The sequence below is a fragment of the Streptomyces sp. NPDC048352 genome (genome assembly GCF_040651895.1).
Lineage (GTDB): Bacteria > Actinomycetota > Actinomycetes > Streptomycetales > Streptomycetaceae > Streptomyces.
On sequence record NZ_JBEZKZ010000002.1, the window covers coordinates 1 to 54,453 of the forward strand.

The following is a 54,453-nucleotide window of genomic DNA, read 5'->3' on the forward strand; positions in this document are numbered from 1 at the left end:
ATGGTGACGCCGTACTTCTGCACGACCTCCCAGAACCGGCCCTGGTGCGGGGTGTCCGGCGTGCCCTCGTACATCACCTGGGTGGCGCCGTTGGCCTGGACCGGCGCGGGGACCGGTGCCGGCGCCTGGACCTCGGCGGGGGCCTGGACCGGCGCCGGGGCGGCCGCCGCTGCCGGAGCCTCCTGCGGCCCGGTACCCCGTACGGCGGCACGCGCAGCGGCGACCCCGCCACCGGGCCCGGCCGGGGCCATTCCGTGCGCCTCGGGCCCGGGCACGTAGCCCATGGCGGGCGTCCCGGCCGGCGCGGCCGCGGGCGGCGCCATGAAGGCGGCGGCCGGGGGCCCGCTGCGCTCCAGCCGGTCGAGGCGGGCCTGGAAGGACCGCTCGTCGTCGAAGGCGGCCGGCAGCAGCACCCGGGCGCAGATCAGCTCCAGCTGGAGCCGGGGCGAGGTGGCACCGCGCATCTCGGTGAGCCCGGCGTTGACCAGGTCGGCGGCGCGGCTGAGCTCGGCGGCCCCGAACACCGACGCCTGGGCCTGCATCCGCTCCACGACATCGGCGGGGGCGTCGATCAGCCCCTTCTCCCCGGCGTCGGGCACGGCGGCCAGGATCACCAGGTCGCGCAGCCGCTCCAGCAGGTCGGCGACGAACCGCCGCGGGTCGTTGCCGCCCTCCACCACGCGGTCGACGACCTCGAAGGCGGCGGCCCCGTCCCCGGCGGCGAAGGCGTCCACGACGGAGTCGAGCAGCGAGCCCTCGGTGTAGCCGAGCAGGGAGGTGGCCATGGCGTACGTCACACCGTCGTCGCCCGCACCGGCGAGCAGCTGGTCCATGACGGACATCGAGTCGCGCACGGAGCCGGCTCCGGCCCGCACGACGAGCGGCAGCACGCCGTCCTCGACCTGCGCGCCCTCGCGCCCGCAGACCTCGCCGAGGTAGTCGCGCAGCGTCCCGGGCGGCACGAGCCGGAAGGGGTAGTGGTGCGTGCGCGACCGGATCGTCCCGATGACCTTCTCGGGCTCGGTCGTCGCGAAGATGAACTTGAGGTGCTCCGGCGGCTCCTCGACCACCTTCAGCAGGGCGTTGAAGCCCGCCGAGGTGACCATGTGGGCCTCGTCGATGATGTAGATCTTGTACCGGCTGGACGCGGGCCCGAAGAAGGCCTTCTCGCGCAGGTCACGGGCGTCGTCCACACCACCGTGCGAGGCGGCGTCGATCTCGATGACGTCGATGGACCCCGGCCCGTTCCTGGCCAGGTCCTGGCAGGACTGGCACGTGCCGCAGGGGTCGGGCGTGGGGCCCTGCTCGCAGTTCAGGCAGCGCGCCAGGATCCGCGCGCTGGTCGTCTTTCCACAGCCGCGCGGCCCGCTGAACAGGTACGCGTGATTGACCCGGTTGTTCCGCAGGGCCTGCATCAGCGGGACAGTGACATGCTCCTGCCCGATGACCTCGGCGAACGACTCGGGGCGGTAGCGGCGGTACAGCGCAAGGGACGACACGTCTACGAGGTTATCCGGGCCCACCGACAACAGCGGCCCGCCGCTGCCCCGGGACCCGCCCGGGAACGCAAAGGGCCCCCCACGCACCCGCCAGAGCCCACTTACCCTTGCTGCCTTCCGGCCCTGGGGGAGTTGGGTGAGATAGCGCCGCGTGAGGGGCTGGGCCCCACCCTAGCGGATGTCACCCCCCGGAATCGAGCCGGTCCCCTCCCCGTTTCCGATCCCGGACCGCCCATCCGGATCGTGTTCGCGAGCACCCCTCAACGTCTTGTATTGTTTGCGGCGGAGGATTCGCCTAGAGGCCTAGGGCGCACGCTTGGAAAGCGTGTTGGGGGCAACCCCTCACGAGTTCGAATCTCGTATCCTCCGCCAGCCCAGAGGGCCGGACCGCATCAGCGGTCCGGCCCTCTGGCGTTTCGCCGTGACGCGGGGGCCGTCCCGGCCGCCCGCGGCTTCCCCCGGCTCCGGGGCCCCGGCGAGGCGGGCGGGCGGTCAGCGGTCCTGCCGGCGCAGGGCCTCCTGGGACGCGACGTACTTCAGCATCAGGCGCGCGAAGTCCAGGCGCTCGCGCTCGCTCCAGTCGGCGGTGATGTACTCGAACGCCGAGCGCTGGTGCCGGCGGAAGCGGTCCATCAGCTCCCGGCCCCCCGCGCTGAGGTGGAGGACCGTACGGCGGCCGTCCTGCTGGGAGGCTGCGCGGACCAGGTAGCCCGCGGAAATGCAGTCGGACACCATCCGGCTGGCCACCGAGGGGTCGACCCCGAGGTGCTCGCCGACCGCGCCGACGGTGACCTCGCGGGCCCCGTCCTGGGCGATCTCCAGGACGATGTTGAGGACCAGGGTGCGACTGAGGTCCTTCTGCGAGATCGGGTTCTCGACCTCCAGGAGCGAGGAGCGCCGCAGTTTCCCGAACGCCGGACCGACGGCGTCCAGCAGCTCGTCGTCACCGGGTTCCGCCTGCTGCTTCGTCATGGGCCCATCGTACATACGTGACTTCACGCAAACATGTGTTGACGTGAAAACGTGTGCATGTGAGCATGCATATGTACGCAGCCAATGAACGGAGCCCCTCATGCCCGTCCTCGTCACCGGCGCCCGCGGCAAAGTCGCCCAGGCCGTCATCAGCCGTCTGCACTCCGCGGGCCTCGCCGTCCGCGCCGCCAGCGCACGCCCCGCCGAGCTCGCCGTCCCGGCCGGCGTCGAGACCTGCGAGCTGGTCCTCGACCGCCCCGAGACCTTCGCCGCCGCACTGCGCGGCGTCGGCCAGGTCTTCCTCTACCCCCAGCCCGCCGGCATCGACGAACTCGTCCGGGCCGCCGAGGCCGCCCGCGTCGAGCACGTCGTCCTGCTGTCCTCGTCCTCGGTCCTCGGCCCGGACGCCGAGACCGACCCGCTCGCGCGCCACAGCCTCGACGTCGAACGCGCCCTCGCCGCCTCCACCCTCACCTGCACCTTCCTGCGACCCGATGCCTTCGCCAGCAACTCCCTCGGCTGGGCCTGGCCCGTCGGCCGTTCGATGCCGGTCCGGCTCGCCCATCCGGACGCGCACATCGCGCCCATCCACCCCGAGGACATCGCCGACATCGCCTTCGAGGCCCTCACCGGTGACGCGCTCACCGGCCGCCGCCTCACCCTGACCGGCTCCGAGTCGCTCACCTTCCGCCGCCAGATCGAGGTGCTCGCGGAGGCCGTCGGACGCGCGATCCCCGTCGAGCACATCACCCGCGCCGAGGCCGAGCAGGAGATGGGCGCCCACATGCCCGCGCCGATGGTCTCCTCGCTGCTCGACCTGTGGGAGGCCGCGACCCACGGCCCCGCCCCCATCGCCGACACCACCGAGACCCTCCTCGGCCGTCCCGCCCGCACGTTCGGCCAGTGGGCCCGGGAGAACGCCGGCGCCTTCACCCGCCGATGACCCGCACCCACGGGGAGCACCCGATGAAACCCATCGGCTACTGGCTGAACCGCACCGACCTGGCCCTCACCACCGCAATGGACGCCCTGCTGGCCGAGTGCGGCCTCACCCGCCTCGGCTGGCAGGTCCTGGGCGCCGTCCGGGACGAGCCCGGGACCACCGACACCCTTCGCGGCGTCCGTGCGCAGGGGCATCACGCTCTTCACGCGCCCCTGCCGCACCACCGCGCGCCGTATCACGGAACGTAATCGGCCCTTACCTTCAGTCCGGAGACCTGGTCGGGCGAGAGGAACGAGGCGGGCGGATGGTACGGAGGACGGCAAGGCTGCTCGGGGTGTGCGCGGCGGCCGCGACGCTGGCGCTGGCGGCGCCGGGCAGCGCACAGGCGGCCCAGGGGGTCCTGTTCATCGACCGCGCGCCGAACGCCGACCCCAGCGGCTGCTACCCGTTGGGCGACTTCGTCCCGTCGGAGGTCGCCAACTTCACGGACGCGGCGGCGTGGGTCTGGTCGGGCCCGCACTGCGACGGCCGGGTGGTGCACCCGATCCTGCCGGGGCAGACCGCGATCGGGCACGGCCAGAGCCTCTACATCGAGTGAACGGCCACTTGGGCCGGCGCCCCCTGAGTCCTGATCAGGGACGCCTCGGGGGCGGGCGGGGGCTTCCCCGGTGACGTCCGGGCCGGGCGGGACGGCAGCGTGGGGGGCATGCAGACCCACACCTTCCTCCGCCGCGCGGCAGCCGGGCTCGCCGTCGCCGCCGCCCTCACCCTCACGGTCGCCGGATCCGCCGGTGCGGCGCCCGCGCCCGGCCCCTCGTACGACTTCAGCGACTGCCCCGCCCTCCCGGCCGGGGCCGACGCCGCACGGTGGAAGTGCGAGGTCATGACCGCCACCGGGTCCCTGACGCTCGGCAACCGCACCCTGCCCGAGTTCGCCCCGATGACCGTCACGCACGCCGAAGGGCCGATGCCCGACGGGAGCAGGGGCCAGGTCTGGGGCGCCCTGCGCAGCGCGCCGACCGCCGTCCCCGGCGGCCTGTCCGGCAGCCCGGGCGGCGACCGCAGCCCCGCCCTGGGCCTGTCCGTCCAGCCGGAGTACGGCGGGCGCTCGGACTTCTACACGGTCGGCGACGACATGGGCCTCTTCACCGTCCGCTACCGCGCCCTCGGCCCGCTGCTCCCGCGGGGCTGCGTCATCGGCGCGGGCGAGACCCCCGTCGAAATCCGGCTGAAGCGCGTGGGCCCCTCCGAGCGGGTCTCGAAGAACCCGCCAGTGATCAAGTTCGCCGCCGCGGACGACACCTTCGCCGTGCCGGCCGCCGAGGGCTGCGGGCCACTCGGGCGGGTCCTGAACGACAGGCTCGGGCTCCCGGCGCAGACCGGCAACGCGATCACCCTGGCCGCGCTGTACACCTACAGGACGTACGACCAACTGCCGCCCCGCTGACGGTCTTCCGGCGCGGGGGCACCGGCCGGCTGCCCCCGCTTCCCGGAGCCGGCGGCCGCCGTCAGACCGTTGCGCGGCGCAGCGCGGCCTTGAGCGCCTCCTCGAGGGCCCGGTCCGCCGGAACCGGGACGTCGGGCACCACCCCGACGCCCTCCCAGTTGGTACCGGTGACGGTGTTGACGGTCCGGGCCGTCGGGACGGTGACCAGGACGTGCTCGGCGACCGCGTGGCGGGACGTCGGATGGGCCCCGCCGCGCGTGGTCGCTCCGATGACGACGGCCCGGCCGTGCGCTTGCAGGGTGTACGCCACGTCCTCGCCCCCGGAGAAGGTCATCTCGCTGGTGAGTACGTAGACGGGGCGGTCCGCGTAGCGCGGGGCGGGCAGGTGCCCCGCCGTCCAGAACTGCCGGGTTGAGTCGGAGATCCGGTCGTAGATGTCGTTCAGGTGCACCTGGTCGTCCGGGAAGAAGTAGCTGCACCACATCGCCGCACCTTCCGGAGACCCGCCGAGGCACGCCCGCAGGTCCAGGACGAGCGCCGCACTGTGGGCGACCAACTGCATGGCCGCGCCGATCGCGCTCGCGCCCTCGATGGCGGTCGCGATGCGGTGGACGTCGATGAGCGCGACGTTCCCCTCGAGGTGCTCCACGCGGCGGATCCCCTGGTTCTCCGCCCTGAGCATCGCGAGGAACGCGGCGTGCCCGCCGTCGTCGTCCACCGGCTCCAGCGATTGCGGCTCCTGCGTCCACAGCAGCCGCAAGTGCTTGTCGGGGCAGACCTCCTGGAGGTCTGCCGTCACCGTCTCGCACAGCACCGGGCCGTCCAGGCCTGCGTACGCGCCCGCAGCGAGACGCTCGCGGATGGCGGCCGCGACGGCGGCGGCCTTCTCGGGAAAGACGTAGCCGGCGGTGATCCGCTCCAGGGCCTGTTCGATCACATGTTCATTGGTAGGCATGGCGGACCACACTAGGGGGTCAACCGGCGTACGTCTGCGCATATTTACCGGCCACCCGACAACGCCGGCGAAAGCGACGAGTGATCGATTCTGCGGTGAATCCGCTCCGGCAACCGGGTGATCGGGAGTGTCCTCGGCTGGTGGGGGCGCGCGCGACGGCGCTATCTCTGCACGCATGATCAAGAACATCGCCGCCGCCGCGGCGCTCGCTTTCAGCACCGCCCTGTTCACCTGCACCCCCGCCCAGGCCGCGCCGAGCCCCTTCCCGCTCCCGCCCTTCGGCTACCCCGCCGTCTACACCGCCGCCTCGGCTCCGGGTGTCTGGCACGTCCCGCTGGTCGTCCACCCCGCCCTCCACCCGGTCTTCCACCCCGCCTACGTGGTCTACGGGTTGAACTGACACCCGGCCGGCGTCCCGCACGCCCGTGCCTCCGCCGTGTCGACCGGCGGGGGCACGGGTGGCGCCGGGCAGAAGACGGGCGAAGAGGCCCCGCCTAACCGAACTTCGGCATCTCCCCCACCGTCGTCGACAGGTCGATCATCGCGAACGCCGCCCCCTGCGGGTCGGTCACCGCCGCGAAACGGCCGAACGGGCTGTCCATCGGCCCGAAGTGCAGCGCCCCGCCGCGCTTCGTGGCCTTCTCGACCGCCTCGTCGCAGTTCGGCACGGCGAAGTAGACCTGTACGTACGACGGGATCTCCGGCGGGAACTCCTGGCCCATCCTCATCCGGCCCAGCACCGGGTTGTCCGGGCCGCCGACGCTGAAGACCTTGAAGTCCATCCCGGCGGCCTCCGGGTCGTCACCGGCCTCCATCTGCTGGGACTCGTACGGGAAGACCTGCGACAGGAAGCCGTCCGCCTTCTCCGGCTCGCGCGTGAAGACCTCCGCCCAGGCGTACGCGCCGGACTCCCCGAGCTTCTCGAAGCCCTTGTGGTCCCCCGGCTGCCAGACGCCGAAGACCGCGCCGCTCGGCTCCTTCGCGATCACCATCGTGCCGAAGCTGCCGACCTGCATCGGCTCCATCATCAGCGTGCCGCCCGCCGCCTTGATCTTCTCGGCGGTGGCCGCCGCGTCCCGCGAGGCGAAGTACAGACACCACTGCGAGGGCGCCTCGCCCCCGGGCATCGGCGGCACCACGGCCGCGACCGCCTTGCCGCCGGAGTAGGCCTGCGTGTAGTTGCCGTATTCGCTGGTGGCCTCGCCGAAGGTCCAGCCCAGCACGTCTCCGTAGAACTCCTTGGCGGCCTCCACGTCGGTGAACATCGCGTCCACCCAGCACGGGGCGCCTTCCGGGAACTCAGCCATGGCCGATCGACTCCTGTGTCGTCCTCTACGCATGCTTGCGCCGTCGCAACCACGCTAGGCGGCGGGTCTGACAATCGCGCGCCGGACGGACGCGGGCAGCGCCCGACGGCGCGCCGGACCGCGCGCCGACCGCGCGGGGACGCCGGTCCCGGGGGAGGCTGGAGGCATGGACGAGATCACCATCCGGCTCGCGCAGCAGCCCGAGGCCGACGCCCTCCTCGCCCGCAGCCCGCTGGCCGCGCTCACCGGCATGCTGCTCGACCAGCAGGTGCCGATGGAGTGGGCCTTCTCGGGGCCGTGGACGATCGCCCGGCGGCTCGGCGCCGACGACCTCGACGCGCACGCCATCGCCGCCCACGACCCGGAGGCCTTCGCCGCACTGCTCTCGCAGAAGCCGGCCGTGCACCGGTATCCGGGATCGATGGCGAAGCGGATCCAGCAGCTGTGCGCGTACCTGGTGGAGCACTACGACGGGGACGCCGCCGCCGTCTGGGCCGACGCCGCCACGGGAGCGGAGCTGCTGGGCCGGCTGAAGGCGCTGCCCGGCTTCGGGGAGCAGAAGGCGCAGATCTTCCTGGCGCTGCTGGGCAAGCGGTTCGGCGTCCGCCCGCAGGGGTGGCGGGAGGCCGCCGGCGGCTACGGACTGCCCGACGTGTACCGCTCGGCGGCCGACATCACCGGGCCGGACTCACTGGCGAAGGTCCGCGCGTACAAGCAGGCGCAGAAGGCCGCCGCGAAGGGCTCCCAGGGGGTGTCCGCGAAGTAGCGCCGGCCGCCCGAAGGGCGGGCCCTGCGGCGTCTGGTGCCGTGCATCGCAAGGCGGAGGGCCGCCCGCGTACTGGACGTACCCGGGCCGGCCCGACAACGCGGCGAGGTGCGGTGCCAGGCGTCGCAGGGCAGGCGGGACTTCGCGGACACCCCCTCGGCCGCCCGGCCGAGCGGGCGGGCGGCGGGGCGGGAAACCCGGCCGCGGCGGAGCGGGGGTCGCCGTAGGGTCGGGACCATGATCGAAAACCTCACGCGCGCCGACGGCGCCGAAGTCATCTCCGACGGTCCCGGCAGCTTCATCACGCTCCTCACCGACACCCCCGAACTCACCTGCAACACCGCCCGGTTCGAGGTCGGCGCCGCCGGTGCGCCGGTGCACTTCCACACCAGGGCCACCGAGTTCTTCCACGTCACCGACGGCCGCCTCGACGTGCTCGTCGGCGACGAGGTCCACACCCTCGCCAAGGGCGACTTCCTCAGCATCGCCCCCGGTGTGAAGCACGCCTTCGCCCCGGCCGCCGGCCACACCGCCGAGGTGTTCGTCGGCTTCACCCCCGGGATGGCCCGCTTCGACTACTACCGCCTCCTCGGGCGGGTGCGCGCGGGCGAGGCCACCGTGCAGGACATCATCGACAGCCAGCCCGCGTACGACAACCACTACGCCGAGAGCGACGCCTGGGCCGGCCGGCTGCGCAGCGCCGAGGCGTAGACCTCGTCGGCGTCGAGCCGCCGCAGTTCCTCCGCGATCAGTTCGGCGGTGCTGCGGATCTTGAGCGCGACCTTGCGGTCGGGCCAGCCGGGCAGGACCAGCGTGGCCAGCGAGCCGGTGGGGCGGTCCACGACCACCTCGCCGGCCGACGTCTCCAGCCGGACCCGGGTGATGACCGGCCCGTCCGTGGCCACCCGGGCCACCGGCACCCCGAGCCGGTCCTCCAGCCAGCGCGCCAGCAGCTCCGCGCTCGCGTTGTCGGGCTCGCTCTCCACCGCCGCGGCGGTCACCGGCAGCGGCTTCTGGTCGAAGGCGCAGGCCAGCAGGGACCGCCACGGCGTGAGCCGGGTCCAGGCCAGGTCGGTGTCGCCGGGGGCGTACGAGGCCGCGCGCGCGGCCAGCACGCCCAGCGGGTCGGGCGCCGCCTGGGAGTCGGTGATCCGGCGCTGCGCCAGCGCGCCCAGCTCGTCGCGGGCGGGATCGGCGGGCGCGCCGGCCGGCCACCACGCCACGACCGGCGCGTCCGGCGCCAGCAGCGGCAGCACCACCGAACCGGCCTGGCTGGTGAGGTCGCCGTGCAGGCGCAGCAGCACGATCTCCCCGGAGCCGGCGTCCGATCCCACGCGCAGTTCGGCGTCGAGCCGTGTCTTGCGCCGCCGTTCGGGGCCGCGCGAGGTCCGCTTGATCACGGTGATGATCCGGCACGGGTGCTCGCGCGAGGCCTCGGAGGCCGCGCGTACGGCGTCGTAGGCGTTCTCCTCGTCGGTGACGATGACGAGGGTCAGCACGAGCCCCATGGTGGGGCTGCCGACGGCCCGCCGGGCGTCGAGCAGCGCCCGGCCGATCTTGCTGGACGTGGTGTCGGTGAGTTCGGTCCGCATACCCCCGAGTCTGTCAGCGGCCGCCGCACCGCAAACAGCCGGTTCGCTCGATTCCGTCTGGAGGGGTGCGCACGGCCTCCGGGTTCAGCGCCGTCGCCGCGCCGTCCCGAAGACCGACCGGGAGATCTCGCGTCCCAGCTGCGTGCCGATCGACCGGGCCAGGGAGCGGAACAGACCGCTCCCCACGACCTGTTCGGCCAGGGAGGGTTCCGGTCGGGGCGTCTTGCGGGCGGACCTCGCCGCCTCCTCGGCCTGCTTCCCGGCTTCCGCCGCCGCGGCCGCCGCCTCCGCCCCGGCCTCCGCGGCGGCCTGTTCGGCGGTGATCTTCTCGTACGCGGACTCGCGGTCGACCGGCTCGGCGTAGCGCGCGTACAGCGGCGACGCCTTCACGGCGCGGTCCAGGGCGCCGGCCTCGACCGGCCCCATCAGGGACTGCGGGGCGCGCAGCCGCGTGGCGGCGACCGGCGTGAGGGCGCCCCGCTCGCTGAGCACCGTGATCACCGCCTCGCCGGTGCCGAGCCCGGTCAGCGTCTCCTCCAGGTCGTACGCGGAGTGCGGGAAGGTCTTGACGGTGGCCTTGAGGGCCTTGGCGTCCTCCGGGGTGAAGGCGCGCAGGGCGTGCTGGACCCGGTTGCCGAGCTGGGCCAGCACGTCGGCCGGTACGTCCTTGGGGGTCTGGGTGACGAAGAAGACGCCGACTCCCTTGGAGCGGATCAGCCGGACGGTCTGGGTGATGGACTCCAGGAACGCCTTCGAGGCGTCGTGGAACAGCAGGTGCGCCTCGTCGAAGAAGAAGACCAGTTTGGGCCGGTCCAGGTCGCCGACTTCGGGGAGGCCGCCGTACAGGTCGGCCAGCAGCCACATCAGGAATGTGGAGAAAAGCTGCGGTTTGTCCTGGACTGCCGGGAGTTCCAGTACGGAGACCACTCCGCGCCCGTCGGCGGCCGTCCGGAGGAATTCCCCGGTGTCGAATTCGGGCTCGCCGAAGAATTGCGCGGCGCCCTGCTGCTCGAATGCGGTCAGGGCGCGCAGGATCACCCCGGCGGTGACCGTCGAGAGCCCGCCGATCCCCTTCAGTTCGGGCTTTCCGCGGTCGGAGACGAGGAAGGCGACCACCGCCCGCAGGTCCTTGAGGTCGATCAGCTCCAGGCCCTTGGAGTCGGCGTAGTGGAAGATCAGGCCGAGGGACTGCTCCTGCGTCCGGTTGAGCTGGAGGATCTTGGACAGCAGCACCGGCCCGAAGGCGGTCACCGTCGCACGGACCGGGATGCCGGGGCCGATCCCGCCCAGCGAGTAGAACTCGCTCGGGCATCCCGTGGGCCGCCACTCCTGCGCGACCTCCCCGGCCCGCTGCGCGGTCTTGTCGTTCGCCGCGCCGGGCGCCGAGATGCCCGAGACGTCCCCCTTGATGTCGGCGAGGAAGACGGGCACGCCGCTCGCCGACAGCTGTTCGGCGATCAACTGGAGGGTCTTGGTCTTGCCGGTGCCCGTGGCGCCCGCCACGAGCCCGTGCCGGTTGAGCATCGACAGCGGGATGCGGATCTGCCGCCCGGGCAGGCACTGCCCGTCCCAGAGCAGCGCCCCGAGATCGAGCGCGGGGCCGGTGAAGGCGTAACCGGCGGCGATCTCGGCGGCGGCCGCGTCGGCCGCGCCGGGCGTGCCGCCCGAACCGGCCGGGTCGGTGCTCTGACTCATGCATCCCTCCCGGAATAGCCCCGTGTGCCACCTTTGCACCACCCGAGCGAGGCTGCGCCCGGAGGCACCGGCCCGGTAGGCTTTCCGTGTGATCTTCAAGCGCATCGGAAGCGGGCGGCCGTACCCCGACCACGGCAGGGAAACCACCCGGCAGTGGGCGGACGTCGCCCCGCGCCCGGTCCGGCTCGACCAGCTCGTGACCACCAAGGGGCAGCTGGACCTCGAGACCCTGCTCGCCGAGGACTCCACCTTCTACGGGGACCTCTTCGCCCACGTCGTGAAGTGGCAGGGCGACCTCTACCTGGAGGACGGGCTGCACCGCGCCGTGCGCGCCGCCCTCCAGCAGCGCCAGGTCCTGCACGCACGCGTGCTCGAGATGGACTGATTGCGCCTTTCGGGTCGGCATCACCCGATCAACTCATCATTTAGTAGGCACCATTCCGGTACGGCACTACGCTGCGCCCATGAGCATGCTCACTCCCCCCGGCATGGGCGGAAAGTACCGCGTAACGGGAGCTGCCTACCCCCGCATGAGCCGCCCCCGGCGGCGTCGGAAGATCGTCGCCGCCCTGCTCGGGTCGGTCCTGGCGCTGGCCCTGCTCGGCTACGGGGCGCTGCAGCTCATGGACGTGTTCGGCGACGGCAGCGGCAAGCGCGGTGCGGCGGCGGCCGGCAAGGACTGCCCGACGGCGTCCGCCGCACCCGCCAAGCCCGCCGGCGCCGTGCAACCCGGCGCCGGACCGGACGCGGCCCCCGCCGCCTCGGGTGCCCCCGCGGTCGTCCTCCCCCAGCCCGGCCAGATCACCGTCAACGTCTACAACGCGACTCCGCGCGCGGGCCTGGCCAAGGCCGTCGGCGACGAGCTGAAGAAGCGCGGCTTCACCATCGGCCAGGTCGGCAACGCCCCCGCCGACTTCGACAAGAAGGTCCCCGGGACCGGGATACTGCTCGGCTCCCCGCGCACCGACAAGGCCGCCTACTCCGTCCTCGGCACCCAGCTCGCCGGGGTCACCACGCAGACCGACGCCCGCGAGGGCACGGACATCGACCTGATCCTCGGCGACGCCTTCAAGGAGCTCAGCACGAAGGAGGACGCGGACAAGGCGCTGGCCCTCCTGGCCAACCCCGCGCCCGCGCCCTCCAAGCAGTGCTGATCCCCCGGAACGCGGGGGCGGCGCGCTACTCGGCCGAGCCGTACATGCGGTCGCCTGCGTCGCCCAGGCCCGGCACGATGTAGCCGTGCTCGTTGAGCCGCTCGTCCACGGCGGCCGTCACCACCGTCACCGGCGTGCCCGCGAGCTCGCGCTCCATGACCTCGACGCCCTCGGGCGCGGCCAGCAGCACCACGGCGGTCACGTCGTCGGCCCCGCGCTTGATGAGCTCCTGGATCGCGACGACCAGCGTGCCGCCGGTGGCCAGCATCGGGTCGACGACGTACACCTGGCGGCCGGAGAGGTCCTCGGGCATGCGCGTCGCGTACGTGGAGGCCTCGAGGGTCTCCTCGTTGCGGACCATGCCCAGGAAGCCCACCTCGGCGGTCGGCAGCAGCCGGACCATGCCGTCCAGCATGCCGAGGCCGGCGCGCAGGATCGGCACCACCAGCGGACGCGGGCGGGCCAGCTTGACGCCGGTGGTCGGGCCCACCGGGGTCTCGATGTCGGACTGCTCGGTCCGCACGTCGCGGGTGGCCTCGTACGCGAGGAGGGTCACCAGCTCGTCGGCGAGCCGCCGGAAGGTGGGCGAGTCGGTGCGCTTGTCGCGCAGCGTGGTGAGTTTGTGCGCCACCAAGGGGTGATCGACGACCTGCAAACGCACAACATCCTCCAAGACTCAGCCGGGCTTCGACCTGCGATCTGCGAACTGCGAGACCCTGCTACCTGCGAAAACGGCCGCCTGTTCGCGACCCACTGGCAAAAGGCTACGCGCTGCGCACCCCGCTCCGCGTCCGCCCGGCGCCCTGCGTTGCGGGCCGCCGCGGCGCCGAGCACCCTTGACTGGTGAGCAACGGACCGGTCATCGCGGCCGTCGACGGATCGGAACACAGCCTCCGCGCGCTCGAGTGGGCCCGCACCGCGGCGCTGCGGCACGGCACCGGGCTGCTGGTCGCCCACGTGCTGCCCGAGGCGTCCCAGCTGTACGCCGGCCGCCGCTCGGCCCTGCACGACCCCAACGAGCCCGAGGAGTACGCCGACCCGGTCGGCGACCACGTACGCGGCCTCCTCGCGACCGCCCCCGAGCTGCCCGCGGAGGTCCGCTACGAGGCCTTGGAGGGCTCGGTTCCGGCGGCCCTGCGCGTGATCAGCGGCGAAGGCTCGCCGCTGATGCTGGTGATGGGCTCCCGGGGGCGCGGCGGGTTCGCCACGCTGCTGCTCGGGTCGAACAGCCGGGCCGTGTCCGGCACCGCCTCCTGCCCGGTGGTGGTGGTCCCGCACGCCGACCGCGACGCCGCCCCGAGCCGGGACGCGGCCCCCGGCCGGGACGCGGCCGGCGCTCCGGCGGGGGACTCGGCCGGCAAGGTGGTGGTCGGGCTGCACGCCGCCGAGACCCCCGACGACGTACTGGCCTTCGCCTTCGCGGAAGCCGCCGCACGGGGGACCACCGTCCAGGTGGTCTCGGCGTACGCCCTCCCGCCCGGGCCGACGACGCTGCTCGGCGGCCCCTTCGCGGTGATCCCGCCCGAGGCGCTCACCGACGACGCGGACACGGTGCCCGCCGAACGGGAGACGCTGCGGGCCCAGACGCAGCGGCTGGCCCCGCTGCGGGAGCGGTACCCGGACGTACCCGTCGAGCAGGCCGCCGAGCCCGGGAACGCGGCCGGGCGGCTGGTGGAGGCGTCCCGGTCGGCGGCGCTGGTCGTGGTCGGCCGCCACCACCCGCGCGTGCGGTCCCTGCTGATGGGGTCGGTGGCGCACGCGGTGCTCCAGCACGCGCAGGGCCCGGTGGCCGTCGTACCGTCCCTCACCGTCGAGGACGGGGTCTGACCGTCGGCCACCGCGGCACCCGCATCCGTTGCGCCGACCCCTGACCTGGGGCTATCTGCGCGGGGGGTGGCATCAAACGCGCCGTGCGGGGGAAGGTGGCACCGGGGGGTCTGCTCCGCGCCGGCGGAGGAGGACGACCTGACCCAGCCTGGGGTGGTGCCGATGCCCGAGACGCAGCCCAACGACATCGACGGGAGAGAGGTCTACGAGGCGCCGGAGACGGCGGCGCAGCGCAGGGCGCGACGCGCGCAGTTCCTGCGCGACCTGAACGAGGCCCGGGAACTGCGGGACCGGGTGCAGCCCCGGCGCGCCCGCGCGGCCCGGATGCGGCAGCAGATGCGGATGCGCACCTTCCGCTGGTGACCCGCGCGGCCGGGCGGCGCCGCGACACGGCCGCCGCGCCGAAGACCTCTCGCAAAGCCGCTGTTTCTGCCACGATGCCGATTGGGCGGGGTGCGGACGGCAAGCGTCACGGCCGTTCTCCCCACCCTCCGGCCGGGGGGACCTCCAACCGGCACGCCTACGACCAGTGGGAGAGTCACGGTGTATTTCGCCGCACTGCTCGCGCGCACCGAAGACGGGTGGGAAGCGAGCGACATGGAACTCGACGACGTCGAGTCCCTCAGTGATCTGATCGATCTCGCACGTTCCGCCGCTGTCGACGACGACACGGTGGTCGCCCTCATCGAGCAGGAGGACGCCTGGTTCGGCGTCATCCGCGTGGACGGAGAGGAGGACCCTCGGTACTTCGTGTCGAACGCCTCCGCGGCCGACCGCAGCTCCTACGGATCGATGCTGACGAAGGAGCTGATGGGCACCGACGAGGACGACGACGACCTCGACGAACTGGACCTGGACGGCACCGAGGACGGCGACGACGAACCGGTCGCCGCCTTCACGGACGAGGACGACGACCAGGACGACGAGCCGCTCACCGGCTCCGAGCCCGCTCCGGCCGGCCCCCTCGGCGACCCCCGCCTGCTGGACGATCTCGGGGTCGGCCACAAGGAACTGCTGTCCCTCGACGGAGACGCCCTGACGGAGATCGCCGACGCCCTCGGCGCCACCGAGGTCCTGGAGGCCGTCCGCTAGTGATCGCCGAGCACGACACCGTGTACGACCCCGATCCCGTACGGGATCCCTGGCGGGACTCCATGCGCCTCGCGCTGGAGCAGGCCGCCCTGGCGGTACCGGCCGGCGACGTGCCGGTCGGTGCCGTCGTGCTCGGCCCCGGCGGGGAGCTCCTCGCCACCGGGCACAACGAACGGGAGGCCGTCGGCGATCCCACGGCGCACGCCGAAGTGCTGGCGCTGCGGCGCGCGGCCGAACGGCTCGGGGAGTGGCGGCTGACGGGGTGCACGCTGGTCGTGACCCTGGAGCCGTGCGTGATGTGCGCGGGCGCGCTCGTCCAGTCCCGCGTGGCGCGGATCGTCTACGGCGCCGGAGACGAGAAGGCGGGCGCGGCGGGGTCGATGTGGGACCTCGTCCGCGACCGCAGGCTCAACCACCGGCCCGAGGTGATCCGCGGGGTGCTGGAGCAGGAGTGCGCACGGCAGCTCACCGACTTCTTCCGGGAGCGGTGACGAGGGCGGCGCGGGTGCGGTCTGTGCTGCGGATTTGCAAAGCACTCCCCACCGTGGGCTAGGATCTCTCTCGGTAGTGTGTCCGAGTGGCCGAAGGAGCTCGCCTCGAAAGCGAGTATGGGGCAACCCATCGGGGGTTCAAATCCCTCCACTACCGCTCTTGATCGAGAGCCCCGGTTCGTACGAACCGGGGCTCTCGTGCGTCCCCGCCGTGACCGGCCGCCCGCTCGGCCGTTGTCACGGCATGACCAAGACCCAGCGCATGCTCGCCGCCTTCGCCCTCGCGGGGGCCGCCGCGGGCCTCGCCGCACCCGCCGCCACCGCCGCGCCCGTGGGAGTGGCCCCCCTCGCCCTTCCCGACCTGCCCACCGCCGCTCCGGGGATGCCGGCCGGCTCCCAGCCCGCCTCGGTCCAGGAGATCGGCGCGAAGGTCAGCGAGGGGGCCAACCAGCTGAACCAGCTGATGACCCTGCCCGACCAGCTCGCGCCGGTGATCGCGCCCGTCGAGCCGGTCCTGAGCCTGGCCGGCGCCATCCAGTAGGCGCCCGCCCCGCCGCCGCGGCCGACACCGCCCCCCGTCCCGGACCACGCGAAGAAGGCCTCGGCCGGAGCCGGGGCCTTCGACGACGGGGACGGGGGAAGTGGCATCGGGGGGACAAAGCCACTTCCCCCGGTGAGGACGGACCTGCCGCCCGAGCCGCGGTCAGGGGGATACCCGCGGCTCGGGCCCCGCAGTGAGGCCCTGTCCCTCACCCACCGGCTTCCTGCCAGAACCGGTGGGCTCGTGCTCCATCCTGCGCCTCCCGCAACCGCACACCCAGCGGCAAAGGGCCCCAACCAGCGGGTCATTGGTCCCTAAAGGGCGGGTGAGCGTCCAAACCCGACCGGTTAGACTCACCCGACTTTGCAGCACCGGTTGGGGAGGCCGACACCGTTCATGGACACCAAGAAGCTCATCACGGGCGTCCTCACCGTGTTCGTCCTCTTCGTGATCATCACCCAGCCCAAGCGGGCGGCCGAGATGGTGGGAATAGGCTTCCAAGGCATATCGGACGCCGCCTCCGGTATCGGCGAGTTCATCACCGAACTGGTGAACTGAACGCGTACGCTGAAGCGATTTCCGGACTTCCAGGTCCCCCACTCCGACGAGTGGGGGGCCTTTCTCGTTCACCGCAGTGACTTCGGGTGAATAACTACCCCTGAATGCCCAACTTGCCCTCAACACGGCTATATACGGTGCTTGCACATAGTGCACATCTCTTGTGATGCTATGACCGCTTTTGACCGATGAGTTGATCGAAGGGGTGGCGTGACCGTGCCGGCCAGTACTGCGCCTCAGGTGCCTCCCCAGCAAGAGCTCCGCCCGCACGAGCCGCGCCCCGAGGCCCGCCTGGAAGGCCGTCCCGAAGACCGCCTCGAAGCCCGCCCCGAGGCCCGTACCGAAGCCCGTACCGAAGCCCGTCCCGAAGGCGGCCCCGAGGCGCGCGCGCAGGAGCCGGGCCAGGGGGCGCAGGAGGGTTCCCAGGAGCCGCCGGCCACGCCGGTTCCGCCGAGGCCCCAGGGCCGGGGAGCCGACACCCGGGCCCTGACCCAGGTGCTCTTCGGGCAGCTGAAGGACCTGGAACCGGGCACCAGCGAGCACCACCGCGTGCGGGGGGCCCTGATCGAGGCCAACCTCCCGCTCGTCCGGTACGCGGCCGCCCGCTTCCGCAGCCGCAACGAGCCGATGGAGGACGTGGTCCAGGTCGGCACGATCGGCCTGATCAACGCGATCGACCGGTTCGACCCCGAGCGCGGGGTCCAGTTCCCCACCTTCGCGATGCCGACGGTCGTGGGCGAGATCAAACGATACTTTCGCGACAACGTCCGCACCGTCCACGTCCCGCGCCGCCTCCACGAGCTGTGGGTGCAGGTCAACGCCGCCACCGAGGACCTCACCACCCTCCACGGCCGCACCCCCACCACCGCCGAGATCGCCGAGCGGCTGCGGATCGGCGAGGACGAGGTGCTGTCCTGCATCGAGGCCGGCCGCAGCTACCACGCCACCTCCCTGGAGGCCGCCCAGGAGGGCGACGGCATGCCCGGCCTGCTCGACCGGCTCGGCTACGAGGACCCCGAGCTGGCCGGCGTCGAGCACCGTGACCTCGTACGCCACCTGCTGGTCCAGCTGCCGGAGCGGGAGCAGCGGATCCTCCTGCTGCGGTACTACAACAACCTGACGCAGTCGCAGATCAGCGCGGAGCTGGGCGTCTCCCAGATGCACGTGTCCCGGCTGCTCGCGCGGAGCTTCGCCCGTCTGCGATCCGCAAACAGGATCGAGGCTTAACCGGATCGGGTGGAGCCCTTCCCGGGTTTCCCTACAGAATCGGCTCATTCCGCTCGGTCGGCTGTCTGTCGCTGGAGATACTTGTCGACATGGCGCTACAGCGTGTTGCCGACATGTGACATTCTGCTGGAACCGCGTTTGCCGCAGCCCCGCCTCCGGTATTCAGGTGGAGGCTGCGTTCCTCCGACGGACGCAGAGACGCGACCGTCCGCGACCTCAAGGGGGTGGCATGTCCGCAGAACAGGGCAGCTCCAAGGTGCTCACGCTCGACACGCGTGAGCTGCCGGCAGTGTCCGACCGCTCGGAAGCCATCGACACCCGCACCCTCTCCCGCTCCCTCTTCCAGCGACTTGCCGCCCTGGACGCGGACAGCCCCGAACGGACGTACGTACGAGACACCCTGATCGAGCTGAACCTGCCGCTGGTGCGCTACGCGGCGGCCCGGTTCCGCAGCCGCAACGAGCCGATGGAGGACATCGTCCAGGTCGGCACCATCGGCCTGATCAAGGCGATCGACCGGTTCGACTGCGAACGCGGAGTGGAGTTCCCGACGTTCGCGATGCCGACCGTCGTGGGCGAGATCAAACGATTCTTTCGGGACACCTCCTGGTCCGTCCGCGTCCCGCGCCGGCTCCAGGAGCTGCGCCTCGCGCTGACCAAGGCCAGTGACGAGCTCGCCCAGAAGCTGGACCGGTCCCCGACCGTGCCGGAGCTGGCGGCCGTGCTCGGCGTCACCGAGGAGGAGGTCGTCGACGGCCTCGCCGTCGGCAACGCCTACACCGCCTCCTCGCTCGACTCGCCCTCTCCGGAGGACGAGGGCGGCGAGGGCTCGCTCGCGGACCGGCTCGGCTACGAGGACAGCGCGCTCGAGGGCGTCGAGTACCGCGAGTCGCTCAAGCCGCTGCTGGCCAAACTCCCTCCCCGGGAGCGGCAGATCATCATGCTGCGGTTCTTCGCGAACATGACCCAGTCGCAGATCGGCGAGGAGGTCGGCATCTCCCAGATGCACGTCTCCCGGCTGCTCACCCGCACGCTCGCCCAGCTGCGCACGGGCCTGATCGGGGACTGACGCAGGAGCGCGGGGTTCACATATGACATCGCGTCAGGAACACTGGCGCGATGCGAACGGGATCCCGCGCCGCCCTCGCCCTCGCCCTGTGCTGCACGGCCGCCGCCCTCACCGGCTGCGGGCCCGGCCGGGACGGCTATGCCGCCGTGGGCGCCGCCGCCGCGGGCCCCGAGCGGGGCGCGGGGGAGAACGTGCCGCCCCGCGGACGGGTGGAGTTCCAGCCGCTCGCGCCCGATGGCTCGGCCGCCTCCGCGAGTGCCCCTTCTTCTACGTCGCCCGGCGCGCCCGGGTCCCCGTCCCCCGGCGGCTCCGCCCAGGGCGGAGGGACGGCCGCCGCCCCCGGCGGCTCCGTACCCGCGCCCGGCACCCCGCCGGACCCGGGCACCCCGGCCGCCCCCGGCGGCACCGGGGGCACCGGGGGCGCGGGCGGCACGGGCTCCACCGCCCCGGGCTCTCAGCCCCCGCCCGGCACTCCGGTCCCACCGGCCACTCCAGCCCCACCGACCCCGCCAGGCACCCCCGGCACTCCGGTCCCGCCGGCCCCTCCTGCCCCGAAGCCGAGCACCACGCCGCCCGCCCCGCCGGCCACCCCGGCGCGGCTCACGCTCAGCGCCCCGGCCCGCGCGGCGGCGCCCGACCGCTGGTGCGAGCGGGTCACGGTGACCTTCACCAACACCGGGACCACCGCCGCCCGTTCGGGGACGGTCAGCTTCGCGACGCACGTCATCGGCGCCCTCGGCATCGACTGGGCCACGATCACCACGACCCAGCCCCTGCCCGCCCCCCTCGCGGGCGGCACCTCGAAGACGCAGACCTACACGGTCTGCGTCGAGGCGTGGCGGGTCCCGCTGGGCATGCACGTGGAGACCCGGCAGGTCACCGCCGCCTGGAGCTGAGCCCGCGGACCCCGCGGGAACCGCCGCGCCGTCAGCGGAGGGCCACCCACAGGGACGCGGCGATCACGAGCACCAGGGCGATGACCACGGCCGCCGTCGCGCCGCCCTTCGCACCGGACTCCTTCGCGCGCCGCCGGGCACCCGGGACGGACGGGGCCCGGGCCGGCTCGCCCTCCTCCACGAACGCGCGGAACATCTGGGTGCTGCCGGCGGGGTCGTGCGCGCCCTCGGATCCGGGTGGGGTGTGGTTCGCAGACATGGCTCAGGACCCTAGCGGGTTTTCCGATTCCTTTACCGCCTCACCCCCGGGATTCATTTGCCTGTAGCAACCATGCGGTTCTATGGTTGCCCTAAGCAACAAGATGGGGGCGGTTCCCGGTGACAACGCAGACGGCCCGGCACACCCGGTACGAGGAGCTGGCCCGCCAACTCACCGGCGTAGGAGCGGTGAAACGCGACCTGGCCCGGATGCTGCCCCCGCACTGTCCGCCCGGCTCCGCCGCCGTCCTCACCGTCCTCGACCGGCACGGCGAGATGCGGCTCAGCCGGCTCACCGAGTTCATGGCCGTCGACATCTCCGTCAGCAGCCGGCACGTCGCCCACGTGGCGCAGCGCGGCTGGATCGAGCGGGAGACCGACCCCGGCGACGGCCGCTGCCGGATCCTGCGCCTGACCGAAGCGGGGCGCGCCATGCTCGCCGAGCTCGGCGCCCGCTACACGGACGCGCTGGAGAAGGCCCTGGCCGACTGGTCGGCCGAGGACATCGACGTACTGAACACCCTGCTGGCCCGACTCCGATCGAGCTTCTAGGCAAAGGAAACACATGGCTACGACCACACCCCCCGGTGTGCGGGGAGGCGGCCGGCCGGAGACCACGTCCGACGGCGCACCCATGACCCACCCGCAGATCATGAAGGCGCTGTCCGGGCTCATGCTCGGCATGTTCGTGGCGATCCTGTCCTCCACGATCGTCTCCAACGCCCTGCCCCAGATCATCAGCGACCTCGGCGGCACGCAGTCCTCCTACACCTGGGTCGTCACCGCGGCCCTGCTGTCGATGACGGCCGCGACCCCCCTCTGGGGCAAGCTGTCCGACCTCTTCAGCAAGAAGCTGCTCGTCCAGATATCCCTGGTGATCTACGTCCTCGGCTCCGTGGTCGCGGGCCTGTCGCAGAACACCGGGATGCTGATCGCCTGCCGCGTGGTCCAGGGCATCGGCGTCGGCGGCCTCTCCGCCCTCGCCCAGATCGTGATGGCCGCGATGATCTCCCCGCGCGAACGCGGCCGCTACAGCGGCTACCTCGGCGCGGTCTTCGCCGTCGCCACCGTCGGCGGCCCGCTGCTCGGCGGCGTCATCACCGACACCGAATGGCTGGGCTGGCGCTGGTGCTTCTACGTCGGCGTGCCGTTCGCGGTCATCGCGCTGGTCGTGCTGCAGAAGACCCTGCGGCTCCCGGTGGTCCGCCGCGACGTCAAGGTCGACTGGCTGGGCGCCTTCCTGATCAGCGGGGCCGTCTCGCTGCTGCTGATCTGGGTCACCCAGGCCGGGGACTCGTACGACTGGATCTCCTGGACCACCCTGGCCATGACCGGCGGCGCCGTGGTGCTCGGCCTGCTCTTCGTCCTCGTCGAGTCCCGCGCGAGCAACCCGATCATCCCGCTGCGGCTGTTCCGCAACAAGACCATCAGCCTGGCCTCCGCGGCCTCGCTCTTCGTCGGCATCGCGATGTTCTCCGGCACGGTCTTCTTCAGCCAGTACTTCCAGCTGGCCCGGGGCGAGTCCCCCACCATGTCCGGCGTCCTGACCATCCCGATGATCGGCGGCCTGTTCGTCTCCTCCACGGTCTCCGGCCAGGTCATCACCAAGACCGGCAAGTGGAAGGCCTGGCTGGTCTCCGGCGGCGTGCTGCTGACCGCCGGGCTCGGCCTGCTGGGCACCCTGCGCTACGACACCCCGTACTGGCACATCGCGGTCTACATGGCGCTGACCGGCCTCGGCCTCGGCATGATGATGCAGAACCTGGTCCTCGCCACCCAGAACCAGGTGGCCCCCGAGGACCTCGGCGCCGCCAGCTCCGTCGTCACCTTCTTCCGCTCCCTCGGCGGCGCCATGGGCGTCTCCGCGCTGGGTGCGGTGATGGCCAACCGGGTCACCCACTACGTCCAGGAGGGGCTGGCCGCTCTCGGCCCGAAGGCCGCGGCCCTGGGGCACGGCGGCACCGCCGGGGGCGGGATCCCCGACCTCGACAAGCTGCCCGCGCCGTTCCGGACCGTCATCGAGTCCGCGTACGGGCACGGCGTCGGCGACGTCTTCCTGTACGCCGCCCCGGCCGCGCTGCTCGGGCTGGTGCTGGTGCTGTTCATCAAGGAGGTCGCGCTGAAGTCGAAGCCGGCCCTGCACACCCCGGCCGCCGAGGGCGGTACGGAGAACGGCCCGGAGGGGGCGCAGACCCCCGCCGCGGCCGCCGGGACGGCGGGCACGGCCGGGCCGGCCGCCTCCGCGGCGCGGGGCGACGGCTGACCGAGGCCGTACGCCGCCCGGCGAAGGACGGGACACGGGCGGCCCGGGCCGGACCCCCATGGGGTTCAGGCCCGGGCCGCCGGCGTATGGGCGGCCTTGGCCTCGATGCCGGCGATCAGGACGTCGAGGGCGAGGGCGAACTCCGCCTCGGGCGCCCGCCGGACCCTGCCCCCGCAGCCGTTCAGGGCGCAGCCGGTCAGGAACTGGGATACCGCCAGATGAGCGCCGGCCCTGGCCGCGCCCGCCAGCCCCGTGACCTCCAGCAGCCGGTGCAGGGCGTCGTCGAAGGCCCGTGCGTGCGGGCCGATGTTGGGATAGGCCACGCTCAGCGGCGCCACCCACGGATGCTGCGCCAGCAGCCGGCGGTAGCCGCCGGCGAGGGTGCGCAGCCGGGCCGGCCAGCCCTCGCGCGGGGGCGGGCCGGCCGGCAGCCGCTGCTGTCCCAGGGCGCTGTCCAGGGCCAGTTCGAGCAGGTCGTGCTTGGTGTCCACGTACCAATACAGGGACATCGCGGTGACTCCGAGATCGGCGGCCAGCCGGCGCATCGAGAACCGGCCGAGGCCGTCGGCGTCCAGCAGCCGGACGGTGGCGGCGGTGATCCGGTCCCGGTCCAGGCCCGAGGGTGCCTCGCTGCGGCGTCTGGTGGGGGCGGCCGGCCTGGCGGCCAGCCACACACTGGTCCTGGCCTTGCCCGGATCAGCCTCGGTCACCATGGAGGCGCCCTCCTCACCACAAGGGGTTCAGCCCGGAATGCCCGGTCCGCCCTCTTGATGCTAGGGGGTGTCCGGCGGATCAGGGGCGGATCGGGGGCGGATCAGGACGGGACCGCCGACGGGGCCGTCAGGTCGTAGAAGGTGGCCCCGCCGAGGGTGACGGCCTTGAAGTTCGCCCTGACCCAGCTGTCGATGGCCGTACCCGCCGCGCCGCCGGGACCTCCCGTGCCCGCGGGCCGGTTCATGCCCGTGGCCGCCTCGCCGCTGCCGCCGCCGAGGCCGCTCTGGGCGATGAACCAGTGGATCCTCCCCGCCTTCACGTACCCCTTGAACTGCTCCAGCGTGGGCGAGGGGTCGCTGCCGTTGAAGCCGCCGACGGGCATCACGGGCGCACCGGAGGCCAGCTGGTAACTCGCCGCGTTCTGGGAGCCGATGGCGGCCGCCGCCCAGGTGTAGCGGGCGGCGCCGGTGCTGAGCGCGGTCTTCGCCGCGGCGTCGACCCGGGTGCCGCCCAGCAGCCCGCCAGGGCCGCCGGTACCCCTCTGGCCGTCGCGCCCGCCCTGGCCGCCCTCGCCGCTCGGGGCGGCCGGTCCGTTCGCGCCGCCCGCCTGGCCGTTCGGCCGCGCCGGGCGGGAGCCGCCCATCGGGCCTCCGCCGAGGGGGCCACCGCCCTGCGGCGGGCCTCCTGCCGGGCCGCCGCCCTGGCCGGCGCCCGGGAACCCGCCCGGGCCGCCCTGGAGCTGCTCGCCGGCGGGGCCGAAGCGCATCCCTCCCGGGCCGCCCCGGCCGCCCGCCACCGCCGGCCCGGCCGTGGGGATGGACCCGGTGTGTCCGGTGCCGACGGTGGTCAGGCAGTACGCGAACGGCCCCGCCAGAGCCGCCCCCAGCCCCAGCGCCGCCGTGGCGAGCAGCACCCGGCGCCCGAAGCGGACCGCGAACGGCATCAGGACGGCGGCGAGCAGCCCGGCCGCCACGACCGCCCAGCGCAGCCACGGCAGATAGCCGGAGGAGCGGCCGAGGAGGACGTACGACCAGACGGCGGTCAGGGCCAGGGTGCCGGACAGGGTCAGGGCGGCGGCCCTGCTGCCCCGCTCCTCCCAGAGCACGGCCGTGCCCATGCCGACCAGCGCGGCCGCGAAGGGCGCCAGCGCGACGGTGTAGTACTCGTGGAAGATGCCCTGCATGTAGCTGAAGACGAGCGCGGTGATCAGCAGGGAGCCGCCCCAGGCGAGGAAGGCCGCGCGGGCCTTGCCCTCCAGGGAGTCGGTCGTCCTGCGGGCCCGCCAGGTGACCACCAGCCCCGCGACGAGCAGCACCAGCGCGGCCGGGAGCAGCCAGGAGATCTGGCCGCCGACACCGCCCGAGAAGAGCCGGTCGATGCCGGTCTCCCCCCAGCCCCCGCCGCCCCGGGGCCCCGGGCCGCCCCCGGGCATCCCGTACGCCCCGGCCCCGCTCCCGCCGGCCGCGGCCCGGACGCCGCCGACGCTGCCCGTCTCGTTGCCGTTCAGCCGGCCGAGCCCGTTGTAGCCGAAGGTGAGCTCCAGGAAGGAGTTGTGCTGCGAGCCGCCGATGTACGGGCGGGAGGCGGCGGGCCACAGCTCCACCACGGCCACCCACCAGCCGCCGGCCGCCACCGCCGCCAGCCCGGCGAGCAGCAGCTGCCCGAGCCGGCGACGCAGCCGGGTCGGCGCGCAGACGGCGTACAGCAGGGCGAGCGGCGGCAGGATGACGAAGGCCTGCAGGGTCTTGGTGAGGAAGCCCGCGCCGATCGCCGCGCCGGCCGCCACCAGCCACCCCGTCCGCGCCCCGTCCAGAGCGCGGAGCACGCAGTACACGGTGGCGGTCAGCAGCAGCGTCAGCAGCGCGTCGGGGTTGTTGAAGCGGAACATCAGCGCGGTGACGGGCGTGAGCGCGAAGGCCGCTCCGCTCAGCAGCGCGGCACCGGGCCCGAACTGGCGGCGCACGGCGGCGTACAGCACGGCGGTGGTCCCGACGCCCATCAGTGCCTGGGGGACGAGGATCTGCCAGGAGCCGAGCCCGAACAGCCGGACGGACAGCGCCATCGGCCACAGCGCGGCCGGGGGCTTGTCGACGGTGATCGAGTTCCCGGCGTCGGAGGAGCCGAAGAAGAAGGCCTTCCAGCTCTGGGAGCCCGCCTGCACGGCGGCGGAGTAGAAGGAGTTGGCGTAGCCGGAGGCCCCGAGGTTCCACAGCAGGAGCAGGGCGGTGGCGAGCAGCAGCGCCGCGTACGCGGGCCGCTCCCAGCGGGGGCGTACGGCCGTGGCGCGGCGCTCGGCCGGGGCGGCCGGGGTCCGGGCCGGGTGGGCGGCCGGCCCGGGGAAGGGGGAGCCGGAGGCCGGCAGGGCGGTGGTCATCGGTGGGCGTCCTCCACGGGAGTGGTGCGCCGCTCGGGGAAGACCCAGGAGCGGAAGAGCAGGAACCGCAGCACGGTGGCGGCGAGGTTGGCCGTGATCAGGACGGCCAGCTCGGTGCTGTGCGCGGGATCGGCGGCGGCCGCGCCGAGGGCGGCGAGCGAACCGCTGGTCAGGGCCAGTCCGATGGCGAAGACCACGAGCCCCTGGGCTTGGTGGCGGACGGCGCGGTCCCGGCCCCGGACGCCGAAGGTGAGCCGCCGGTTGGCGGCGGTGTTGGCGACGGCCGAGACCAGCAGGGCGCCGGCGTTGGCGAGCTGCGGCCCGGCGGCCGGCCGGACGAGGGAGTACAGGGCGAGGTAGCCGAGGGTGGACAGCACGCCGACGGCGCAGAAGCCGAGGAGCTGGCGGGTCAGCCCGCGCGGTACGCCCGGCAGCGCGGTGCGGTCGCGCGGGTCGTCCCCGAAGGGGCGGGCGAGCCGGTCGAGCGGGAGCGCTCCGACCGCGAGTGCCCGCCCCACCCGCCAGACGCCCTTCAGGTCCTCGGCGGCGGTCCTCACGATGTGGACCGTGGAGTCGGGATCGTCCACCCAGTCCACCGGCACCTCGTGGATCCGCAGCCCGGCCCGCTCGGCCAGCACCAGCATCTCGGTGTCGAAGAACCAGCCGGTGTCCTCCACCAGCGGCAGCAGCCGCTGCGCCACCTCCCGGCGGATGGCCTTGAACCCGCACTGGGCGTCGCTGAAGCGGGCGGAGAGGGAGGAGCGCAGCAGCAGGTTGTAGGCGCGGGAGACGAACTCCCGTTTGGCGCCCCGTACCACCCGGGAGGAGGGGGCCAGCCGGGTGCCGATGGCGAGGTCGGAATGGCCGGAGATCAGCGGGGCGACCAGCGGCAGCAGCGCGTTCAGGTCGGTGGAGAGGTCCACGTCCATGTACGCGAGGACGGGCGCCTCCGACCGCGACCAGACGGTGCGCAGCGCGCGGCCGCGGCCCTTCTCCTCCAGCCGGAAGCTGCGTACTCCCTCGACCGCCGCGGCGAGTCCGGCGGCGACCTCGGGGGTCCGGTCGGTACTGGCGTTGTCGGCGATGGTGATGCGGAAGGCGTACGGGAAGGTGCGGGTGAGGTGGGCGTGGAGGCGGCGCACACAGGGGCCGAGGTCCTTCTCCTCGTTGAAGACCGGGATCACCACGTCGAGTACGGGCTCGCCGGGCGCGGACGCGAGGGGCGCCCGGGCCGGAAGGGCGCCGGGAGAGGTGTCGGTTGGCATGCACCGACCCTCGCCGGGTGCCCTGTCACCTCCGTGTGGTGAGCCTGTGCGCCGTCTGTGAGTACGGGCCGGGTTCGTGTCCGGCCAGGGGCAGCAGCACTTCGAAGCGGGTCCGGCCGGGTTCGCTGCGGACGTCGACCCGGCCGTCGTGGGCGCAGACCACGGCCTGGACGATGGCCAGGCCCAGCCCGGTGGAGCCCGCCGCGCGGGAGCGGGAGGCGTCTCCCCGGGCGAAGCGCTCGAAGACGTGCGGCAGCAGCTCGGGCGGGATGCCGGGGCCGTCGTCCTCGATCCGCAGCCGGACGGCGGATGTTTCACGTGAAACAGCGGCCGTCACGGTGGTGCCGGGCGGGGTGTGGGTGCGGGCGTTGGCGAGGAGGTTCACCAGGACCTGCTGGATCCGGGCCGGGTCGGCGCGGACGGGCGCGGGTCCGTCGGGGAGTGCCAGGCGCCAGTGGTGGCCGGGGCCCGCGGCGCGGGCGTCGCCGAGCGCGTCGATGACGAGCGGCGCCAGGTCGGTGTCCTCGAAGGACAGCGGGCGGCCGGCGTCCAGCCTGGCCAGCAGCAGCAGGTCCTCGACCAGTCCGGTCATCCGGGTGGCCTCGGACTCGATCCGCCCCAGGGCGTGCCGGGTGTCGGGGCCGGTCACTTCCCGCCCCCGGCGGGTGAGTTCGGCGTAACCGCGGATGGAGGCCAGCGGGGTGCGCAGTTCGTGGGAGGCGTCGGCGACGAACTGCCGGACCTGCGTCTCGCTCCGCTGGCGGGCCGTGAGCGCGGAGGACACGTGGCCCAGCAGCCGGTTCAGGGCGGCGCCGACCTGGCCCACCTCGGTGCGGGGGTCTGCCTCGGCGTCCGGCACCCGTTCGTGCAGGGCGGGTTCGCCGCTGTGCAGGGGGAGTTCGGAGACGCGGGTGGCGGTCGCGGCGACCCGGCACAAGGGGCGCAGGGCGACCCCGACCAAGGCCTGCCCGGCGAGGGAGGCGGCGATCAGTCCGGCCAGGGTGACGCAGACCTCGACGGCGATCAGGGTGCTCACGGTGGAGTCGACCCCCTGGAGCGGGAAGCCGAGCACGAGCAGGTCCCGGCCGCCGTCGGGACCTGCCAGCACCCGGTAGGGGCCGAGCCCCGGCAGGTCCACGTCCACCGGGCCGCCTCGGCTGCCGGCCGTCTTGCGGGCGATTTCCGCCAGGGCGGCGGTCTGGGCTTCGGTGAGGGATTCGCGGTGGTCGAAACTCTGGCCGCCCACGGGAACGATCCGGGCGGCCCCGAGCACCTTCCGGGCCGGATCGAGGCGGATCCCGACGGCGCCCATCGGGGAGCCGGGGGCGAACACGAAGCCGAGTCCGGCATCGCGGGCGGCCTTCGCGGAGCCGGGGCCCCGCGTGGCCATCTCGACGGAGGCGGTCAGCTGCTTGTCGAGTTCCCCGACCAGGCGGGAACGCATGGCGAGGGTGGTGACGGTACCGATGGACGTGCCCACGACGGCGATCAGCACCACCGCCGAGACGACGAGCCGCGTCCGCAGCGACCAGGGACGCCGGCGCGCTGGAGCGGTCCGGCGCAGGCGGGACGGAACAGGCGGACGACGCACGCGGAACGGGCCGCCCGGACGATGCCCACCGGACGGGCCGGCCGGACGACGCGCACCGGACGGGCCGGCCGGACGACGCGGGCGGAGAGGAGCGGGCAGGCGCAGGGCCACTACTCGGCCGGCTTGATGAGGTAGCCGGCGCCGCGCCGGGTGTGGATCATCGGCGGCAGTCCCGTGCCGCCCTCCAGCTTCCGCCGCAGGTAGGAGATGTAGAGCTCCACCACGTTGGCCTGGCCGCCGAAGTCGTAGGACCACACCCGGTCCAGGATCTGCGCCTTGCTCAGCACCCGGCGCGGATTGCGCATCAGGTAGCGCAGCAGCTCGAATTCCGTGGCGGTCAGGTGGACCTCCTGGCCGCCGCGGACCACCTCGTGGCTGTCCTCGTCGAGGCACAGGTCCCCGACGGTCAGGACCGAGCCGCCCCGCGCGACCTGCGCCGCGCCGGAGCGGCGGACCAGCCCGCGCAGCCGGGCCACGACCTCCTCCAGGCTGAACGGCTTGGTGACGTAGTCGTCGCCGCCCGCCGTGAGGCCCGCGATGCGGTCCTCCACGGAGTCCTTGGCGGTCAGGAACAGCACCGGTACCTGCGGGATCTCCCGGCGCAGCCGTCCCAGGACGGCCAGTCCGTCCATGTCGGGGAGCATGATGTCGAGGACCACCACGTCCGGCCGGAACTCCCGTGCGGCCCGTACGGCTCCCGCACCGTCGCCGGCGCTGCGGACCTCGCAGCCCTCGTAGCTCAGGGCCATGGACAGCAGTTCGGAGAGCGAGGCCTCGTCGTCGACGACGAGGACCCGGCAGGGTCCGCCGTCGGGCCGCAGCATGGCCGTCGGGGCGCCGGTGGACGTGGACGCGTGTGAGGTGGTCGTCGCGGTCATACCGCTCACGCTGGCCGCCGCCTCTGAGAGCGTTCTTGCGCCTGCCTGTGAATCTCCTGAGAAAGGGCGCTCAGGGGTTGAGGCCGAACAGGCGGGCGCCGTTGTCGTGGCAGACCGCCCGCAGCCAGTCGTCGCCGAGGCCGAGCCGCTCCAGGGCCTCCAGCTGGTGCTCGTACGGGTAGGGGATGTTCGGGAAGTCGGTGCCCAGCAGGATGCGGTCCCCGAGGTCGGCGAGGCGTCCGAGGTTCTCGGGAGGGAAGGCGCTGAGCCGCTCGGAGAAGTCGGTGAAGGCCATGGTCGTGTCCAGGCGCACCTCCGGGTACCGGTCGGCCAGGCCGAGGAAGTCCGAGTACTCGGGCATCCCCATGTGCGCGATGATCAACGGGAGCCGGGGGTGGCGGGCCAGCAGCCGGGCGATCGGCTCGGGCCCGGTGTACGTGCCCGGGGCGGGCCCCGAACCGCAGTGGATCACGGTCGGGATCCCGGTCTCGGCCAGCAGCCCCCACACCGGTGTGAGCCGGGCGTCGTTCGGGTCGTAGTCGCCGACCTGGAGGTGCGCCTTGAAGACCCGGGCCCCGTCGTCCACGGCCTGTGCGGTGTACGCCGCCGCGTCCTCCTCCGGGAAGAAGGTCGCGGTGTGCAGGCAGTCGGGGGTGCGGGCGGCGAAGTCGGCGGCCCACGCGTTGAGCCAGGCGGCCATCGCCGGCTTGTGCGGGTAGAGCATCGAGGTGAAGGCGCGGACCCCGAACTTCCGGAGGAGCGCGACCCGCTGCTCCTCCTCGTGCCGGTAGGTGATGGGCCACTCGACGCCGGTCAGCGGACCGACCGCGTCGAAGTAGTCCCAGACCTTGTCCAGTACCCGCTCCGGCATGAAGTGCGTGTGGACGTCGACCAGTCCGGGCAGGCCGAGCCGCTCCCGGAAGGCGCGGACCGCCTCAGCCGTTGCGGACAAAGCCGTGGCTCCGCTCGACGGTCGCGACGTGCAGGGTGTAGCTCTCGTACCAGTGGGCGCGGCCCTCTCGCATGGCGGCCTGGTGCTCCAGGTCCTCCCGCCATGCGCGCAGGGAGTCGTGGTCGCGGAAGTAGGCGACGGTGATGCCGAGGCCGCCGGGGGTGCGCGCGTACTCGTAGCCGAGGAAGCCGGGATTCTCCCGGACGAGCTCGTTCATCCGGGTGCTGGTCTCCGGATAGCCGCTCTCGTCAGCGGTGCGGACATTGCTGAATGCGGCCATGACATACGGCGGTTCGAACGCCGGAACGGGCTGAATGCTCATGCCCACACCCTCGGCGGAAGGCCCTCGGCATGTCCATCGGAATCGGCCCCCGCAGGCCAAAGGGATCCAAGTTTTGACCTTGGTCCCCTCCGGCGCCTCGGAACCCGGGGTCAGAACAGTCCGCCCTGCTCGGCCTCAGGCGGTGCGGCCGCGATCCCGGTGAGCGGTACGTCGGTGAGCGCGCCGACGGGGGCGGCGGCCAGCTCCCATCCGGCCAGCAGCCGGGTGTCCACCACGAGCCCGTCCGCGAAGTGCAGATCCGGGCCGGCGACCCCCGCGAGCCGCCCCACGACGCTCCCGCCGGGCGTCATCTCCCTGATCACGCGGGCCGGAGCCGGCAGCCCGGCCAGCGCGAACGGTCCGGCATGGTCGGTGATCCCGCACCCCACCCGTTCCAGCGACTCCGGCCACCCGGGCAGCCCGGTGGCCCGCGCGTACAGCTCGGCGACCTCCCGGGCCCGCTCGGACTCCGGCGGCAGCCCGGCCCGTACGGCGCGCTTGCGGGCGTACGCGATCCGGTCGGGCACCCCGAGGGCGGCCCGCAGCAGCTCCTCGGTCCGGCGGGCAGCCATCAGCGGCCCGCGCCCCAGCCAGGTCCAGGTCACCGCCCCCTGCTCCAGCAGCCGGACCGGACCGCGCTCCTCGGCCGTGATGCCGACCTTCACCATCCCGGGCCCGAACCACGCCAGGTACACGCGGTACGTTCGCGGATCGGCGGCGTTGGTGTCGGCGGCCACCGAGAAGGACCGGTCCAGCCGGGCGCACTCGGGGCACTGGGCGCTGCCCGCGCGACCCGGCACCGACCGGGCCATGGGGCACGGAGTCCGCCTCCCGGCCCGCCGTACTCCCAGGCAGTGCCGCTCACCGCGGGCGGTGAAGGCGAGCGGCTGCCCGGGAGCGAGCGGGCTCTCCCGCTCCCCGCGCCCCCCGCACCACCCGATGGCAGGGCCTGCGCCGCTCCACCGGATCCCGGTGCACCACCAGCTCGCGGCGGGCGCGGTCACAGGGGGAGCGGCCGCTCGAAGAAGGTGTCCAGGACCACGGTGGCCTGCGTCCCGCTGACCCCGTCGATGGCGTAGAGCCGCCGCAGGACGTCCTGCAACTGCCCGGTGGTGGCCGTGCGCACCTTGACCAGGACCGAGGCACTGCCCGCGATGATATGCGCCTCCTGGATCTCGGGGATGGCGGCGAAGGCCTCCGCCGACTCGCCCATCCACGCGTTGGAGTCGACCATCACGTAGGCCAGCACCCCGCTGCCGACGGCGGCCGGGTCGACGTCGACGGTGGTCCGCCGGATCACCCCCCGCTCGCGCAGTTTGCGCACGCGCTCGTGGGTCGCCCCGGCGGAGAGCCCCACGGCCGCGCCGAGGGCGGCGTAGGACTGGCCCGCGTCCTGCTGGAGGCGCAGGACGAGCGCCCGGTCGATGTCGTCCACGCCGTCTTCCTCCCCTGGGCCGTCGGGCCCCCGGTGCGCCATGAGCCCCCTGGCTCTTGCGAAGACGGTACCTGATCCTGCAATCTCACCATCGAACCGAACAAAATTCGGAGCGATACCGATACGGGGGAATTATGTCTGGCATAGCTGACCTCACCTTGTACGAGATCCTGGACGAACGCTTCCGGACCGGCCGATGCGCCAACGGTGACGCACGCCTGGACCGCCTCTATGACGACTGCCGGTGGGCCGAAGGTCCGCTGTACCTGCCGGCCTGGCGCCAGCTCGTGTGGAGCGACATCCCCAACGACCGGATGCTGCGCTGGGACGAGGCGACCGGGGCGGTCTCCGTCTTCCGCACCCCTGCCGGCCACCCCAACGGCAACACCCTCGACCGCGAGGGCCGCCTGATCACCTGCGAGCAGGGCAACCGGCGGGTCACCCGCACCGAGCCCGACGGCAGCCTCACCGTCATCGCCGACCGCTACGACGGCAAGCGGCTCAACAGCCCCAACGACGCGGTGGTCCGCTCGGACGGCTCGATCTGGTTCTCCGACCCCGACTTCGGGATCACCAGCGACTACGAGGGCCGGCGGGCGCCGAGCGAGATCGGCGCCTGCAACCTCTACCGGGCCGACCCCGCCACCGGCGAGGTCCGCCTCGTCGCCGACGGCTTCCTCGGCCCGAACGGCCTGGTCTTCTCCCCGGACGAGAGCGAGCTGTACGCGGCCGACACCCGCGCCGGCCACATCCGCGCCTTCACGGTCGGCGACGACGGCACCCTCGGCGGCGACCGCGTCTTCACGGACTGCCCCTCGGTGGACAACATCCGCTTCGACGACGAGGGCCGGCTCTGGGCGGCCGCGATGACGTCGGGCGTGCACTGCTACGCGGCGGACGGAGACCTCATCGGCCGCCTGCGCGTCCCGGAACCCGTATCGAACATCGCCTTCGGCGGACCGAAGAACAACCGCCTCTTCATCACCGCCACCACCTCGCTGTACTCGCTGGTGCTCTCGGTGACCGGCCTCCCGCGCGTCCTGCCCGGCCGCCCCTGAGGCTGCGCCCGTAGGCCCGTAGGCCCGTACCGCCCGCCGCTAGCGCGCGACGAACTGCGTCAGGATCGCCTGCAGCTCGTAGATGTCGACCCCCTTGGTGAAGGTCTTCTCGATCGGCGCCGGGCTGCCGGATATCCATATCTTGAGCTCGGCGTCGAGATCGAAGTGCCCGGCCGTCTCCACCGAGAAGTGCGTGATGCTCCGGTACGGGACGGAGTGGTACTCCACCTTCTTGCCCGTCAGCCCCTGCTTGTCGACGAAGACCAGCCGCCGGTCGGTGAACAGGATCGTGTCGCGCACCAGCAGGTACGCGGCGTGGACCTGCTCCCCGTGCCCCAGCAGCCGCGCGTAGTCCCGCTGCGCCGACGCCGGATCGGTGGTGTGCGCGTTCCCGAACAGTCCCATGAGAGCCCCCCAACAAGGTCGAACGATCTTCGAAAACCCTAGCCGGGCACCCTCGTGGTCCACGTCCCCCTCAGGAGCCATCCCGCCCCTGACATCTCCCGGGGGATCCCTCCCCCTTGAGTACACCCGGGTTGAGTACACCCGGGGCACAACGAAAGAGGCCCTCAGGATTTCTCCTGAGGGCCTCTCGGCTGTGCACTCGGCAGGATTCGAACCTGCAACCTTCTGATCCGTAGCTCTAGCCAGATCGGTCAGCGGCGGCCATTCTGGCCACTTCAGGGCCTCACTGGGGTGGTATCGGTCAGGTGCGGTTGCTGCGGTTGCGGTATGCGGCTGCTGTACCGCAACCCACAAGGGCCACCGCCAACGACACTGCGTTCACATAGGCGCTGAGAACTTCTGCGGCAGCCGGCCACAAGACCAGCATGATGACGATCACCGTGACTAACCCGCTAAGGCGCCCGGGATTTGACTCCTGGCCACACAGGGTCAGACTCGACATGGAACCTCCCATGGTTCTGGCCCACCCCCTCCCGTCACGGTTGCAGCCCAGGCAGTCGGGGGGTGGGCAACCGAGCTCTCATGATGAGCCCTTCGGCCCCGCGAGCAATCCGCCATCGCCCGCGAACCATCGGGACGATTTGCGATCGCATCACACAACCTGACAACACTCTCGCCGAGCGCAACTACCACCTTTCACCCGGATAACTGCCTGGTTAGGCGGCAATTTCACACGTCAGGGCGCCACAATCCCTGAGACAACTATCCAACACACATATCACTTTGCAACGAATCATTGTATAGTTCGCGGCTCCGTTGATAGCGGCCGCGCATCGCGACACCAGGCATCAATGTGACTGAGATCACAAATTAATGCACGGAGCTGGCATCCCGCCGTGCGTCGCCCGCACGAACTTTGAGCATGCCGGGAGTTCCTAGCGGATGGAGTCGGATCTGCTGCAACTCCCCGGGCCCCGACTCGCGCCGGGGCCCGGCTACGTCAGGCGGCATCTATCCCAGCGCGGCTGCCGCCTGAGTCAGAGTGGCGATGACCATCCCGCCTAGGGCTGTGCCGGCTGCCGAGGACAGAGCGTCAATGAGGCTCGTTGCGACAGACCGCATGCGGCCCGACTGCGGAGCTTCGCTGCTCGCTTCTGCTTCGAGCTCCCGGCTTAGACGGGTGACTAGCGCTGCTTGATCAGCGTCCAGATGCAGACCAGGAAGGCTCTCCCGAGCCAGGCTCGCTGCATGGACTTGTTGAGTGAGGACGGCAGGGTCGATCCCGGAAGTGTTGGTTTGGGTGACCTCGCCGTGAGTGCCGATAGCGACGTTCTGGGAGCCGGCCACGCTCACGTGGAACGTTGGGCCAAGGCTGGGCTGCGGGTTGAGGAATTCGGTCATGCTCTTCCCGCTTTCGACGAAGTCCACGCCCAGGGTCGTGAGGCGAAGGCGGATTGGTGCACCGCCCCAGGCGAACGCCCCGTCGATCAACCCGCGTTCGCGAAGGTAGCCCAGTGCACGAATGATCTCGTCCGCTGAGAAGGGTTGCCCAAGGTAGTAAGAGTGGGCTGATTGCAGGAAGCCACTCTCAATGGCTGCCTGGCCGTCCGCAGGGTTGTGACCGTAGAGCCACTGGGCGAGGTTCCTACGTAGGGCTGCCGCTCTCGCTGGGAGATCAGTTCGCTGCTGTCTGACTTCGTCGACTAGCCGGATACCAGCACTTGTGATGGTCAGGTCTCCAGCGAACGAGGACCGTTTCAAGAGGCCTTGCTCGACCAAGATCGAAGCGAAGCCACTGATGCTGTCGTCATGGCTGGCGGGGAGGACCGATGAATGTACATCGCGTCCCGACTCGTCGTACACGTACTCAAGTAGGGCTATCTCGCCCAGTGGCATATGCACGGCAATCGACGTTACTCCTTGATCGTCGTTTTTGAGTCAGAGATGGCGCAATTCGATAGCGCTGCCCCAGCCACCCCCTTCCCCAACTCCCACACCCTCCACGGGGCCGGCACCCGCCAGCGGCGCCCCCGCATCCCGGAGCCGGAGGCCCCCGCCGGAGGCATGTCGGTGAGTGATGGCACCGCGGGCCCGTAGGGGACTGCCTCATGCCCTTGGGCCTATCCCGCCTTGCAGGGGCGGGCGTCGGCGCAGCGGGGGCGGAGCGGGCCCAAGGCAGGAGCGTCGCCCCGAGCCGAGCCGGGAAGCCCGCCCGGCGGAGCGGAGCGCAGCCGGGTGCTTGATCGTCAAGCCCAACCTGGCCCCGCTCTCGTACGTCTCGTACGAGGGGTACGTCCGGCTCTACATCGCCCCGCACCTGGGCTCGAAGCGGCTGGACAAGCTGACCGTCCGCGATGTCCGGAAGTGGCTGACCAAGCTGGCGGCGATCTGCCAGTGCTGCGCCCAAGGCAAGGATGCGATGCACGCCCCCGAGAGCCGGCGGTGCTGTGCCATCGGTGAGTGCTGCGAGGCGTACCCGTCTCGGCGGGTGATACAGGGATCTCGGGATGCCCTGCGGGCCGCCCTTACACACGCCGTCGCCGAGGAAGAGATCGGCAAGAACGTCGCCTCCCTCGTGAAGGTGCCCAAGCCCCGCCGCAAGCGGATCAAGCCGTGGTCCGTGGCCGAGGCGGGCCGATTCCTGGCGGATGGGGTCGCCCGGAAGGACCACCTCTTCGCCGCGTGGGTACTCGTCCTCTGCCTTGGGCTACGTCGCGGGGAGGTGCTGGGGCTGACCTGGAAGTCGATCGACTTCGACGCCGGCGAGCTCTATGTGGACCACCAGATCCAGCGGGCCGGACGCCAGATCCTTCACCGGGAGACCAAGACGGAGGACTCGGACGACTTCCTGCCGCTGCCCTCCCTCTGCCTCAAGGCGCTGCGGATGCGACGTGCCCAGCAGGTCGGGGACCGTAAGGCTGCAGTGAGCTGTGGCAGGACAGCCGCGGCCTCGTGTTCACCACGAAGTACGGGACCCCGATCGAGCCGGGGAACCTCACTCGGATGTTCGGCCTGCGCGCTCGCCGGGCCGGCCTGCGGGTGATCCCGCTGCGGAACACCAGGCACACCTGCGCCGCGCTCCTGGTCGCGCTCAAGGTCCACCCGAAGGTGGCCCAGCGGATTCTCCGGCATTCGCAGATCGCCATGACGATGGAGGTCTACGCCGAAGCGAGCGAGGAAGCCGTACGCGACGCTCTCGGCAAGCTGTCCGAAGCCATGGGCAGCGGCACCGGCTGAGGCGGTTGCTGTACTTCGCTGCTGTACTCCCTGAACGCCGAAGGCCCCGGACTCTCGTCCGGGGCCTTCGACCTGCTGTGCACTCGGCAGGATTCGAACCTGCAACCTTCTGATCCGTAGTCAGATGCTCTATCCGTTAAGCTACGAGTGCTTGGGCTTCCCGGGGTTTTTCGCCCCGTTGGCCTTGCGAGAACAACAATACATGGACCTCGCCGGGACGCGAAATCCATTAGCCCCAAGCCCTCTGACCTGGGGAAACGCCCTGGAAGAAGATCGTCCGCAAGCATCCTCCGGGCGGCCCGGGGCCCGGCCGGTTACCCACCGGGGGCCATCCGAAACCCCTCCAAGGCCTGAACGCACCGAAGCCCCGGTCCATCAGGACCGGGGCTTCGGTGAGGTGCGGAGGCGGAGGGATTTGAACCCTCGATGGGGTGTAAGCCCCAAACCGCATTAGCAGTGCGGCGCCATAGACCGGACTAGGCGACGCCTCCAGCACACCCCCGCGTACGAAGGTGCGTGCAGATGATGACACAGGCGCGGGGCCGGTCACCAATCCGCTCCCAACGGTACAAGGAGCCGGGGCCGCAGAGCAAAGGCTTAAGCACGCAACGTCGGAGCGCGAAGGTCGTTGGTGAGGCGTACGACGTACGGACGACCTGGAGTGCCCCATGCTGCGTCTCGCCGCCTTCGCCGTCACCTCCGCCCTGGCCGCCGCGGCTGCCGGACCGCTGCCGCCCCTGCCCCTCGGCCGGCTGCTGTCCGCGCCCGACCGGCTCACCATCGAGATCTCCAAGAGCGGCAACCGCCTCGTCGACGGCACCCACCGGCTCGAATGCCACCCCGTCGGCGGCGACCACCCCCTCGCCGAGGAGGCCTGCGCCCGTCTCGACACGCTCGCCAAGCAGGGCAAGGACCCCTTCGCCCGCCCGGACGCCCAGAACTGCTCGTTCCAGTACGGCGGGTCGGCCGTCGCCCACGTCACCGGAACGTGGCGCGGCCAGAAGGTGGACACCACCTTCCAGCGCAGGAACGGATGCGACATCGCCCGGTGGAAGAACGTGGAACCTGTGCTTCCGGGGGAGCATTCCTGACCTGGGACGATGCGCCGGATGCGCGTTTTCCCCCGTCCATCCGCCACCCCGCGGCAGGACGGTGCCCTTAGACTCCTCCCGTGACATGCCGGTAGTCGTGGTCAGGGAGGAAGCTCGTCGTGAGCAGCAGGCCATCCCGAGGCGCTGCTCGCCTCGCAGCAATACTCGACGCGCTTCCGGACGCGCTGTTGCTCGTCAACGCCAACGGCACGGTCGTCAACGCCAATTCGATCGCCCTCGAGGTGATGGAGAGCCCGGGCACCGGGCTCGTCGGCCGCGGGGTGCTCGACCTCCTGCCGGAGTTCGACTCCAAGCAGATCCCCGGTTCGATGCGCCGCCCCGGCGACCGTGAAGAGGGCCGGTCCCGGCCGAAGCGGATGACCGCGCGCCGCACGGACGGCAGCGAGTTCCCCGTCGAGGTCACCAGCGCCCACCTCGACGGCCGGGACGCCTACCGCGAGCCCCAGCCCGCCTACACCGGCGACGAACTGCTGATGCTCGTCGTACGGGACCTCTCCGAGACCGTGGACACCGAGGCCGAGCTGGCCCGGTCCCAGCGGCAGACCGAGATGATCCTGCGCGCCGCCGCGGAGGGCGTCGTGGGCACGGACACCGAGGGCCGCGTCGTCCTCGTCAACCCGGCCGCCGCGCAGATCCTCGGGTACCGCGCCACCGACCTCGGCAACCGCGAGCTGCACGGGCTGATCCAGCACTCGCGGGCGGACGGTTCGCCGTTCCCCTTCGACGAGTCCCCGCTCGCCGACACCCTGCGCAGCGGGCGCAAGCACCGGGTCCGCGGCCAGGTGCTGTGGAACAAGGCCGGCCAGGCCGTCGCCGTGGACCTGACCACCTCGCCCGTACGGGACGGGGAGCTGCTCGTCGGCGCCGTGATGACCTTCACCGACCGCCGCCCCTACGACGCCCTCGCGGCGCGCCACGCCCAGTTGCTGGCCGTGCTCGGCGACTCCCTGCGCGGTCCGCTGGAGGAACTGCGCGGGGAGCTGGCCACGCTGGCCGCCGACGACGGGGGGCAGCTGTGGCCGGAGGCCAACCAGCTGCTGCACCACCTGGCCGCCGGGTACTCGCGCATGACCACCCTCGTGGACAACGTGCTCGAGTACCAGCGCCTGGACGCGGGCGGCGAGAAGCTCAAGAAGAAGAACGTCCTGATCAACACGGTCGTCGCGGCGGGTGTCGACGGCGCGGTCGAACTGATCGGCCCGGGCCGGGTGCAGTTCGCCGTCCACGCCCCGACGATCGAGGCCGAGGTGGACGCCGAGCGGATCGCGACCGCCCTCGCCCACCTGGTCGCGGACGTCGCCGGGGTGGACGCCACCGGCAAGACCGCCCAGGGCAGCGGGTACGGCGACTCCACGATCGTGGTGGCCGCCGCTCAGCGCGGCGATGTCGTACGGATCGAGGTGCGCGGCCCCTACGAGGGCGGCAACCCGGTGCACGAGCCGATCGTGCGGGGCATCGTCACCGCGCACGGCGGGGTCCTGCAGACGGTCGAGGTGCCGGGCGCCCCGGGCGGGGCGTACGTCCTGGAGCTGCCGCTGGGTACGGGAGCCGGGACGGTGACCCTCCCGGAGTCCGAGCAGCCGCCCGCGCCGGAGCCCGAGGCCGCCCCGGCGACGGTCTCCGGCGGCCGGCGGGGCCGACGCGGTGTGGACGCCTTCCTGGAGGACGAGGTGGCGGGGGCGAGGGCCGCCGCGGCCCGCGAGGGCGGGGGCGCGCTGGCGCTGCCGTCCGCGCGCCCCCGGACGGAGGGCAAAGCCCCGGCGCAGGCCGTCCCCTCCGGTCCGGCGGAGCTGGCCCAGTCCCCGGTGAACCCGGCGGGCCTGGGTACCGGGCGCCGGCGGGGCCGCGCCGGTGACGACGCCCCGCACGACCGGCCGGTGCCCCCGCAGGGCACCGCCATGCCCGCGCTGCCGCCCGTACCGACGGTGCCCCCGGTTCCGGTGACCGAGCACCCGGCGGGCCGCCGCCGGGCACTGGGGCCGGCCGGGGCCGCTGCCCAGCCCGCCGGCCCGGTGCCGGCGGCCGGGCTGGGGGCGCCCGCCGCGCCCCGGCCCATCGCCCCCGAGGGTGGGTTCGCCCTGCCCGCCGGGCCCCCTCAGGGTTCCGCTTCTGCCCCTGCTGCCGCCGAGTCCGACGCCGACGGGCCGGGCGGACGGCGTGGCCGCCGCGTGCTCGGCGCGCCCGCGGCCCCCGAGCCGCCGCAGCCGGCGGCCGCCGAGGAGCCCGTGCCTCCGACCGGGCGGCGGCGGGCGCTGCCCGCCACTCCGGCCTGGCCGGTTCCGGCGGCCCGGACCGCGCCCGAGGACGGAGAGGCCCCCGGGCAGCCGTCCGTGCCGGGTGCCCGCCGGCCCGGCGAGAACCCGCCGGGTGCGGCGCAGCCGATCAGCGTGCGCGCGTTGGGCACCCTGGGCCAGGGCATCTCCGTTGACGCGGGCGCCGCGGGCGCGGAGGGTTCCGGTTCCGGCCGGCGCCGCCGCCTCGCCGAACCCGCGCCGCAAGGGCGGGCCTTCGCCATAGGGGCCCCCGAGGCGGGCGCCGCCGAGGGCCCCGAGCCGCTGGACGGCCCCGGGGGAGCGGTCGAGGTGGTCAACCGGCCCGTGCCGCAGCCCGTGGACGACGAGCTGCCGCCCGAGCCGCTGGACAACCCGCGCCGGCTGCTGGTGTGGCCCGCGCCGGACGCGCAGACGCAGCAGGCGCTGAGCGACCGCGGCTACCGCCCGGTGATCGTGCACTCCCGCGAGGAGGTCGACGCGCAGATCGCGGCGTTCCCCGCCGCGCTGTTCGTCGACCCGCTGACCGGGCCGATCACCCGGACCGCCCTGCAGTCGCTGCGCCAGGCGGCGGCCGCCGCCGAGGTCCCCGTACTGGTGACGGCCGGACTGGGCCATGCCACGCGCGAGGCGGCGTACGGTGCCGACCCGGCCGTCCTGCTCAAGGCGCTCGCACCGCGCGACAGCGAGCAGCACCCGTCCCGCGTCCTGCTGATCGAGGAGCACGACGAGATCGCCACCGCCCTGACGGCCGCGCTGGAGCGGCGCGGGCTCCAGGTCGCCCGGGCGGGCGCGGACACCGACGCCGTGGAGCTGGCGACCCGGATGCGGCCCAACCTGGTGGTCATGGACCTGATGCAGGTCCGTCGCCGGCGGGCCGGGATCGTGGACTGGCTGCGTGCGAACGGGATGCTGAACCGCACTCCGCTGGTCGTCTACACGACCGCCGGGATCGGTCCGGCCGACCTGCCGCGGCTGGGCTCGGGCGAGAGCGTGCTGTTCCTCGCCGAGCGGGCCACCACGGCCGATGTACAGGGCCGCATCGTGGACCTGCTGGCCAAGATCGGCACCAACTAGCCATCCTGGCCCCATGGCCCTCACCGACACGTCCGAGCAGACCGTCCCCGCCGACAACGGGGAGGTCAACCTCCTCATCGCCCGGCAGGTGGAACCCGGGCACGAGGAGACGTTCGAGGCGTGGGCCCACGGGATCCTGGAGACGGCCGCCGCCTTCCCGGGGCACCTCGGGTACGGGCTGTTCCGCCCCGCCACGGAGGGCGGGCCGTGGTTCCTGGTGCACCGCTTCCGTGACCAGGCGGCCTTCCAGCGCTGGCAGGACTCCCCGGAGCGGGCGCAGTGGTTCGCGAACTGCCTGGGCCACCACCACACGGAGATAGCCCGGCGCGAACTGCAGGGCATGGAGACGTGGTTCGCCAAGCCGGGTACGACCCGGCCCGCGCCGCCGCGCTGGAAGATGGCGATCAGCTCGGGGCTGGCCATCTTCCCGATCTCGCTGGCGGGCAACGCGCTGCTCGGGCCGTACCTAATGGACCTGCACTTCGTGGTGCGGACGGCCGCCTTCGCGGTCGTCTTCAGCACCCTGATGACCTACGTGGCCATGCCCGCCGTCAGCAGGCTGCTGCGGTCGTGGCTCACGCGCGGCTGACCCCGGAGGGCCGGTCGCCTCAGCCCAGCGTGGTGACGTCCAGCTCGCCGTCGGCGTACTGCTTGCGGATCACCTTCTTGTCGAACTTGCCGACGCTGGTCTTCGGCACGGCCTCGATGATCGTCCAGCGCTCCGGGAGCTGCCACTTGGCGATCGACTGACCGAGGAACGCGCGCAGGCCCGCGTAGTCCACCGTGGCGCCTTCCTTGAGGACGACCGTGGCCAGCGGGCGCTCGCCCCACTTCTCGTCCGGGACGGCGACGACCGCCGCCTCGGCCACCTCGGGGTGGGCCATCAGCGCGTTCTCCAGCTCCACGCTGGAGATCCACTCGCCCCCGGACTTGATGACGTCCTTGGCCCGGTCGGTGAGGGTGAGGAAGCCGTCGGGGCTGATCACGCCGACGTCCCCGGTCTTGAGCCAGCCGTCCGCGCTGAACTTGTCCTCCGGACAGACCGGTTCACCGGCAGCGCCCCCGTAGTAGGCGGCGGCGATCCAGTTGCCGCGGACCTCCAGCTCGCCCGCGGACTCGCCGTCCCAGGGCAGGTGGTCGCCGCCGGGGCCCACGAGGCGGGCCTCGACCCCGGCGGGGAAGCGGCCCTGGGTGACCCGGTACGGCCACTCCTCCTCGGCGCTCAGTCCGGCCGGCGGGTGGGCCATGGTGCCCAGCGGTGAGGTCTCCGTCATGCCCCACGCGTGGCAGAGGCGGACGCCGAGCTTGTCGTAGGCCTCCATCAGGGAGGGCGGGCAGGCCGCACCGCCGATGGTGACCTGCTTCATCGAGGTCAGGTCGCGGGGGCGGGCGGTGACCTCGGCGAGCAGGCCCTGCCAGATGGTGGGGACGGCCGCGGCGTGCGTGGGCTTCTCCCGCTCGATCATCTCGGCGAGCGGGGCCGGCTGGAGGAACCGGTCCGGCATCAGCAGGTTGATGCCGGTCATGAAGGTGGCGTGGGGCAGGCCCCAGGCGTTCACGTGGAACTGCGGGACGACGACCAGCGAGGTGTCCTGGTCGGTCAGGCCCATCGACTCGGTCATGTTGACCTGCATGGAGTGCAGGTAGATGGACCGGTGGGAGTAGATGACGCCCTTGGGGTCGCCCGTGGTGCCGGAGGTGTAGCACATGGCCGCGGCCTGGCGTTCGTCCAGCTCGGGCCAGTCGTAGTGGTCGGCGCGGCCTTCGAGGAGCTCCTCGTACTCGTGCACCCGTACGCCGAGGCCGTCGAGGGCGGAGCGGTCGCCGACGCCCACGACGACGACGTGCTCGACCGTCGGGAGGTGCGGCAGCAGCGGCGCCAGCAGCGGCACGAGGGTGCCGTTCACCAGCACGACCCGGTCCGCGGCGTGGTTGACGATGAAGACCAGCTGCTCGGGAGGCAGCCGCAGGTTGAGCGTGTGCAGGACCGCCCCCATGGACGGGATCGCGAAGTACGCCTCGACGTGTTCAGAGTTGTTCCACATGAGGGTCGCGACGCGCTCGTCCTGCTGGACCCCGAACTCGTCACGCAAGGCGTGCGCGAGCCGCGCGGCACGGACGCCGATCTCGGCGAAGCTGCGCCGATGCGGCTCGGCCTCACCGGTCCATGTCGTGACCTGGGACTTCCCGTGAATCGTCGACCCGTGGGCCAGGATCCGCGAGATCAGCAGCGGTACATCCTGCATGGTGCTCAGCAAAGCGTCCTCCCGGTGAGCGCTGCGGCGCTGCGGCGGCTGTCGGATGCTGCCGATTCTGCGCACGTACCGGTCGGCATGTCACTACCCGAGAGTAGAAACAGGCTGGTCGATCACTGTCCGGAGCCGTTCGCTGGCTGATGTTTCACGTGAAACACCGACGAGCGGTGTTTCACGTGAAACACTGCTCGCCGCTCACCGCACGGGCGTGAGCTCCGGATCCTCACGGAGCTTGACCAGCGCCCGGGAGACGGCGCTCTTGACCGTGCCGACCGAGACCCCGAGCAGCTCGGCGGTCTGCGCCTCGCTCATGTCCTCGTAGTAGCGCAGGACGACCATGGCACGCTGCCGATCGGGCAGCCGGGTCACCGCGCGCCACATCGCGTCGCGCAGCGCCTGCGCCTCCGCGGGATCGGTGCCCGGCGGCTCCTCGGCCTCCGGGATCTCGTCGCAGACGAACTCCTCGACCTTGCGCTTGCGCCACTGGGAGGTGCGGGTGTTGACCAGGGCCCGCCGCACGTAGCCGTCCAGGGCCCGCTGGTCCTCGATGCGGTCCCACGCGACGTAGGTCTTGGCGAGCGCCGTCTGGAGCAGGTCCTCGGCGTCGCAGGGGTTGGCGGTGAGGGACCGCGCGGTGCGCAACAGGACCGTGCCCCGGGTCCGGACGTACGCCGAGAACGACGGGTACAACGTCGGATTCGAGGCGAGCTTGCAGACAGGCGTGGTCATGGGTCCACGCTAGGAGCGGTGCGCGCTTCCGTAATCGGCCCAAGGTGCCGAAGCCGGGTCCGTCTCAGGTTGTACTGCCGGGCCGCCCCCCACCTCCTGAAGGTGGAGGACACGGCCCGCGACCGGGACCTGGGTCAGACCCCGGTCCCCAGGATCAGGCCGGAGGTCGGCACCCCCGTACCGGCCGTGACGAGGACGTGTTCTGCCCCCGGGAGCTGGTTCACGGAGGTGCCGCGCAGTTGGCGGACGGCTTCGGCGATGCCGTTCATTCCGTGCAGGTACGCCTCGCCGAGCTGGCCCCCGTGGGTGTTGAGGGGGAGCGCGCCGGCCGCCGTGAAGTCTGCGGCCTCGCCGGGGCCGCAGAAGCCGAACGCCTCCAGCTGCATGAGGACGAAGGGGGTGAAGTGGTCGTAGAGGATCCCCACGTCGATGTCCGAGGGCCGCAGTCCGCTGGTGCGCCACAGCTGACGGGCGACCACGTCCATCTCGGGCAGACCGGTGAGGTCGTCGCGGTAGAAGGAGGTCATCCCCTCCTGGCGGCGGCCGGCGCCCTGGGCGGCCGCGGTGATCACGGCGGGCCGCTGCCGCAGGTCCCGGGCCCGTTCGACGGTGGTGACGACGAGGGCCTGGCCGCCGTCGGTCTCCTGGCAGCAGTCCAGCAGCCGCAGCGGCTCCACGATCCACCGCGAGGCGGCGTGGTCGGCGAGGGTGATGGGCCGGCCGTGGAAGTACGCGGCGGGGTTGTTCGCCGCGTGGCGCCGGCCGGTGACGGCGACGTGGCCGAAGGCCTCGGGGGTCAGGTGGTAGGCGTGCAGGTAGCGCTGGGCGGCCATGGCGACCCAGGACGCCGGGGTGAGCAGGCCCCAGGGGAGGGACCAGCCGAGGGCCGCGCCCTCCGCCGAGGGCTCGCGCTGCTGGACGCCGGAGCCGAAGCGGCGGCCGGAGCGCTCGTTGAAGGCGCGGTAGCAGACCACGACCTCGGCGACGCCGGTGGCGACGGCGAGAGCGGCCTGCTGGACGGTGGCGCAGGCCGCGCCGCCGCCGTAGTGGATGCGGGAGAAGAAGGACAGCTCCCCGATGCCCGCCGCCTGGGCGACGGTGATCTCGGGGCTGGTGTCCATGGTGAAGGTGACCATGCCGTCGACGTCGGCCGGGGTGAGCCCGGCGTCGTCGAGCGCGGCGTGCACCGCTTCGACGGCGAGCTTCAGCTCGCTGCGCCCGGAGTCCTTGGAGAACTCCGTCGCGCCGATGCCGACGACGGCGGCCCGGCCGCCGAGGTCGTCGCGGGTGCGTACGCTCATGCCCCGGCTCCCAGGGTGACGGTCACGGTGCCCGTAACGTGGCGGCCGATGCGGTTGGCGCCGACCACACGGATCTCGGCGGTGTCCCCGTCGACGGCGGTGACCGTGCCGGTGAGGGTCATCGTGTCGCCCGGGTGGTTGGGGGCTCCGAGGCGGATGGCGACCTTGCGCAGGACGGCGCGGGGGCCCAGGTGGTCGGTGACGTACCGGCCGACCAGGCCGTTGGTGGTCAGGATGTTCATGAAGATGTCCGGGGAGCCCTTGGCCCGGGCGAGCTCCGCGTCGTGGTGCACGTCCTGGTAGTCGCGGGAGGCGATCGCCCCCGCCACGATCAGGGTGCGGGTGACCGGGATCTCCAGCGGCGGCAGCGCGTCGCCGACGTTCATGCGTCCTCCCCCTCGGATATGAGCGCGCCCAGCTCGGACAGCAGCTCGCTGCCGCAGCCCAGATAGGCGTCCAGCTGGCGTCCCCACAGGAAGTGCCGGTGCACCGGATGGTCCAGGTCGGCGCCCGTCCCGCCGTGCAGGTGCTGGCCGGCGTGCACGACCCGCTTGCCCGCCTCCGAGGCCCACCAGGCCGCGGTCAGGGCGTGCTCGCGGGCCGGGAGCCCCTCGTCCGTGCGCCACGCCGCCTCGTACGCGGTGACCCGGATCGCCTCCGTGTCCATGTACGCGTCGGCCGCACGGATCATGACGCCCTGGTTCGTGGACAGCGGACGGCCGAACTGCTCGCGGGTGGAGGTGTACTCCACGGCGCGGGCCAGCGATCCCGCGCAGACTCCGGCCTGGAGTCCGGCGAAGGCGGTGCGGGCGGCGCCGAGCACCTGGTCGTAGGCCTCCGCGCGCCCGAGCCGCTCCGCCTGCGCCCCGGCCAGGGTGAGGCTCCCCGCGGCCCAGGGCGCGGTCGTCTCCACCGGCCGCACGGCGGCTCCGGGCGCGTCCGTCCGTACGAGCCACAGGGCCCGGCCGGTGTCGGGGACCAGCACGTGCGTGGCGTCGCGCAGCCAGGGCACGGCGGGCGCGGTGCCGGTGAGGCGGCCGTCGGGCGTGGCGGTGAACCGCCCGCGCTCGGGGAAGGCACCGGTGGCCACGGCTTCGCCGCAGCCAAAAGCGGGCAGCAGGCGGGCGCGCTGTTCGGGGGTGCCGTGGGCGGCCACGGGCAGGACGCCGTACGCGCAGGTGGCGGCGTACGGGACCTGGGCGGTGGTGCGGCCCTGTTCCTCCAGCAGCAGGACCAGGCCGAGGAGGCCGACGTCCGCGACGGCGGCGGTCAGCCCGGCGGTCGTGAGGGCCTTCCAGAGCTCGGCGTCACTGCCGGTGCCGACGGCGGCGAGGCGTTCGTGGGTGGCCAGGTCGCGGAAGATCCTGGCGGCCAGGCCGGCCGCGGCGGCCTGTTCCTCGGTGGGACGGAAGTCCATGTCAGGCCGCCTCCCCCCGGAAGACCGGCAGTTCCAGCGTGTCGTCGACGCGCAGGAACTCCAGCCGGACGGGCAGGCCGATGCGGACCTTGTCGTAGGGGACGCCGGTGATGTTGCTGATCATGCGGACCCCCTCGGCCAGCTCGACGAGGGCCACCGCGTACGGGCCCCCCGCGCCGGCGGGCTCCTCGTGCGCGGTGAAGGCGGGGAAGGGCGGATGGTGCATGACCACGTACGAGAAGACCGTGCCGGCGCCGCTCGCCTCGACGGTGTCCCAGTCGGGGGAGGAGCAGGCGTTGCAGCCGGGGAGCCAGGGGAAGCGCAGGGCCGCACAGGCGGTGCAGCGCTGGATCAGCAGCCTGTGGTCGCGGACGCCGTCCCAGAAGCCCTGGTTGTCACGGTTGATCACCGGGCGGGGCCGGGGCGGGGCCTGCGGAGCGGGTTCCCGTGCGGCCGCGGGGGCGTACTTCAGGATGCGGAAGCGGTGGGTGCCGGCGAGTTCGCCGTTGGCGTGGACGTCCATCCGGGTCGTCACGAAGTGCCCGGTGCCCAGCCTGGTCGTCTTGCGCGGCGAGACCGACTCGATCACGGCGTCGAAGGTCACCTCGTCCCCAGGGCGCAGCGGGCTCAGGTACTCCTGCTCGCAGTCGGTGGCGACCACGGAGGTGCAGCCCGCGCCGTCGAGGAGCGCGAACAGCTCGTCGTAGGCGCTGGAGCGGTCGGTGTGGCCGGAGAGGCCGCCCATCGTCCAGGCCTGGAGCATGGTGGGCGGGGCGATGGCGTCCGGGCCCTGGTAGGCGGGGTTGGTGTCGCCCATCGCCTCGCACCAGTGGCGGATCATCGGCACGTTCACGGCGTCCTTGGCCCGGCCCGCGGTGGCGGCGGGCTGCCCTTCGAAGGCCTTGAGCCTGGCGTGGAACCGGTCGCTCTCCCCGGCGGTCATCGTTTCCTCCCCTTCATCCCGAGCCGCATCATGGCGACGATCTCCCGCTGGACCTCGCTGACCCCGCCGCCGAAGGTGTTGATCTGGGCCGCCCGGTTCAGCCGCTCCAGCTCGCCGCCCGCGAAGGCCTGCGGACCGCGTACGAGGGCCTCCTCGCCGACGGCTTCCTGGCAGATCCGGTACACCTCGACGGCGGACTCGGTGCCGAGGAACTTGACGCCGCTGGCGTCTCCGGGGGCCAGGGTCCCCGCGCCCACGTCCTGCACGAGGCGCCAGTTGAGGAGGCGTACGGCGGCCAGCCGGGCGTGTGCCTCGGCGAGCCGGGACCGCACCCAGGGGTGGTCGGCGGGCCGGTCGCCGGTGGCGGGGTCCGGGGTGCGGGCGTGGCGGAGCGCCTGTTCGTAGAAGTCCTCGGCCTGCATGCCGATGGCGGCGAGGGCGACCCGTTCGTGGTTGAGCTGGTTGGTGATCAGGCCCCAGCCGCCGTGTTCGGGGCCGACGAGGTTGCCTTCGGGGACCCGGATGCCGTCGTAGTACGTCGCCGTGGTGGTGAGACCGCCGACGGTGTCGATGGGTGTCCAGGCGAAGCCGGGGCTGTCGGTGGGCACCAGGATGATGGAGATGCCCTTGTGCTTGGGGGCCTGCGGGTCGGTGCGGCAGGCCAGCCAGATCCAGTCGGCATTCTGCGCGTTGGACGTGAAGATCTTCTGCCCGTCGACCACCCACTCCCCGCCGTCGCGCACGGCCCGGGTGCGCAGCGAGGCGAGGTCGGTGCCGGCCTCGGGCTCCGAGTATCCGATGGCGAAGACGATCTCGCCCCGCAGGATCAGGGGCAGGAAGTGGTCCTTCTGCTGCCGGGTCCCGTACTTCATGAGGGTGGGACCGACGGTGTTGAGGGTGACCATGGAGACGGGTGCGCCGGCCCGGTAGGCCTCGTCGAAGAAGACGAACTGCTCGTCGGGTCCGCGGCCCTGGCCGCCGTACTCGACGGGCCAGCCGAGGCCGAGCAGCCCGTCGGCGCCGATGCGGCGCAGCAGTGCGCGCTGTGCGGCCGGATCCTCGGGCGCCCCGTCGGGCATCAGGTCCCGGAAGTACGCGCGCAGTTCGGCGCGCAGTCGCGCCTGGCCTTCGGACGGGGCGAGGTGCACGGCGCTGGCCTCCCGGCATCGCATCGGACGAGCAGAGCTGACTGTCCGTCAGATTTGCTCGGGATGTCAAGGTCGAGGGGTGGGGCCGTCACCTCCCGCACAGGAGGTGAACCGTTTCGCCGAACGCGGGCGCCCCGGACATGCCGAAAAGGGCCGCGTCCTCCGGGATCCGTGCCGTCTCCCGGGCCTGCGGCCCTGCCGTACCAAGCTCCACGCCCCCTGCACGCCCCCTGCGGGCGCCGGGCGACCCCCTTGTGCCCCCTTCCCCGGGGTCGTGCGCGGCGCGCTGCGCCGCGTGCTGCCGATCCCGTGGTCCGCGTGGTCCGCGTCGCCCCTGCGACCGCCTACGCGGCGAGGGCGAGCCGGTCCTGGCCCACGACGGGGGCGATCCGGACCTGGGCCGCGGCGGGGGAAAGGGTGGCGGCGGTGGTCGAGCGCCGGACGGACGGCGCCTTGCCGTGTGCCTCGGCGCGGATCCGCTGCTTGATCGTCGGCGGGAGCGAACCGCCGCGCATCATCGCCCGCCACGGCCGCCGCGCCACCACGGCCGGCCGACGGCGCACCGCAGGAGCCACCGGGGCGGCGACCGCCTCACCAGCGGCGGCCGGGGCCGCCTTCCCACCGAGGCCGAGGGCGGCCAGGAGCGCCACGAGCGCGGCGAGGACGGTGGTCCAGAACGAGGCGATGCTGCGGTGGATCATGACGGGTCCCTCAATTCGCGATGTTCCGACGGGCGGATCTGCATACATTCGTCATGATGCGGACGCAACCGCACGACCCCCACCATGCGCGCCGATCGTCCGACAAACACCACCCGGAAAGCCCAAAGCCGCACGACGAAGGGGCGCCCCCTGATCGGGGGCGCCCCTTCTGACCTGCACCTACCCTGCCCTGGCGGTGGGTGGGACAGGGGCCTGCGATGAATCACTGCCGACGGGTTTTCGCGGCCGCCGAACACACACCCACGCCGTAGGTCGTGTTGCCGGCCAATCGCCTTTTGCTCACCCCACACTGAAGGTGTCCAGCCCGTCGCGGAAAGGGAGCCCGGATGACAAGCCAGCCCATTCTGTTGTTCGACGGAGACTGCGGATTCTGCGGCAGATCGATCGAGATCATCCAGCGCACCATCCGGCCGCGTGTGCAATGCGTCCCCTGGCAGTACGCCGACCTCGCCGCCCTGGGTGTCACCGAAGACCGAGCCGACCGGGAGATCCTCTGGATCAGCCCGGCCGGCGGCGAGGTCCACGGTGGAGCGCGCGCCCTGTCCGCCGTGCTGATGTGCGGACGAAGGCGCTGGTGGTGGCTCGGGCTCGTTCTTCGGCTGCCGCCCGTCACCTGGATGGCACGGGGCGTCTACCAGGTCGTCGCGAAGAACCGCCACCGCCTGCCGGGCGGCACCGTCACCTGCTCTCTTCCTGCACATATGCGAGGGAAGCCGGTCGGTTGACCACCCTGCTCTGATCAGCCTGCGGCGGCACCGCAGCGGGTGCCGACCCCACCGGGGCTTCGTCTCCCAAGCCGCCGGCGCGGCGGGATGTGCGCCGGCACAGCCGTCCCAGGGCCAGGTAGAAGCGGTCCGGCAGGAATGCGGCATCGGCGACGATCATCGCGCCGGAGAAGAGTGGCAGCCCCATGAGCAGCGCGATGTTCACGTGCATGCCCAACAGCAGGACCAGAACCGGGTATTTCAACCTGCCGAACAGGACGAACGGGAAGGCGACCTGCACCAGCACCGTCATGTAGCCGACGACGGCGATCAGTACGTGATGCCCGGCGACGAGCTGGGACAGCTCGGGCCAGGGCCGGAACAGGTCGATGTTCAGGACGTAGTGGAGGGCGGTACCGTCGCCCCACTTGGGGCCCTGCACCTTGTACAGGCCAGCGCATCCGTAGAGGAAGCAGACCTGGGCGGCGATGACGAACATGCCGCAGTTGTGCAGCACGGTGGTCAGCATGATGCGGGCGCCGCCGAGGTGGTGCCGGAGATCGCCGGCCCGCGCGTCCGACGTCTTGGCCGACGCCTGGAGCCGGATCCTACGGGCGTCCAGGGACCAGCGCCGGCCGCACGCGGTGAAGGCGAGGTAGACCGACATGAGGACCATGAGATTGTCCCCGCCGTCCGCCATGAAGATCGCCCTGGCGTGGAACGACATCACCACGACCGCGAACAGTGCGGACACCGCCCGCGTCCGCCACCCCAGCACGAACAGCGCACACGTGACGAGGGCCAGGGCGTAGCAGACCTCGAAGTACAGCCGGCTGTCGGACAGGGTGAGGACACTGGCCCACCCGCTCTGCTCGAACATCTGCCTGGCCAGCGCGGGCGTCCACGGGGAACCGGGGCCCCACATCTCGTCGCGGTGCGGAAACTCCCGGAGCAGGAAGACGAGGTAGAGCAGCCCGTACCCGATGCGCAGCGCCGCCGCCGCGTAAAGGGACACCGGCCGCTCGGTCAGGAGCACCAGGAACGCGTGGATCCGTTCGAGTGCACGCTGCGGGATCCGTACGGATCCTCGCGCGGTGGTGCGTTCGGACGCTGCGGGCGCCACGACCGGTTCCAGCTCAGTGCGTTCCATGCGAGGCCACCTTCCACCACGGCAGATAACGGGTTTCGGATCGCGCCTGCGCCGCGGCGACCGGGCGGGATCCAGGCGCCGCACCGGGCGCGGCGATAGGCCGCGAGATCACCCGCAGCTGAATGGAATCGAAGGTGACGCCACGGTGTGAGGCGACGCGATCAACTGCGATGTTGTGCAGGTACTTCTCGATCATCACAGCCCGCTCGGAGTGCGGCCGATTGTCGCCTCCGTGCGTTTTGAGGTACGAATTCCACGCCTGCCGCAGCATGTTCTGTGCCGTATGGCTCGGAAATACATGGTGTTTGACGGCGGAATCGTCCCGAGAACTCAGATCGATCCAGCCACTCACCTGCACGGTCCCGTCCGGTGCCGTATGCCTCGTCCTCGCAGAGATCTGCCGGTTGACGGACTGCGGATTCGGCGCGAAGAGCCGCCAGTTCTGCTCGAACACGGGCCGGACCCACGCGTTGACCTGCCGGCTGCACGCCTTGGAGATGGCGTTCGGAGGTGCCACGTAGAGAAACACCAAGACCACATGGACCAGGGTCACTGCCAGACACAGGGCCACCGCGGCCCCCGTTGCGGCGCTCAGCGCACGGGGCGGCCCTGGCGGCACCTGGGCACTACCAGTTCCCCCGCCGCTCTCCCGCTCTGCCGGCTCGGCGCCGGTCCGCCGCTGGTACTTCACATTCGTCGACTCGGTACCGCTCAGCACGGCCCCACCCGGCCCTTCCCATCCCGACTGCTCTCACCTGCTGCTCCTGCTTCCGCGGACGGCGCGCGGCGCGATCGTTGACGATCCGCCGCGCGCCGCCCGTCGTACGGTCAGTGCGAAGCGCGCACCCCGTGCCCGCTCTGGTGGCCCGGCCACCCCGGCAGGTCGTGGTACCCCGGCCACCCCGGCTTGCCGGGCTTCCCGGGGTGGTGGGGGTGGCCCGGCCATCCCGGCTTGCCGGGCTTCCCGGGCTTGTGGTGGTGGCCCGGCCATCCCGGCTTGCCGGGCTTCCCGGGGTAGTCGCAGTCGTCGTGTCCGCCCGTGGCGTGACCGCTCGCGGCATCGCCGGTCGCAGCGTCGCCGGTCGTCGTCGTGCTCGCCGCGTCACCTGTCGCCGCCGCATCACCCGTGCTCGCCGCATCACCCGTGCTCGCGGCATCACCCGTGGTCGACGTGTCACCCGTGCTCGCGGCATCACCCGTCGTGGACGTGTCACCCGTGGTCGCCGCATCACCCGTGGTCGACGCCGCGTCACCTGTGGTCGACGTGTCACCCGTCGTGGACGTGTCACCCGTGGTCGCCGCATCACCCGTCGTGGACGTGTCACCCGTCGTGGACGTGTCACCCGTGGTCGCCGCATCACCCGTGGTCGACGCCGCGTCACCTGTGGTCGACGTGTCACCCGTGGTCGACGCGTCACCCGTCGCCGACGTGTCGCCCGTCGTGGTGGTGTCGCCCGTCGTGGTGGTGGTCGTTGCGGTGGTGGTGTTGTCGCACTCCGGCCTGGTGATGACGTTGTTGTTCAGCGTCACGGCCCCGTTGCGAGCCAGTACCCGGCCTTCGACCGTCGCCCCGCTGTTGACCGTGATCGAGGTGAGCGCCATGAGGGTGCCCACGAAGGTGGAGCCGGATCCGAGCGTGGCCGATTCGTCGGTCACCCAGAACACGTTGCACGCCTGGGCTCCGTTCTGGAGGACGATGCTGCTGCCGGACGCCGTGGTCAGGCCCGCCGGAATCTTGAACACCCATACGGCATCGGGGTTGTTCTGTGCATCCAGGGTCCAGACGCCGTTGACCAGGAGACCGGACTCGACGGCGTAGGTGCCGGGAGGCAGCGTGGGCGTCACGGGCGCCGCAGAAAGGTCGAATTCCGTGGGCTGGCCGAATGCGTCGTCGTACGCCGTGGCGAGGTCGGCCTTCGCTCCCGCTGCCGCCGCGCCTGCGTAGATCGTTCCGCCCACCACGGTCCCCGGCGGGAATCCGGTGACGGCTGTTCCCGGAGAAACACCGATGTCTCCGGTGACCACGGAGTCACCTTCGTTGGTGACTGTCGATCCCGCCAGTACTGCGAAACTTTCCGCAGTACCCAGTTCTACGAATGTGGCCGCATTTGCCAGTGTAGGCGTCACTGCCACTACGGCGACGGCGACCAGCAGGGTGAGCACCCCGGCGATCCAGGCCGTCAAGGTGCGCCGTTGCGGCGCATCGGAAATGTTCAGGGACATCAAGTAGCCAACTCCTGTGGGGCGGTGGTGGCGTCCGGCGTTCCTATCAAACGGAATCGCCTCTCCTGTCAGCGGCATATTACGCAGGCACCAGAACCGGAAGACGGCCCACTCGGACGATGTCGCCGGAATAAATCAATATGCATCAAGGAAAGTACGATTAATGTCGGCCGAATGGCCGCCCCGGCCGTATCACTGTTTTCGCCGACGGAAATGCGCCCGCCGCTCCATTGGAGCCGCGGGCGGTGAATGGCGCCCGGCCCGATCTACCTGCGGGAGCTGCGGTACCCGGCACGAAGGCTCGTGGCCGGTGCGGCGATCATGGCCGGCCGGACCGCGATGCGGCAGCCGGCAGCTCCTGAGCGGCTCGGACGAGGAAGCGGCGAGTGTCCTCCGGGTTCAGGGCCTGGGCCTGGAGGTGGTCGTACATGGCGCCGTACTGCTGCACCTCGGATCGTTTCTCCAGGTAGAGGTCGCTGGTGAACCGTTCCAGATACACCGTCCCCGTGGCGCAGTCCGGGAATTCGAGGATGGAGAACTGCCCCGAGACGCCCGGGTGGGACCCCGTCTCGTAGGGGAGGACCTGCACGGTGATGTGTGGCTGCGCACCGAGGCGGTT

The 54,453-nt window shown here is 72.2% G+C and carries 56 protein-coding genes, 4 tRNA genes, 1 other RNA gene and 1 pseudogene (1 of these 62 only partly in view); 28 read left to right on the top strand and 34 right to left on the bottom strand.

The annotated features are described in order from the left end of the window. Together AB0D45_RS01175 and ffs are read right to left on the bottom strand one after the other, a co-directional pair. Positions 1-1,499 (bottom strand): DNA polymerase III subunit gamma and tau (locus AB0D45_RS01175; protein WP_362454761.1); only part of this gene is annotated, 1,499 nt, incomplete at its 3' end. A gap of 68 nt (positions 1,500-1,567) precedes the next feature. Then, positions 1,568-1,662: signal recognition particle sRNA small type (ffs, locus tag AB0D45_RS01180), an RNA gene on the bottom strand. Positions 1,663-1,783: 121 nt separating this feature from the next. Here ffs and AB0D45_RS01185 point away from each other — a divergent pair. Further along, positions 1,784-1,871: transfer RNA gene (locus AB0D45_RS01185), tRNA-Ser, on the top strand. A gap of 120 nt (positions 1,872-1,991) precedes the next feature. Here the strand turns inward: AB0D45_RS01185 and AB0D45_RS01190 are convergent. After that, positions 1,992-2,471 carry a MarR family winged helix-turn-helix transcriptional regulator gene (locus AB0D45_RS01190; RefSeq protein WP_361600544.1) on the bottom strand — a complete coding sequence of 160 codons (480 nt, stop codon included), beginning with the start codon at positions 2,469-2,471 and terminating at the stop codon, positions 1,992-1,994. Positions 2,472-2,571: 100 nt separating this feature from the next. Between AB0D45_RS01190 and AB0D45_RS01195 the strand changes: the two genes are divergently transcribed. The 4 genes from AB0D45_RS01195 to AB0D45_RS01210 all read left to right on the top strand — a co-directional run bounded on the left by AB0D45_RS01195 (position 2,572) and on the right by AB0D45_RS01210 (position 4,861). Beyond that, entirely contained in the window at positions 2,572-3,414 is an 843-nt protein-coding gene (locus AB0D45_RS01195) for an NAD(P)H-binding protein (protein ID WP_362454762.1), read from the top strand. A 23-nt stretch (positions 3,415-3,437) separates the two neighbouring features. Beyond that, a complete protein-coding gene (locus AB0D45_RS01200) occupies positions 3,438-3,662 on the top strand; it encodes a hypothetical protein (protein ID WP_362454763.1) in 225 nt (74 codons plus the stop codon). 56 nt (positions 3,663-3,718) lie between these two features. Then, entirely contained in the window at positions 3,719-4,012 is a 294-nt protein-coding gene (locus tag AB0D45_RS01205) for a hypothetical protein (protein WP_362454764.1), read from the top strand. 108 nt (positions 4,013-4,120) lie between these two features. Beyond that, entirely contained in the window at positions 4,121-4,861 is a 741-nt protein-coding gene (locus AB0D45_RS01210) for a hypothetical protein (protein ID WP_362454765.1), read from the top strand. 61 nt (positions 4,862-4,922) lie between these two features. Here the strand turns inward: AB0D45_RS01210 and AB0D45_RS01215 are convergent, their stop codons facing one another. Beyond that, entirely contained in the window at positions 4,923-5,816 is an 894-nt protein-coding gene (locus AB0D45_RS01215) for a S41 family peptidase (RefSeq protein WP_361600559.1), read from the bottom strand. A gap of 175 nt (positions 5,817-5,991) precedes the next feature. On the opposite strand from AB0D45_RS01215, the gene AB0D45_RS01220 reads away from it, so the two are divergent. Then, on the top strand, positions 5,992-6,216 hold the full coding sequence (locus tag AB0D45_RS01220) for a hypothetical protein (RefSeq protein ID WP_361600562.1): 225 nt from the start codon (positions 5,992-5,994) through the stop codon (positions 6,214-6,216). Between the two features lie 94 nt (positions 6,217-6,310). Here AB0D45_RS01220 and AB0D45_RS01225 read toward each other — a convergent pair whose 3' ends face one another. Next, positions 6,311-7,123 (bottom strand): VOC family protein, encoded by an 813-nt coding sequence (locus AB0D45_RS01225; protein ID WP_361600565.1) that lies wholly within the window; start codon positions 7,121-7,123, stop codon positions 6,311-6,313. A gap of 166 nt (positions 7,124-7,289) precedes the next feature. Here AB0D45_RS01225 and AB0D45_RS01230 point away from each other — a divergent pair, with 166 nt between their 5' ends. Both AB0D45_RS01230 and AB0D45_RS01235 read left to right on the top strand, forming a co-directional pair. Then, on the top strand, positions 7,290-7,889 hold the full coding sequence (locus AB0D45_RS01230) for an HhH-GPD-type base excision DNA repair protein (RefSeq protein WP_362454766.1): 600 nt from the start codon (positions 7,290-7,292) through the stop codon (positions 7,887-7,889). Positions 7,890-8,126: 237 nt separating this feature from the next. Next, positions 8,127-8,600, top strand: a complete 474-nt coding sequence (locus AB0D45_RS01235; RefSeq protein WP_362454767.1) for a cupin domain-containing protein — start codon at positions 8,127-8,129, stop codon at positions 8,598-8,600. Here the strand turns inward: AB0D45_RS01235 and opcA are convergent. Next, on the bottom strand, positions 8,549-9,481 hold the full coding sequence (opcA, locus tag AB0D45_RS01240) for a glucose-6-phosphate dehydrogenase assembly protein OpcA (protein ID WP_361600574.1): 933 nt from the start codon (positions 9,479-9,481) through the stop codon (positions 8,549-8,551). The two genes, AB0D45_RS01235 and opcA, sit on opposite strands and share 52 nt — an antisense overlap. An 84-nt stretch (positions 9,482-9,565) precedes the next feature. Continuing rightward, a complete protein-coding gene (locus AB0D45_RS01245; protein ID WP_362454768.1) occupies positions 9,566-11,176 on the bottom strand; it encodes a helicase HerA-like domain-containing protein in 1,611 nt (536 codons plus the stop codon). A gap of 88 nt (positions 11,177-11,264) precedes the next feature. On the opposite strand from AB0D45_RS01245, the gene AB0D45_RS01250 reads away from it, so the two are divergent. Next, positions 11,265-11,561 (top strand): type II toxin-antitoxin system VapB family antitoxin, encoded by a 297-nt coding sequence (locus AB0D45_RS01250; RefSeq protein WP_008740979.1) that lies wholly within the window; start codon positions 11,265-11,267, stop codon positions 11,559-11,561. 79 nt (positions 11,562-11,640) lie between these two features. Beyond that, positions 11,641-12,330 carry a LytR C-terminal domain-containing protein gene (locus tag AB0D45_RS01255; protein WP_362454769.1) on the top strand — a complete coding sequence of 230 codons (690 nt, stop codon included), beginning with the start codon at positions 11,641-11,643 and terminating at the stop codon, positions 12,328-12,330. A 25-nt stretch (positions 12,331-12,355) separates the two neighbouring features. Here the strand turns inward: AB0D45_RS01255 and upp are convergent, their stop codons facing one another. Next, positions 12,356-12,991, bottom strand: a complete 636-nt coding sequence (upp, locus tag AB0D45_RS01260; protein WP_361600583.1) for a uracil phosphoribosyltransferase — start codon at positions 12,989-12,991, stop codon at positions 12,356-12,358. Positions 12,992-13,173: 182 nt separating this feature from the next. On the opposite strand from upp, the gene AB0D45_RS01265 reads away from it, so the two are divergent. The 10 genes from AB0D45_RS01265 (at position 13,174) to AB0D45_RS01310 (ending at position 20,031) form a co-directional block, all read left to right on the top strand. Beyond that, positions 13,174-14,157 (top strand): universal stress protein, encoded by a 984-nt coding sequence (locus tag AB0D45_RS01265; protein WP_362454770.1) that lies wholly within the window; start codon positions 13,174-13,176, stop codon positions 14,155-14,157. A gap of 162 nt (positions 14,158-14,319) precedes the next feature. Beyond that, positions 14,320-14,520 carry a hypothetical protein gene (locus tag AB0D45_RS01270; RefSeq protein ID WP_361600589.1) on the top strand — a complete coding sequence of 67 codons (201 nt, stop codon included), beginning with the start codon at positions 14,320-14,322 and terminating at the stop codon, positions 14,518-14,520. Between the two features lie 180 nt (positions 14,521-14,700). Further along, a complete protein-coding gene (locus tag AB0D45_RS01275; RefSeq protein ID WP_361600592.1) occupies positions 14,701-15,249 on the top strand; it encodes a hypothetical protein in 549 nt (182 codons plus the stop codon). Positions 15,250-15,311: 62 nt separating this feature from the next. Next, on the top strand, positions 15,312-15,740 hold the full coding sequence (gene tadA, locus AB0D45_RS01280) for a tRNA adenosine(34) deaminase TadA (RefSeq protein WP_362454888.1): 429 nt from the start codon (positions 15,312-15,314) through the stop codon (positions 15,738-15,740). Positions 15,741-15,812: 72 nt separating this feature from the next. Then, positions 15,813-15,897, top strand: a tRNA-Ser gene (locus AB0D45_RS01285). 87 nt (positions 15,898-15,984) lie between these two features. Then, complete coding sequence (locus AB0D45_RS01290) at positions 15,985-16,281, top strand: hypothetical protein (RefSeq protein WP_361600595.1); 297 nt, start codon at positions 15,985-15,987, stop codon at positions 16,279-16,281. A gap of 396 nt (positions 16,282-16,677) precedes the next feature. After that, complete coding sequence (locus AB0D45_RS01295; RefSeq protein WP_164720920.1) at positions 16,678-16,839, top strand: hypothetical protein; 162 nt, start codon at positions 16,678-16,680, stop codon at positions 16,837-16,839. Between the two features lie 240 nt (positions 16,840-17,079). Continuing rightward, the gene (locus AB0D45_RS01300; RefSeq protein WP_362454771.1) at positions 17,080-18,066 is read left to right on the top strand and encodes an RNA polymerase sigma factor SigF; all 987 of its coding nucleotides are present in this window, start codon (positions 17,080-17,082) and stop codon (positions 18,064-18,066) included. A 229-nt stretch (positions 18,067-18,295) separates the two neighbouring features. Then, complete coding sequence (locus AB0D45_RS01305; RefSeq protein ID WP_361600602.1) at positions 18,296-19,135, top strand: RNA polymerase sigma factor SigF; 840 nt, start codon at positions 18,296-18,298, stop codon at positions 19,133-19,135. Between the two features lie 50 nt (positions 19,136-19,185). Further along, positions 19,186-20,031 carry a hypothetical protein gene (locus AB0D45_RS01310; RefSeq protein ID WP_362454772.1) on the top strand — a complete coding sequence of 282 codons (846 nt, stop codon included), beginning with the start codon at positions 19,186-19,188 and terminating at the stop codon, positions 20,029-20,031. A gap of 31 nt (positions 20,032-20,062) precedes the next feature. On the opposite strand, the gene AB0D45_RS01315 is transcribed toward AB0D45_RS01310, so the two are convergent. After that, entirely contained in the window at positions 20,063-20,290 is a 228-nt protein-coding gene (locus AB0D45_RS01315) for a hypothetical protein (protein ID WP_362454773.1), read from the bottom strand. Between the two features lie 119 nt (positions 20,291-20,409). Between AB0D45_RS01315 and AB0D45_RS01320 the strand changes: the two genes are divergently transcribed. After that, the gene (locus tag AB0D45_RS01320) at positions 20,410-20,841 is read left to right on the top strand and encodes a MarR family winged helix-turn-helix transcriptional regulator (RefSeq protein WP_362454774.1); all 432 of its coding nucleotides are present in this window, start codon (positions 20,410-20,412) and stop codon (positions 20,839-20,841) included. A 13-nt stretch (positions 20,842-20,854) separates the two neighbouring features. Next, positions 20,855-22,552 carry an MDR family MFS transporter gene (locus AB0D45_RS01325; protein ID WP_362454775.1) on the top strand — a complete coding sequence of 566 codons (1,698 nt, stop codon included), beginning with the start codon at positions 20,855-20,857 and terminating at the stop codon, positions 22,550-22,552. 65 nt (positions 22,553-22,617) lie between these two features. On the opposite strand, the gene AB0D45_RS01330 is transcribed toward AB0D45_RS01325, so the two are convergent. The 9 genes from AB0D45_RS01330 to AB0D45_RS01370 all read right to left on the bottom strand — a co-directional run bounded on the left by AB0D45_RS01330 (position 22,618) and on the right by AB0D45_RS01370 (position 32,083). Continuing rightward, on the bottom strand, positions 22,618-23,265 hold the full coding sequence (locus tag AB0D45_RS01330; protein ID WP_362454776.1) for a TetR/AcrR family transcriptional regulator C-terminal domain-containing protein: 648 nt from the start codon (positions 23,263-23,265) through the stop codon (positions 22,618-22,620). 101 nt (positions 23,266-23,366) lie between these two features. Then, positions 23,367-25,640, bottom strand: coding sequence for a glycosyltransferase family 39 protein (locus AB0D45_RS01335; protein ID WP_362454777.1), 2,274 nt, complete (start codon positions 25,638-25,640; stop codon positions 23,367-23,369). Next, positions 25,637-26,905: a bifunctional glycosyltransferase family 2/GtrA family protein gene (locus AB0D45_RS01340; protein WP_362454778.1), complete on the bottom strand. Its 1,269-nt coding sequence runs from the start codon at positions 26,903-26,905 to the stop codon at positions 25,637-25,639. Before AB0D45_RS01340 ends, AB0D45_RS01335 begins: the two co-directional genes overlap by 4 nt. A 25-nt stretch (positions 26,906-26,930) precedes the next feature. Next, positions 26,931-28,496 carry a HAMP domain-containing sensor histidine kinase gene (locus AB0D45_RS01345; protein WP_362454779.1) on the bottom strand — a complete coding sequence of 522 codons (1,566 nt, stop codon included), beginning with the start codon at positions 28,494-28,496 and terminating at the stop codon, positions 26,931-26,933. Between the two features lie 110 nt (positions 28,497-28,606). After that, entirely contained in the window at positions 28,607-29,374 is a 768-nt protein-coding gene (locus tag AB0D45_RS01350; RefSeq protein ID WP_361600623.1) for a response regulator transcription factor, read from the bottom strand. Positions 29,375-29,444: 70 nt separating this feature from the next. Then, positions 29,445-30,326, bottom strand: coding sequence for an amidohydrolase family protein (locus tag AB0D45_RS01355; protein ID WP_362454780.1), 882 nt, complete (start codon positions 30,324-30,326; stop codon positions 29,445-29,447). After that, positions 30,310-30,648: an antibiotic biosynthesis monooxygenase gene (locus AB0D45_RS01360; protein WP_362454781.1), complete on the bottom strand. Its 339-nt coding sequence runs from the start codon at positions 30,646-30,648 to the stop codon at positions 30,310-30,312. Before AB0D45_RS01360 ends, AB0D45_RS01355 begins: the two co-directional genes overlap by 17 nt. A 110-nt stretch (positions 30,649-30,758) precedes the next feature. Next, the gene (locus AB0D45_RS01365; protein WP_362454782.1) at positions 30,759-31,652 is read right to left on the bottom strand and encodes a DUF2797 domain-containing protein; all 894 of its coding nucleotides are present in this window, start codon (positions 31,650-31,652) and stop codon (positions 30,759-30,761) included. After that, complete coding sequence (locus tag AB0D45_RS01370) at positions 31,649-32,083, bottom strand: Lrp/AsnC family transcriptional regulator (protein WP_361600635.1); 435 nt, start codon at positions 32,081-32,083, stop codon at positions 31,649-31,651. Before AB0D45_RS01370 ends, AB0D45_RS01365 begins: the two co-directional genes overlap by 4 nt. 134 nt (positions 32,084-32,217) lie before the next feature. On the opposite strand from AB0D45_RS01370, the gene AB0D45_RS01375 reads away from it, so the two are divergent. After that, entirely contained in the window at positions 32,218-33,141 is a 924-nt protein-coding gene (locus AB0D45_RS01375) for an SMP-30/gluconolactonase/LRE family protein (protein WP_362454783.1), read from the top strand. A gap of 39 nt (positions 33,142-33,180) precedes the next feature. Here the strand turns inward: AB0D45_RS01375 and AB0D45_RS01380 are convergent, their stop codons facing one another. Both AB0D45_RS01380 and AB0D45_RS01385 read right to left on the bottom strand, forming a co-directional pair. Continuing rightward, a complete protein-coding gene (locus AB0D45_RS01380; RefSeq protein ID WP_362454784.1) occupies positions 33,181-33,546 on the bottom strand; it encodes a PH domain-containing protein in 366 nt (121 codons plus the stop codon). A gap of 1,011 nt (positions 33,547-34,557) precedes the next feature. Continuing rightward, positions 34,558-35,409, bottom strand: a complete 852-nt coding sequence (locus AB0D45_RS01385) for a hypothetical protein (protein ID WP_362454785.1) — start codon at positions 35,407-35,409, stop codon at positions 34,558-34,560. A gap of 379 nt (positions 35,410-35,788) precedes the next feature. On the opposite strand from AB0D45_RS01385, the pseudogene AB0D45_RS01390 reads away from it, so the two are divergent. Then, a pseudogene (locus AB0D45_RS01390) lies at positions 35,789-36,783 on the top strand (site-specific integrase); the annotation flags it as partial. A gap of 78 nt (positions 36,784-36,861) precedes the next feature. Here the strand turns inward: AB0D45_RS01390 and AB0D45_RS01395 are convergent. Continuing rightward, a tRNA-Arg gene (locus tag AB0D45_RS01395) sits at positions 36,862-36,934 on the bottom strand. 249 nt (positions 36,935-37,183) lie between these two features. Continuing rightward, positions 37,184-37,274 (bottom strand) — tRNA-Ser (locus AB0D45_RS01400). A gap of 177 nt (positions 37,275-37,451) precedes the next feature. Here AB0D45_RS01400 and AB0D45_RS01405 point away from each other — a divergent pair. The 3 genes from AB0D45_RS01405 (at position 37,452) to AB0D45_RS01415 (ending at position 41,831) form a co-directional block, all read left to right on the top strand. Next, on the top strand, positions 37,452-37,874 hold the full coding sequence (locus AB0D45_RS01405; RefSeq protein WP_362454786.1) for an SSI family serine proteinase inhibitor: 423 nt from the start codon (positions 37,452-37,454) through the stop codon (positions 37,872-37,874). Positions 37,875-37,993: 119 nt separating this feature from the next. Continuing rightward, positions 37,994-41,242, top strand: coding sequence for a PAS domain-containing protein (locus tag AB0D45_RS01410; RefSeq protein WP_362454787.1), 3,249 nt, complete (start codon positions 37,994-37,996; stop codon positions 41,240-41,242). A gap of 13 nt (positions 41,243-41,255) precedes the next feature. Next, positions 41,256-41,831, top strand: a complete 576-nt coding sequence (locus AB0D45_RS01415) for an antibiotic biosynthesis monooxygenase (protein WP_362454788.1) — start codon at positions 41,256-41,258, stop codon at positions 41,829-41,831. A 19-nt stretch (positions 41,832-41,850) separates the two neighbouring features. Here AB0D45_RS01415 and AB0D45_RS01420 read toward each other — a convergent pair whose 3' ends face one another. From AB0D45_RS01420 to AB0D45_RS01455, 8 genes are all read right to left on the bottom strand, one after another. Beyond that, positions 41,851-43,500 carry a long-chain fatty acid--CoA ligase gene (locus AB0D45_RS01420; protein ID WP_362454789.1) on the bottom strand — a complete coding sequence of 550 codons (1,650 nt, stop codon included), beginning with the start codon at positions 43,498-43,500 and terminating at the stop codon, positions 41,851-41,853. A gap of 192 nt (positions 43,501-43,692) precedes the next feature. Further along, a complete protein-coding gene (locus AB0D45_RS01425) occupies positions 43,693-44,226 on the bottom strand; it encodes a SigE family RNA polymerase sigma factor (RefSeq protein WP_361608683.1) in 534 nt (177 codons plus the stop codon). Positions 44,227-44,360: 134 nt separating this feature from the next. Then, positions 44,361-45,527 (bottom strand): lipid-transfer protein, encoded by a 1,167-nt coding sequence (locus tag AB0D45_RS01430; RefSeq protein ID WP_362454790.1) that lies wholly within the window; start codon positions 45,525-45,527, stop codon positions 44,361-44,363. Continuing rightward, positions 45,524-45,913, bottom strand: a complete 390-nt coding sequence (locus tag AB0D45_RS01435; protein ID WP_362454791.1) for a MaoC family dehydratase — start codon at positions 45,911-45,913, stop codon at positions 45,524-45,526. The genes AB0D45_RS01430 and AB0D45_RS01435 overlap by 4 nt, the downstream gene beginning before the upstream one ends. Then, positions 45,910-46,944, bottom strand: coding sequence for an acyl-CoA dehydrogenase family protein (locus AB0D45_RS01440; protein ID WP_362454792.1), 1,035 nt, complete (start codon positions 46,942-46,944; stop codon positions 45,910-45,912). Before AB0D45_RS01440 ends, AB0D45_RS01435 begins: the two co-directional genes overlap by 4 nt. 1 nt (position 46,945) lies before the next feature. Continuing rightward, a complete protein-coding gene (locus AB0D45_RS01445; protein ID WP_362454793.1) occupies positions 46,946-47,887 on the bottom strand; it encodes an OB-fold domain-containing protein in 942 nt (313 codons plus the stop codon). Further along, positions 47,884-49,035: an acyl-CoA dehydrogenase family protein gene (locus AB0D45_RS01450; protein WP_362454889.1), complete on the bottom strand. Its 1,152-nt coding sequence runs from the start codon at positions 49,033-49,035 to the stop codon at positions 47,884-47,886. Before AB0D45_RS01450 ends, AB0D45_RS01445 begins: the two co-directional genes overlap by 4 nt. A 344-nt stretch (positions 49,036-49,379) precedes the next feature. Continuing rightward, positions 49,380-49,736, bottom strand: a complete 357-nt coding sequence (locus tag AB0D45_RS01455; RefSeq protein ID WP_362454794.1) for a DUF6344 domain-containing protein — start codon at positions 49,734-49,736, stop codon at positions 49,380-49,382. Between the two features lie 347 nt (positions 49,737-50,083). Between AB0D45_RS01455 and AB0D45_RS01460 the strand changes: the two genes are divergently transcribed. Beyond that, the gene (locus AB0D45_RS01460; RefSeq protein ID WP_361608671.1) at positions 50,084-50,482 is read left to right on the top strand and encodes a DUF393 domain-containing protein; all 399 of its coding nucleotides are present in this window, start codon (positions 50,084-50,086) and stop codon (positions 50,480-50,482) included. Here the strand turns inward: AB0D45_RS01460 and AB0D45_RS01465 are convergent. The 4 genes from AB0D45_RS01465 to AB0D45_RS01480 form a co-directional block, all read right to left on the bottom strand. Further along, complete coding sequence (locus AB0D45_RS01465) at positions 50,436-51,611, bottom strand: HTTM domain-containing protein (RefSeq protein WP_362454795.1); 1,176 nt, start codon at positions 51,609-51,611, stop codon at positions 50,436-50,438. The genes AB0D45_RS01460 and AB0D45_RS01465 overlap by 47 nt on opposite strands. Continuing rightward, entirely contained in the window at positions 51,598-52,329 is a 732-nt protein-coding gene (locus tag AB0D45_RS01470) for a DUF5819 family protein (protein ID WP_362454796.1), read from the bottom strand. The genes AB0D45_RS01465 and AB0D45_RS01470 overlap by 14 nt, the downstream gene beginning before the upstream one ends. 110 nt (positions 52,330-52,439) lie before the next feature. Beyond that, positions 52,440-53,834 carry an ice-binding family protein gene (locus AB0D45_RS01475; protein WP_362454797.1) on the bottom strand — a complete coding sequence of 465 codons (1,395 nt, stop codon included), beginning with the start codon at positions 53,832-53,834 and terminating at the stop codon, positions 52,440-52,442. Positions 53,835-54,153: 319 nt separating this feature from the next. After that, positions 54,154-54,453, bottom strand: the end of a protein-coding gene (locus AB0D45_RS01480; RefSeq protein WP_362454798.1) for a helix-turn-helix transcriptional regulator. Its footprint extends 579 nt past the window's final position; only the last 300 of its 879 coding nucleotides appear in the window; the start codon falls outside the window, past its right edge; it ends in the stop codon at positions 54,154-54,156.

Coding starts and splice junctions, on each gene's coding strand:
- AB0D45_RS01190 (WP_361600544.1), bottom strand. CDS start 2,471: ATGACGAAGCAGCAGGCGGAACCCGGTGACGACGAGCTGCTGGACGCC.
- AB0D45_RS01195 (WP_362454762.1), top strand. CDS start 2,572: ATGCCCGTCCTCGTCACCGGCGCCCGCGGCAAAGTCGCCCAGGCCGTC.
- AB0D45_RS01200 (WP_362454763.1), top strand. CDS start 3,438: ATGAAACCCATCGGCTACTGGCTGAACCGCACCGACCTGGCCCTCACC.
- AB0D45_RS01205 (WP_362454764.1), top strand. CDS start 3,719: ATGGTACGGAGGACGGCAAGGCTGCTCGGGGTGTGCGCGGCGGCCGCG.
- AB0D45_RS01210 (WP_362454765.1), top strand. CDS start 4,121: ATGCAGACCCACACCTTCCTCCGCCGCGCGGCAGCCGGGCTCGCCGTC.
- AB0D45_RS01215 (WP_361600559.1), bottom strand. CDS start 5,816: ATGCCTACCAATGAACATGTGATCGAACAGGCCCTGGAGCGGATCACC.
- AB0D45_RS01220 (WP_361600562.1), top strand. CDS start 5,992: ATGATCAAGAACATCGCCGCCGCCGCGGCGCTCGCTTTCAGCACCGCC.
- AB0D45_RS01225 (WP_361600565.1), bottom strand. CDS start 7,123: ATGGCTGAGTTCCCGGAAGGCGCCCCGTGCTGGGTGGACGCGATGTTC.
- AB0D45_RS01230 (WP_362454766.1), top strand. CDS start 7,290: ATGGACGAGATCACCATCCGGCTCGCGCAGCAGCCCGAGGCCGACGCC.
- AB0D45_RS01235 (WP_362454767.1), top strand. CDS start 8,127: ATGATCGAAAACCTCACGCGCGCCGACGGCGCCGAAGTCATCTCCGAC.
- opcA (WP_361600574.1), bottom strand. CDS start 9,481: ATGCGGACCGAACTCACCGACACCACGTCCAGCAAGATCGGCCGGGCG.
- AB0D45_RS01245 (WP_362454768.1), bottom strand. CDS start 11,176: ATGAGTCAGAGCACCGACCCGGCCGGTTCGGGCGGCACGCCCGGCGCG.
- AB0D45_RS01255 (WP_362454769.1), top strand. CDS start 11,641: ATGAGCATGCTCACTCCCCCCGGCATGGGCGGAAAGTACCGCGTAACG.
- AB0D45_RS01270 (WP_361600589.1), top strand. CDS start 14,320: ATGCCCGAGACGCAGCCCAACGACATCGACGGGAGAGAGGTCTACGAG.
- tadA (WP_362454888.1), top strand. CDS start 15,312: ATGCGCCTCGCGCTGGAGCAGGCCGCCCTGGCGGTACCGGCCGGCGAC.
- AB0D45_RS01290 (WP_361600595.1), top strand. CDS start 15,985: ATGACCAAGACCCAGCGCATGCTCGCCGCCTTCGCCCTCGCGGGGGCC.
- AB0D45_RS01295 (WP_164720920.1), top strand. CDS start 16,678: ATGGACACCAAGAAGCTCATCACGGGCGTCCTCACCGTGTTCGTCCTC.
- AB0D45_RS01305 (WP_361600602.1), top strand. CDS start 18,296: ATGTCCGCAGAACAGGGCAGCTCCAAGGTGCTCACGCTCGACACGCGT.
- AB0D45_RS01310 (WP_362454772.1), top strand. CDS start 19,186: ATGCGAACGGGATCCCGCGCCGCCCTCGCCCTCGCCCTGTGCTGCACG.
- AB0D45_RS01315 (WP_362454773.1), bottom strand. CDS start 20,290: ATGTCTGCGAACCACACCCCACCCGGATCCGAGGGCGCGCACGACCCC.
- AB0D45_RS01325 (WP_362454775.1), top strand. CDS start 20,855: ATGGCTACGACCACACCCCCCGGTGTGCGGGGAGGCGGCCGGCCGGAG.
- AB0D45_RS01330 (WP_362454776.1), bottom strand. CDS start 23,265: ATGGTGACCGAGGCTGATCCGGGCAAGGCCAGGACCAGTGTGTGGCTG.
- AB0D45_RS01335 (WP_362454777.1), bottom strand. CDS start 25,640: ATGACCACCGCCCTGCCGGCCTCCGGCTCCCCCTTCCCCGGGCCGGCC.
- AB0D45_RS01340 (WP_362454778.1), bottom strand. CDS start 26,905: ATGCCAACCGACACCTCTCCCGGCGCCCTTCCGGCCCGGGCGCCCCTC.
- AB0D45_RS01350 (WP_361600623.1), bottom strand. CDS start 29,374: ATGACCGCGACGACCACCTCACACGCGTCCACGTCCACCGGCGCCCCG.
- AB0D45_RS01360 (WP_362454781.1), bottom strand. CDS start 30,648: ATGAGCATTCAGCCCGTTCCGGCGTTCGAACCGCCGTATGTCATGGCC.
- AB0D45_RS01375 (WP_362454783.1), top strand. CDS start 32,218: ATGTCTGGCATAGCTGACCTCACCTTGTACGAGATCCTGGACGAACGC.
- AB0D45_RS01380 (WP_362454784.1), bottom strand. CDS start 33,546: ATGGGACTGTTCGGGAACGCGCACACCACCGATCCGGCGTCGGCGCAG.
- AB0D45_RS01405 (WP_362454786.1), top strand. CDS start 37,452: ATGCTGCGTCTCGCCGCCTTCGCCGTCACCTCCGCCCTGGCCGCCGCG.
- AB0D45_RS01415 (WP_362454788.1), top strand. CDS start 41,256: ATGGCCCTCACCGACACGTCCGAGCAGACCGTCCCCGCCGACAACGGG.
- AB0D45_RS01425 (WP_361608683.1), bottom strand. CDS start 44,226: ATGACCACGCCTGTCTGCAAGCTCGCCTCGAATCCGACGTTGTACCCG.
- AB0D45_RS01430 (WP_362454790.1), bottom strand. CDS start 45,527: ATGAGCGTACGCACCCGCGACGACCTCGGCGGCCGGGCCGCCGTCGTC.
- AB0D45_RS01435 (WP_362454791.1), bottom strand. CDS start 45,913: ATGAACGTCGGCGACGCGCTGCCGCCGCTGGAGATCCCGGTCACCCGC.
- AB0D45_RS01440 (WP_362454792.1), bottom strand. CDS start 46,944: ATGGACTTCCGTCCCACCGAGGAACAGGCCGCCGCGGCCGGCCTGGCC.
- AB0D45_RS01445 (WP_362454793.1), bottom strand. CDS start 47,887: ATGACCGCCGGGGAGAGCGACCGGTTCCACGCCAGGCTCAAGGCCTTC.
- AB0D45_RS01455 (WP_362454794.1), bottom strand. CDS start 49,736: ATGATCCACCGCAGCATCGCCTCGTTCTGGACCACCGTCCTCGCCGCG.
- AB0D45_RS01460 (WP_361608671.1), top strand. CDS start 50,084: ATGACAAGCCAGCCCATTCTGTTGTTCGACGGAGACTGCGGATTCTGC.
- AB0D45_RS01465 (WP_362454795.1), bottom strand. CDS start 51,611: ATGGAACGCACTGAGCTGGAACCGGTCGTGGCGCCCGCAGCGTCCGAA.
- AB0D45_RS01475 (WP_362454797.1), bottom strand. CDS start 53,834: ATGTCCCTGAACATTTCCGATGCGCCGCAACGGCGCACCTTGACGGCC.